This window comes from Clostridium peptidivorans (assembly GCF_900205925.1).
Lineage (GTDB): Bacteria > Bacillota > Clostridia > Clostridiales > Clostridiaceae > Clostridium_AK > Clostridium_AK peptidivorans.
On the sequence record NZ_OAOD01000016.1, the window covers coordinates 1 to 57,671 of the forward strand.

The 57,671-nt window shown below is 31.7% G+C and carries 55 protein-coding genes (1 of these 55 running past the window's edge); 8 read left to right on the forward strand and 47 right to left on the reverse strand.

The window, feature by feature from the left end:
• Nucleotides 1-449 precede the first annotated feature (449 nt).
• The 6 genes from CRN98_RS12635 to CRN98_RS12660 all read right to left on the reverse strand — a co-directional run bounded on the left by CRN98_RS12635 (nucleotide 450) and on the right by CRN98_RS12660 (nucleotide 7,337).
• Entirely contained in the window at nucleotides 450-806 is a 357-nt protein-coding gene (locus CRN98_RS12635; protein ID WP_097027788.1) for a DUF1667 domain-containing protein, read from the reverse strand.
• A gap of 4 nt (nucleotides 807-810) precedes the next feature.
• A complete protein-coding gene (locus CRN98_RS12640) occupies nucleotides 811-2,073 on the reverse strand; it encodes an NAD(P)/FAD-dependent oxidoreductase (RefSeq protein WP_097027789.1) in 1,263 nt (420 codons plus the stop codon).
• A gap of 16 nt (nucleotides 2,074-2,089) precedes the next feature.
• Nucleotides 2,090-3,529: an NAD(P)/FAD-dependent oxidoreductase gene (locus CRN98_RS12645; protein ID WP_097027790.1), complete on the reverse strand. Its 1,440-nt coding sequence runs from the start codon at nucleotides 3,527-3,529 to the stop codon at nucleotides 2,090-2,092.
• 68 nt (nucleotides 3,530-3,597) lie between these two features.
• Nucleotides 3,598-5,094: a glycerol kinase GlpK gene (gene glpK / locus CRN98_RS12650; RefSeq protein WP_097027791.1), complete on the reverse strand. Its 1,497-nt coding sequence runs from the start codon at nucleotides 5,092-5,094 to the stop codon at nucleotides 3,598-3,600.
• Between the two features lie 23 nt (nucleotides 5,095-5,117).
• On the reverse strand, nucleotides 5,118-6,257 hold the full coding sequence (locus CRN98_RS12655) for an ethanolamine utilization protein EutH (RefSeq protein WP_097027792.1): 1,140 nt from the start codon (nucleotides 6,255-6,257) through the stop codon (nucleotides 5,118-5,120).
• 309 nt (nucleotides 6,258-6,566) lie between these two features.
• A complete protein-coding gene (locus CRN98_RS12660; protein WP_097027793.1) occupies nucleotides 6,567-7,337 on the reverse strand; it encodes a DeoR/GlpR family DNA-binding transcription regulator in 771 nt (256 codons plus the stop codon).
• A gap of 249 nt (nucleotides 7,338-7,586) precedes the next feature.
• Between CRN98_RS12660 and CRN98_RS12665 the strand changes: the two genes are divergently transcribed.
• On the forward strand, nucleotides 7,587-8,210 hold the full coding sequence (locus CRN98_RS12665; RefSeq protein WP_423237102.1) for a cupin domain-containing protein: 624 nt from the start codon (nucleotides 7,587-7,589) through the stop codon (nucleotides 8,208-8,210).
• Between the two features lie 141 nt (nucleotides 8,211-8,351).
• On the opposite strand, the gene CRN98_RS12670 is transcribed toward CRN98_RS12665, so the two are convergent.
• Complete coding sequence (locus CRN98_RS12670) at nucleotides 8,352-9,746, reverse strand: L,D-transpeptidase family protein (protein ID WP_097027859.1); 1,395 nt, start codon at nucleotides 9,744-9,746, stop codon at nucleotides 8,352-8,354.
• A 213-nt stretch (nucleotides 9,747-9,959) separates the two neighbouring features.
• Complete coding sequence (locus CRN98_RS12675; RefSeq protein WP_097027794.1) at nucleotides 9,960-10,223, reverse strand: cupin domain-containing protein; 264 nt, start codon at nucleotides 10,221-10,223, stop codon at nucleotides 9,960-9,962.
• A 377-nt stretch (nucleotides 10,224-10,600) separates the two neighbouring features.
• Here CRN98_RS12675 and CRN98_RS12680 point away from each other — a divergent pair, with 377 nt between their 5' ends.
• Nucleotides 10,601-12,004 (forward strand): amino acid permease, encoded by a 1,404-nt coding sequence (locus tag CRN98_RS12680; protein ID WP_097027795.1) that lies wholly within the window; start codon nucleotides 10,601-10,603, stop codon nucleotides 12,002-12,004.
• A gap of 195 nt (nucleotides 12,005-12,199) precedes the next feature.
• Here CRN98_RS12680 and CRN98_RS12685 read toward each other — a convergent pair whose 3' ends face one another.
• The 5 genes from CRN98_RS12685 to CRN98_RS12705 all read right to left on the reverse strand — a co-directional run bounded on the left by CRN98_RS12685 (nucleotide 12,200) and on the right by CRN98_RS12705 (nucleotide 17,501).
• The gene (locus CRN98_RS12685) at nucleotides 12,200-14,068 is read right to left on the reverse strand and encodes an FtsX-like permease family protein (protein WP_097027796.1); all 1,869 of its coding nucleotides are present in this window, start codon (nucleotides 14,066-14,068) and stop codon (nucleotides 12,200-12,202) included.
• On the reverse strand, nucleotides 14,068-14,814 hold the full coding sequence (locus CRN98_RS12690) for an ABC transporter ATP-binding protein (RefSeq protein ID WP_097027797.1): 747 nt from the start codon (nucleotides 14,812-14,814) through the stop codon (nucleotides 14,068-14,070). Before CRN98_RS12690 ends, CRN98_RS12685 begins: the two co-directional genes overlap by 1 nt.
• Nucleotides 14,815-14,828: 14 nt before the next feature.
• Nucleotides 14,829-15,677: an undecaprenyl-diphosphate phosphatase gene (locus CRN98_RS12695; RefSeq protein WP_097027798.1), complete on the reverse strand. Its 849-nt coding sequence runs from the start codon at nucleotides 15,675-15,677 to the stop codon at nucleotides 14,829-14,831.
• Nucleotides 15,678-15,806: 129 nt separating this feature from the next.
• Nucleotides 15,807-16,796, reverse strand: a complete 990-nt coding sequence (locus CRN98_RS12700) for a sensor histidine kinase (protein WP_097027799.1) — start codon at nucleotides 16,794-16,796, stop codon at nucleotides 15,807-15,809.
• A 12-nt stretch (nucleotides 16,797-16,808) separates the two neighbouring features.
• Complete coding sequence (locus CRN98_RS12705) at nucleotides 16,809-17,501, reverse strand: response regulator transcription factor (protein ID WP_097027800.1); 693 nt, start codon at nucleotides 17,499-17,501, stop codon at nucleotides 16,809-16,811.
• Between the two features lie 393 nt (nucleotides 17,502-17,894).
• Here CRN98_RS12705 and CRN98_RS12710 point away from each other — a divergent pair, with 393 nt between their 5' ends.
• Nucleotides 17,895-18,299: a hypothetical protein gene (locus CRN98_RS12710; protein ID WP_097027801.1), complete on the forward strand. Its 405-nt coding sequence runs from the start codon at nucleotides 17,895-17,897 to the stop codon at nucleotides 18,297-18,299.
• An 86-nt stretch (nucleotides 18,300-18,385) separates the two neighbouring features.
• Here the strand turns inward: CRN98_RS12710 and CRN98_RS12715 are convergent, their stop codons facing one another.
• From CRN98_RS12715 to CRN98_RS12755, 9 genes are all read right to left on the reverse strand, one after another.
• Complete coding sequence (locus CRN98_RS12715) at nucleotides 18,386-20,005, reverse strand: vanadium-dependent haloperoxidase (RefSeq protein ID WP_097027802.1); 1,620 nt, start codon at nucleotides 20,003-20,005, stop codon at nucleotides 18,386-18,388.
• Between the two features lie 343 nt (nucleotides 20,006-20,348).
• Complete coding sequence (locus CRN98_RS12720) at nucleotides 20,349-21,404, reverse strand: hypothetical protein (protein ID WP_097027803.1); 1,056 nt, start codon at nucleotides 21,402-21,404, stop codon at nucleotides 20,349-20,351.
• Between the two features lie 87 nt (nucleotides 21,405-21,491).
• On the reverse strand, nucleotides 21,492-22,178 hold the full coding sequence (locus CRN98_RS12725) for an early set domain-containing protein (protein ID WP_097027804.1): 687 nt from the start codon (nucleotides 22,176-22,178) through the stop codon (nucleotides 21,492-21,494).
• Nucleotides 22,179-22,581: 403 nt separating this feature from the next.
• On the reverse strand, nucleotides 22,582-24,720 hold the full coding sequence (locus tag CRN98_RS12730; RefSeq protein WP_242960944.1) for a bifunctional metallophosphatase/5'-nucleotidase: 2,139 nt from the start codon (nucleotides 24,718-24,720) through the stop codon (nucleotides 22,582-22,584).
• 86 nt (nucleotides 24,721-24,806) lie between these two features.
• Nucleotides 24,807-26,279: a methyl-accepting chemotaxis protein gene (locus CRN98_RS12735; protein ID WP_097027805.1), complete on the reverse strand. Its 1,473-nt coding sequence runs from the start codon at nucleotides 26,277-26,279 to the stop codon at nucleotides 24,807-24,809.
• 443 nt (nucleotides 26,280-26,722) lie between these two features.
• Entirely contained in the window at nucleotides 26,723-28,666 is a 1,944-nt protein-coding gene (locus CRN98_RS12740) for an ABC transporter permease (RefSeq protein ID WP_097027806.1), read from the reverse strand.
• On the reverse strand, nucleotides 28,659-29,426 hold the full coding sequence (locus CRN98_RS12745) for an ABC transporter ATP-binding protein (RefSeq protein WP_097027807.1): 768 nt from the start codon (nucleotides 29,424-29,426) through the stop codon (nucleotides 28,659-28,661). Before CRN98_RS12745 ends, CRN98_RS12740 begins: the two co-directional genes overlap by 8 nt.
• Before the next feature lie 110 nt (nucleotides 29,427-29,536).
• Nucleotides 29,537-30,550, reverse strand: a complete 1,014-nt coding sequence (locus tag CRN98_RS12750; protein WP_097027808.1) for a sensor histidine kinase — start codon at nucleotides 30,548-30,550, stop codon at nucleotides 29,537-29,539.
• A gap of 1 nt (nucleotide 30,551) precedes the next feature.
• On the reverse strand, nucleotides 30,552-31,223 hold the full coding sequence (locus CRN98_RS12755) for a response regulator transcription factor (RefSeq protein ID WP_097027809.1): 672 nt from the start codon (nucleotides 31,221-31,223) through the stop codon (nucleotides 30,552-30,554).
• A gap of 210 nt (nucleotides 31,224-31,433) precedes the next feature.
• On the opposite strand from CRN98_RS12755, the gene CRN98_RS12760 reads away from it, so the two are divergent.
• Nucleotides 31,434-31,553, forward strand: a complete 120-nt coding sequence (locus tag CRN98_RS12760) for a hypothetical protein (protein ID WP_242960948.1) — start codon at nucleotides 31,434-31,436, stop codon at nucleotides 31,551-31,553.
• A 198-nt stretch (nucleotides 31,554-31,751) separates the two neighbouring features.
• On the opposite strand, the gene CRN98_RS12765 is transcribed toward CRN98_RS12760, so the two are convergent.
• The 4 genes from CRN98_RS12765 to CRN98_RS12775 form a co-directional block, all read right to left on the reverse strand.
• On the reverse strand, nucleotides 31,752-32,360 hold the full coding sequence (locus tag CRN98_RS12765; protein ID WP_097027810.1) for a DUF5105 domain-containing protein: 609 nt from the start codon (nucleotides 32,358-32,360) through the stop codon (nucleotides 31,752-31,754).
• A 280-nt stretch (nucleotides 32,361-32,640) separates the two neighbouring features.
• A complete protein-coding gene (locus CRN98_RS12770; RefSeq protein WP_097027811.1) occupies nucleotides 32,641-32,970 on the reverse strand; it encodes a hypothetical protein in 330 nt (109 codons plus the stop codon).
• A gap of 49 nt (nucleotides 32,971-33,019) precedes the next feature.
• Nucleotides 33,020-33,181, reverse strand: coding sequence for a hypothetical protein (locus tag CRN98_RS17765; RefSeq protein ID WP_179632134.1), 162 nt, complete (start codon nucleotides 33,179-33,181; stop codon nucleotides 33,020-33,022).
• Nucleotides 33,182-33,258: 77 nt separating this feature from the next.
• Nucleotides 33,259-33,462, reverse strand: a complete 204-nt coding sequence (locus tag CRN98_RS12775) for a heavy-metal-associated domain-containing protein (protein ID WP_097027812.1) — start codon at nucleotides 33,460-33,462, stop codon at nucleotides 33,259-33,261.
• 206 nt (nucleotides 33,463-33,668) lie between these two features.
• Here CRN98_RS12775 and CRN98_RS12780 point away from each other — a divergent pair, with 206 nt between their 5' ends.
• Nucleotides 33,669-34,946, forward strand: a complete 1,278-nt coding sequence (locus CRN98_RS12780) for a 4Fe-4S dicluster domain-containing protein (RefSeq protein ID WP_097027813.1) — start codon at nucleotides 33,669-33,671, stop codon at nucleotides 34,944-34,946.
• A 158-nt stretch (nucleotides 34,947-35,104) separates the two neighbouring features.
• Here the strand turns inward: CRN98_RS12780 and CRN98_RS12785 are convergent, their stop codons facing one another.
• From CRN98_RS12785 to CRN98_RS12795, 3 genes are all read right to left on the reverse strand, one after another.
• Nucleotides 35,105-35,704 carry a lactate utilization protein gene (locus CRN98_RS12785; protein ID WP_097027814.1) on the reverse strand — a complete coding sequence of 200 codons (600 nt, stop codon included), beginning with the start codon at nucleotides 35,702-35,704 and terminating at the stop codon, nucleotides 35,105-35,107.
• 607 nt (nucleotides 35,705-36,311) lie between these two features.
• Nucleotides 36,312-36,989, reverse strand: a complete 678-nt coding sequence (locus tag CRN98_RS12790; RefSeq protein ID WP_097027815.1) for a hypothetical protein — start codon at nucleotides 36,987-36,989, stop codon at nucleotides 36,312-36,314.
• A gap of 491 nt (nucleotides 36,990-37,480) precedes the next feature.
• Nucleotides 37,481-37,768 (reverse strand): hypothetical protein, encoded by a 288-nt coding sequence (locus CRN98_RS12795; protein ID WP_097027816.1) that lies wholly within the window; start codon nucleotides 37,766-37,768, stop codon nucleotides 37,481-37,483.
• Between the two features lie 144 nt (nucleotides 37,769-37,912).
• On the opposite strand from CRN98_RS12795, the gene CRN98_RS12800 reads away from it, so the two are divergent.
• Entirely contained in the window at nucleotides 37,913-38,407 is a 495-nt protein-coding gene (locus CRN98_RS12800; RefSeq protein WP_097027817.1) for a DUF3888 domain-containing protein, read from the forward strand.
• A gap of 121 nt (nucleotides 38,408-38,528) precedes the next feature.
• Here CRN98_RS12800 and CRN98_RS12805 read toward each other — a convergent pair whose 3' ends face one another.
• The 13 genes from CRN98_RS12805 to CRN98_RS12865 all read right to left on the reverse strand — a co-directional run bounded on the left by CRN98_RS12805 (nucleotide 38,529) and on the right by CRN98_RS12865 (nucleotide 51,184).
• Nucleotides 38,529-38,846: an AzlD domain-containing protein gene (locus CRN98_RS12805; protein WP_097027818.1), complete on the reverse strand. Its 318-nt coding sequence runs from the start codon at nucleotides 38,844-38,846 to the stop codon at nucleotides 38,529-38,531.
• Entirely contained in the window at nucleotides 38,833-39,513 is a 681-nt protein-coding gene (locus tag CRN98_RS12810; protein WP_242960950.1) for an AzlC family ABC transporter permease, read from the reverse strand. Before CRN98_RS12810 ends, CRN98_RS12805 begins: the two co-directional genes overlap by 14 nt.
• Nucleotides 39,514-39,767: 254 nt before the next feature.
• Entirely contained in the window at nucleotides 39,768-40,676 is a 909-nt protein-coding gene (locus tag CRN98_RS12815) for an alpha/beta hydrolase (RefSeq protein WP_097027820.1), read from the reverse strand.
• 305 nt (nucleotides 40,677-40,981) lie between these two features.
• The gene (locus CRN98_RS12820) at nucleotides 40,982-41,980 is read right to left on the reverse strand and encodes an inorganic phosphate transporter (RefSeq protein ID WP_097027821.1); all 999 of its coding nucleotides are present in this window, start codon (nucleotides 41,978-41,980) and stop codon (nucleotides 40,982-40,984) included.
• An 11-nt stretch (nucleotides 41,981-41,991) separates the two neighbouring features.
• On the reverse strand, nucleotides 41,992-42,615 hold the full coding sequence (locus CRN98_RS12825; protein WP_097027822.1) for a DUF47 domain-containing protein: 624 nt from the start codon (nucleotides 42,613-42,615) through the stop codon (nucleotides 41,992-41,994).
• A gap of 168 nt (nucleotides 42,616-42,783) precedes the next feature.
• A complete protein-coding gene (locus CRN98_RS12830; RefSeq protein ID WP_097027823.1) occupies nucleotides 42,784-43,134 on the reverse strand; it encodes a GGDEF domain-containing protein in 351 nt (116 codons plus the stop codon).
• A 500-nt stretch (nucleotides 43,135-43,634) separates the two neighbouring features.
• Entirely contained in the window at nucleotides 43,635-44,075 is a 441-nt protein-coding gene (locus CRN98_RS12835; RefSeq protein WP_097027824.1) for a hypothetical protein, read from the reverse strand.
• Between the two features lie 475 nt (nucleotides 44,076-44,550).
• On the reverse strand, nucleotides 44,551-46,113 hold the full coding sequence (locus CRN98_RS12840; protein WP_097027825.1) for an AbgT family transporter: 1,563 nt from the start codon (nucleotides 46,111-46,113) through the stop codon (nucleotides 44,551-44,553).
• Nucleotides 46,114-46,649: 536 nt separating this feature from the next.
• Nucleotides 46,650-47,384, reverse strand: coding sequence for an NAD(+) synthase (nadE, locus tag CRN98_RS12845; RefSeq protein WP_097027826.1), 735 nt, complete (start codon nucleotides 47,382-47,384; stop codon nucleotides 46,650-46,652).
• Nucleotides 47,385-47,443: 59 nt separating this feature from the next.
• Entirely contained in the window at nucleotides 47,444-48,913 is a 1,470-nt protein-coding gene (locus tag CRN98_RS12850) for a nicotinate phosphoribosyltransferase (RefSeq protein ID WP_097027827.1), read from the reverse strand.
• Between the two features lie 2 nt (nucleotides 48,914-48,915).
• The gene (locus tag CRN98_RS12855) at nucleotides 48,916-49,464 is read right to left on the reverse strand and encodes a cysteine hydrolase family protein (RefSeq protein WP_097027828.1); all 549 of its coding nucleotides are present in this window, start codon (nucleotides 49,462-49,464) and stop codon (nucleotides 48,916-48,918) included.
• Nucleotides 49,465-49,477: 13 nt separating this feature from the next.
• Nucleotides 49,478-50,275, reverse strand: coding sequence for a ribose-phosphate diphosphokinase (locus CRN98_RS12860; protein WP_097027829.1), 798 nt, complete (start codon nucleotides 50,273-50,275; stop codon nucleotides 49,478-49,480).
• 18 nt (nucleotides 50,276-50,293) lie between these two features.
• Nucleotides 50,294-51,184, reverse strand: a complete 891-nt coding sequence (locus tag CRN98_RS12865) for an NUDIX hydrolase (protein ID WP_097027830.1) — start codon at nucleotides 51,182-51,184, stop codon at nucleotides 50,294-50,296.
• Nucleotides 51,185-51,662: 478 nt separating this feature from the next.
• Between CRN98_RS12865 and CRN98_RS12870 the strand changes: the two genes are divergently transcribed.
• A complete protein-coding gene (locus CRN98_RS12870) occupies nucleotides 51,663-52,145 on the forward strand; it encodes an RNA polymerase sigma factor (protein ID WP_097027862.1) in 483 nt (160 codons plus the stop codon).
• Complete coding sequence (locus CRN98_RS12875) at nucleotides 52,138-52,908, forward strand: hypothetical protein (RefSeq protein ID WP_097027831.1); 771 nt, start codon at nucleotides 52,138-52,140, stop codon at nucleotides 52,906-52,908. The genes CRN98_RS12870 and CRN98_RS12875 overlap by 8 nt, the downstream gene beginning before the upstream one ends.
• Before the next feature lie 303 nt (nucleotides 52,909-53,211).
• Here CRN98_RS12875 and CRN98_RS12880 read toward each other — a convergent pair whose 3' ends face one another.
• The 5 genes from CRN98_RS12880 to CRN98_RS12900 all read right to left on the reverse strand — a co-directional run.
• Nucleotides 53,212-54,447 carry a S41 family peptidase gene (locus CRN98_RS12880; RefSeq protein ID WP_097027832.1) on the reverse strand — a complete coding sequence of 412 codons (1,236 nt, stop codon included), beginning with the start codon at nucleotides 54,445-54,447 and terminating at the stop codon, nucleotides 53,212-53,214.
• A 37-nt stretch (nucleotides 54,448-54,484) separates the two neighbouring features.
• A complete protein-coding gene (locus CRN98_RS12885) occupies nucleotides 54,485-55,312 on the reverse strand; it encodes a nucleotidyltransferase domain-containing protein (RefSeq protein ID WP_097027833.1) in 828 nt (275 codons plus the stop codon).
• A gap of 78 nt (nucleotides 55,313-55,390) precedes the next feature.
• A complete protein-coding gene (locus CRN98_RS12890; RefSeq protein WP_097027834.1) occupies nucleotides 55,391-56,917 on the reverse strand; it encodes a polyamine aminopropyltransferase in 1,527 nt (508 codons plus the stop codon).
• An 18-nt stretch (nucleotides 56,918-56,935) separates the two neighbouring features.
• Nucleotides 56,936-57,358 carry a DUF350 domain-containing protein gene (locus CRN98_RS12895; RefSeq protein WP_097027835.1) on the reverse strand — a complete coding sequence of 141 codons (423 nt, stop codon included), beginning with the start codon at nucleotides 57,356-57,358 and terminating at the stop codon, nucleotides 56,936-56,938.
• 17 nt (nucleotides 57,359-57,375) lie between these two features.
• Nucleotides 57,376-57,671 carry the 3' portion of a DUF4178 domain-containing protein gene (locus tag CRN98_RS12900; RefSeq protein WP_097027836.1) on the reverse strand. It continues 835 nt past the right edge of the window, so only the last 296 of its 1,131 coding nucleotides appear in the window; its start codon lies beyond the right edge, outside the window — the gene reads right to left on this strand; its stop codon occupies nucleotides 57,376-57,378.

Here is a 57,671-nt window from a genome sequence, read left to right on the forward strand (position 1 = left end):
TTGGATTTTTTGCTTATGATCTTTTTATTTACATTAATAGTAGTATCATCCCATTGATTATTTAAAGCTAATTCTTTTGCAATTTCGTTCAATTCAGAAAGAGTCTTATCTTGAAACATCTTATTCCCTCCTATTTATTAACGCAAAAACAAAAAACTTTTCTTGCATTATCCTTTGAATTATATAGTAGGTATACTTTACAACTAAATTCAAGTTTTTACCTATACATACATTGTAACATATAAAATCTTATAGATGTAATAAATTACTTTATTTAAAAACTTCAAAAAAAGTGTAATAATAAGGCACAGCCTCTCACTATAAAGTCAGAGGAATCTACATAAAAATAAGCATGGCCTCTAAAAGCCATGCTTTATCAACATATCACTTGCCACTTGCCCTGTGGGTGATCCGATTTTCATTCCATTTTTACCCAGGGGTCTGACCCCTCACTCAATGCTGCCTGTGGCAACAATATCAGCGCCGCAGCCGCAGATATTTTTAATGATTACGTCGTATCTCTTTACAGGAGGGGTGACCTTAACCTTTTTGATTTCTTCCATACAATCCATGATTAATTGTTTAGGCACTGGTTTATTAGAACGAACTGCAAGCAATGGGGAAGTTTCACTCTCTAGTTTTACAGTTGTTGTTAAAATACGTACTGGATGACTAAATTCTGCTTTTGCGTGTTCGAGGCCAAGGTTACAGGTATATCCCTCTATGGATTCAATATTATCTCCTTCGCCTTTAACAGTAATATGACAGCCTATAGGGCAAATTGTACAAATAATTTCCTTTACCATGCTGCTATGCCTCCTTTATGATTTCTACAGTAACTTCATCACCGGAAATCTTTGATGTAATAATTTCAATACTTTCCATTTCACCTGGGTTAATGCGTATTGCTTTTTTCTCTGCAATGACCTCTCCATCTGATGTTGCTCTAATTTTTACCTTTGAATCTGGAGCTAGTACGCGGAAATACAGCTTAACCTTTTCATCTTCTTCTGAAATATTAATCCTTTGTGGGCATAAGTAACGAATATTGTTTCCAGTTACTGCTTGAACTACTTTAGTAGTCTTAGGGAATATTCCCATAGCATGCTTTGCTGCATAGGTGCCAGCTTTTATGCTTTCAACACTTACATTGTCCACCAGGTCATTTACATGAACCACATTTCCACAGGCAAATATTGAATCAACTGATGTCTGCATATATTGATTTACAGCTGGTCCATTTGTAATGTGATTCATTTGGATTTCAGCTTTTCTTGTTAATTCATTTTCTGGTATTAAGCCTACAGATAAAAGTAATGTATCACACTGAATAAATTCTTCTGTTTCTTTAATTGGCTTTTTATCCTTATCAACTTCAGCAACATAAACCCCTTCTACACGCTGATTGCCAACAATTCTAGTAATAGTGTGAGATAGCTTAAGTGGAATATTAAAATCATCAAGACACTGAACTTTATTTCTTGTTAAGCCTGCTAAGAAATCCATAATTTCTATAACAGCCTCAACCTTTGCTCCTTCTAAGGTCATACGTCTTGCCATAATCATTCCAATATCTCCAGAACCTAGGATAACAATCTTTCTTCCTACCATTTCATTTTGTCTATTTATAAGCCTTTGTGCAGCTCCTGCGGTATAAATACCTGAGGGCCTTGTACCTGGTATCATTATATTTGCTCTTGTTCTTTCACGGCATCCCATGGATAAAACAATACTTTTTGCATTAACCTTAGTAATTCCATTTTTAGAACTTACACATATTACTGCATTTTCTTCTGGCAATACCTCAAGTACCATTGAATTTAACAAAACTTCTACTCCAAGACTTAAGGCCTCTTCCCCAAATCTTCCTGCATATTCAGGACCTGTCAGTTCTTCTTTAAAATAAGTTAGTCCAAATCCTGGATGAATGCACTGCTGAAGTATACCGCCTATATTAGAATCACGTTCAATAATAACTACCTTTTCTGCCCCTTCTTTTTTCGCAGCAACAGCAGCAGAAAGTCCAGCAGGGCCTCCGCCTATAATTGCAACATCACACTTTATCTCAAACATTTATATCCACCTCTTCCTATCTAGTTTTACCTACAACCATGTATGAACCTTCATTATTTTTATTTACCTCTTCAGGGGTAATTCCAAGTTCACGAGCAATAATTTCTAAAACTTTAGGTCCGCAAAATCCTCCCTGACAGCGTCCCATTCCAGCGCGAACACGGCGTTTTACTGCATCCATACTCTTTGCTCCTAAAGGCCTGTTTATTGCTTCAACAATTTCCCCTTCTGTTATGGTTTCACATCGGCATATTATATTTCCATAAAGAGGATTTTCAGCTATTGCCTTTTCCTGTTCTTCTAGTGAAAGTTCATGGAAGCGCTTAATACCCTTTCTCTTAGATATAAAATCTTTCTTAAACTCTGCATTCATGCCGTGAGAAATCATCATCTGTGCCACATATTTTGCTATGGCAATAGAAAGTGTTAATCCCGTTGAACGTACTCCTGAAAGATTTACATAGCCTTCAAGATCATCATACATATCAACGTGAAGTCCCTCAGGATTTCTATTTGGACGTAATCCACTGTATTGAGTAATGGTATCTTTTATATTTACATTAGGCACAAGCCTCTTTACATCTTCAAAAATGCTGTCAAGTCCCTCTACAGTTACAGACTTATCAACCTTATTATCCAAATCCTCCGCTGTTGGACCTACAAGCATATTTCCATGAATAGTTGGACACATCAATTTACCTTTTGTAATTTTTGTAGGTATAGGAAGTACAATTTTATTCACTTTACAACATGTGTTCTTGTCCAAAATATAAAATTGTCCTCTACGAGCAACTACTTTATAATCATTCTTTCCAACCATAGCTGCAATTTCATCACAATATAAAGCTGCAGCATTGATTACATAAGTAGTTTCAATTGTTTCTCCTGTTGTTTCAACGGATTTAATTTTCCCATTTCCCACATTAATTCCCATAACCTTTGTATTAAAAAGAAAACTTACTCCATTAACACTGGCATTTTCTGCTAAGGCACTTACATATATAAATGGGTCAATGATGCTTTCACGTGGAATGTAAAGTCCTCCCTTAACCTCAGGATTTAAATTTGGCTCCATCTCTAAGATTTGTTCTGCTGTAAGGTATTCAACATCATAAACTCTATTTTTGAAGGCTTTTTCTTTTATAGATGGTAACTTTTCAAGCTGCTCATCGGTAATAGCAGGTAAAATAGCTCCTATACGCTTAAAGGGTACATCTAAATCCCTAGTAATTTCATCATACATTGGGTTAGCTGCAACCACTAGCTCTGACTCAAGTGTTCCTGGAGTCGCATCATAACCTGTATGTATGATAGCACTGTTAGATTTTGAAGCATCCCCTCCAATATCTTCGTTTTTATCAACTACAATAACATCTAGTTTATATTTTGAAAGCTCTCTTGCAGTGGCACATCCAACAGCACCAGCTCCTATAATAACCACATCTGCTTTTAACATAGTCAAATCTCCCTTCTATATTTAAGCATTTGGCCAGGTGATTTACCTGACCAAATGGATATTCTTTTTTAATTTTCTTCCCAATTTTTTGCTCTCTCAACTGCTTTATGCCAATGATGTAATAATTCTTCTCTCTTTTCAGCGCTCATTTTAGGTTCATATCTCTTGTATAGCTTCCAGTTACTAGATAGCTCCTTAAGATCATTGAATCCACCTATTCCATAGGCTGCAAGATATGCTGCTCCAAGGGCTGTGGTTTCAGTAATCACAGGCACATCTACAGGAATACCTAATATATCTGCTTGAAACTGCATTAGAAAATCATTAGCAACTGCACCTCCATCTACTCTCATAACTTCAATAGGAATACCTGAATCCTTTACCATAACATCAAGATTATCCTTTACTTGATAAGCAATGCTTTCAAGAGTTGCTCTTGCAATGTGCTCTCTTGTTGTTCCTCCCGTAATTCCTACAATGGTTCCTCTTGCATATTGATCCCAGTGTGGTGCCGCAAGTCCTGCAAATGCTGGAACAAAATATACCCCGCCAGTATTTTCAACGCTTTTAGCCATTTCTTCAGTTTCGTTAGCCTTTCCAATAATTTTAATTCCGTCCCTTAGCCACTGTACTGCAGCACCAGCAATGTAGATGCCTCCATCAAGTGCAAAGGTAATCTTTTTCCCATTTATGCCCCAGCCAACGGTGGTTAATAGTCCATTTTCAGAGTATACTGGCTTATCCCCTGTATTCATAAGCATAAAACATCCTGTTCCATAAGTTGTCTTTACTGTTCCAGGTTCAAAGCAAGCCTGACCAAATAAAGCTGCCTGCTGATCAACAACAGAACCGGATATAGGAATCTTTGCACCAAAGAAATCTAGTGGATCAGTATAACCATATAATTCTGCACTATCATGAATTTCAGGTAATATGCTCTTTGGAATACCAATTGCCTTTAATATCTCATCATCCCACTGTCCTGTGTGTATATTTAAAAGCATTGTTCTTGAAGCTGTAGAATAATCCGTTACATGAACTTTTCCATGGGTAAGTTTCCAAATCATCCAAGTATCTAGCGTGCCCGCTATAACTCGTCCTTCAGCTATTTTATCTTTTACACCTTCAACATTATCAATTATCCATTTGATTTTTGTTGCACTAAAATAGGCATCTACAACAAGCCCTGTTTTTTCCCTAATCATGTCACCATAATTTTTAGAAAGTTCATCGGCCATGCGAGCCGTTCTTTTATCCTGCCAAACAATTGCATTATACACAGGCTGACCTGAATACTTATCCCAAAGCATCACTGTTTCCCCTTGATTATCAAGCCCCATACATTTAATATCTGAAACAGAGATATTTGCACTATTTGCCGCCATTTCAATGGATTCTAATATCCTATTCCAAATTTCCATAGGATCGTGTTCAACCCAGCCGGGACTCGGATAATATTGTGTATGCTCTTTATATCCCTTTGCCATAACATCCCAATTCTCATCAAACAATAACGCCGTAGTACCAGTTGTTCCTTGATCAAGTCCTAAATAATACTTCCCCATTTTTTATTAACCTCCCCAATAAATTAAGCTTGAACAGTTTTATTTTTTTCAGCATTACGTTTTTTAATTTGTGTACTTTGTTCTATCTCAGATGAAATATTCTTGCTCATTATAATTGCTAGTGCAACAGCTATGACACCTGCAGAAAGTTTTCCAAGAACCATTGGTGTAATCATATCTGGTCTAACTCCTGCAGCAAAACCAAGGTGATCTCCAAGGGCTGCTGTAGCAGGTACTAGCCATGCTGTATTTACTATTTTTCCGCGGTGATTCATGTCCTTCATCATTTTATATACTGGTATTGAATTTGCTAATGTAAAAACAATACCAGCTGCACTTGTTGCATCTAAACCAATTTTTCGTCCTATACTATTAAGTGGCTTATCAAGAACCTTAACCAAAATTGAAAGTATAGGGAATGTACCAAGAAGAACGATACCAATACTTGCTATTATTGACATACCATCCATAATTGGTGCCATACCAGGAATTATTACAACTCCGGTTATAAATTCAAAGGCTGCAGCAGCTAGTCCAATATAAATAACAACTGTAATGAATTGACCAAAAACCATACATCCTTTAATCATCTTACTCGGAATAAACTTTAAGCCTAAAGCTAAGATTGCTGAAAAAATAATGACAGGAATACTGTTTTTTAAGATAAGCATTGTATCAAACTTTGCTATAAGACCGCCTATAATTGTACCAAAGGGAATGGCTATTAAACCTATTAGTAATCCCTTTGCGAAGAATGGTTGATCTTCTTCTTCAATAAGTCCAAGACCAACAGGAATTGAAAAAACTAAAGTACATCCAAGCATTGATGCAACAATAAGTCCTGATAAAAGACCTGCTTGTTCACTTTGTGCAAGCTCCATAGCAAGTGGATATCCCCCCATATCATTTGCTAGTATCGCACCAAACATTGCAGGGTCAGCACCCATTGCCGTAAATATAGGAATAATAACTGGTCCTAAAACCTTAGAAATAACAGGAGTCAGACAAACAATACCAACCATTCCTAAAGCCAAGGGTCCCATAGCACTGAAGCCTTCGTCGAATTTTTCTCCTAAGCCAAATTTGTTACCAATAATTTTGTCTAAAGCCCCTAGAAGAATTCCAATAGCCATGACCCACATGATCATCTTGTCAAAGGTCATAAATATCCCCCCTAAATTAATTTATTACATGGAAATGTGTATTTGTGACTACATATTATGTATTTACATCTATATCTTATTTATTAAAATTTGATAATATTACTATAATTTTAGATCTTTTTTATATTTTTATTTCAAAACATCTATCATTAAGCTATAGAAAACATTTTCATTCAGCTTGATTTTCATATTTTTAACAATGTATATACATACAGATTATTTATAAGTTTGCACTAATTATTTAAATTCCATAAAAGTCCACATTTATCACAAAAGAGCAGATTTCTCTGCTCTAAATTAATTTGCTTATTATTTATTTATATCTGCAATTATAATACTCACACCTTTATTTCTTATATCCGATATTATCTTTTGAGGTGCTTTGTTATCCGTAACTATTGTGGTTATCTCTTCAACATTACATATCCTATTCATTGCAACTACGCCAAACTTACTAAAATCCGCTAAACCTATAACATTTTCTGCCCTATCAATAATGTGCCTGCGCAGATTAGCTTCTTCTATATGATAGTCTGTAACCCCTCCATCTGCTGTAATGCCGCCAATACCAATTATGGCTTTATCAACATTAAACATGTCCATAGACTTTTCCGCTAAGAATCCTGAGGTAGAACATTCCCCTCCTCTAACATCCCCACCAAGCATAATAACTCGTATATCCTTATTATCTGATAAAGCTATAGCAACAGGTATTGCATTGGTCAAAACTGTTATTCCTTTCTTTTCCTTAAGTGCCTTTGCAAATTCCAAGGTGGTTGTCCCTACATCTATGGCAATTGTGTCACCATCTTTAATTAACTGTGCTGCCATCTCTCCTATAGCCGTTTTTTCAGGCAAATGCTTGATTTCTCTAGAGGAATATTCCGGTTCCAGTCCGTATGCAGATTTAATAATTGCGCCTCCGTAAACTCTACTTAAATATCCGTTTTTCTCTAGGTATTCCAAATCACGACGTATTGTCTCTATGGATACATTGAACAATTCACATAGCTCACTGACCTTGACCATTCTATCCGTTGAAATCATTTGTATTATCTTAGATCTTCTTTCATGCAGCATCACATTACCTCCTGTTGTGTACTTACATAAATTCCACAGACTTTCACACAATAAATATCACTACAATAATACATAATATAAAATTAATTTGTTAAATATTAATCACATCACCTGAAAATCTATATTTACTATTTTACCATATTTTTATTCCATTTTTACCCAGGGGTCTGGCCCCATAAATCCAGTCACATTATCTAAACATAAATCATATAATATAAATGTTAAGAGTTTATGAAAGGAATTAGAACTATGTGCGATTTTTGTGAAATGTGTTTATGTCCTTATTACATGAATGCAGTAAGGCATGACCCATACAATATGAGTAATGCTAATAAAATGAAACCATGTCCTTATTGCATTAACCAACCAATTTATAATTCAGACTTTTCGGGACAATTTGACAATCAGTATGTACCTAATGAATCAGAGAATAATAGTTTAATTAAGTTAAAGGATTATGGCCCAAAACCCTTTGTAGTCAATATTGAAGAAGCTACTAAGCAAAACAATACGTTCCGTACCGCTTTATGGACAGGAAATCATTTGCAACTCACATTGATGAGCATCAATGTTGGAGAAGACATAGGTTTAGAGCTTCATCCTGACCTGGATCAATTCATACGTATTGAAGAAGGTGAAGGACTTGTTAAAATGGGTGATAGAAAAGATAAGTTAAATTTTCAAGCAAAAGTATGTGATGATTTTGCGTTCATAATACCTGCTGGTAAATGGCACAATCTAATCAATACAGGAAATAAACCAATTAAATTGTACTCTATTTATGCACCACCTCAGCATCCACATGGTACAGTACATGAAACTAAAGCAGATGCAGAAGCTGCTGAAGAGAACCACCGCTACTTATATAATTAGGTAATTAAGGGAACATTCAGTTCCCTTAATTTATATCCATAAACCACTTGATGAAACTTAAAGTAGCATGCTCTCTCATCAGCTCTGCATCTGCTATTTTCCAGATGCTTTGTGATCTTGCCACTTGCCATGTGGGTGGCACTATTCTTCATAGCAAATAATGGGAGTTCCATCTTCTATATTCTCAAAAATTGTTTTAGCTACATATAATGGGGTATTTACGCATCCATGAGTTCCATTGTTCTTATATATCTGTCCTCCAAAAGAATGTCTCCAGTATGCATCGTGTATTCCTATATTTCCGTTAAAAGGCATCCAATAAGTTACTTCAGTTTCATAATCTGGTCCTCTTAAAACTGCTTTCTTTTGTTTATAATTAAGCATATAGACTCCAAGCTTAGTATGATTACCATTATTTGGATTTCCAGTTATTACAGGACCCTGCGTTATAAGCTTTCCATCTTTATAAAACCATAAATGCTGTCTTGTTATATTAACTTCTACATAACTATTGCCTATGTCATCTTCCTCCCTATACAAAGCCTTTTGAGCATATATAGGTTCTTTTTCAAGTATTTCACCAAGCTTTATATTTTCTAGTAATGCTTTTGTTTCATCAGCTAAGTTAATTTTCCATCCATAAAATCCCCCCGTAACTTCTACTATTTTACCTATAGAGGTTTTAAAATTTCTTGCTGCTCCAGCTGTATCATATTTTTTACTAAGTCCTTGCACATATTCCTTAACTGCCTTCTCATTTATTACTACTTCTAAATTTTCACCAACACCAAGCCATTCATTTATTATATTCCCATCTAATATTTCATTTTTACTTCCAAATATATAAGTGATTTTTGTTGTTACACACTTATCTAGTAAACTTTTAGTTTCAAAAGTTTTGTCAGAGCATAGGGTGTACTTTGGATTTTCATAGCAAAGATTTTCATTTAAATCTAGTTTTACTTCTCCTTTTAATATACTCATTTCTATAGCGGCCTTTAATTTATCTTTATTTATCTTATTTCCATATATTTCTTTAATCACTTTATATGAACCATCTGAATATTTAAAACTTACATTTTGCGGTTCTATAATCTCTTTATTTAAACAATTTAATTTATTTATTTTATCTTCTAAATTATCTTTATTATAAACAATTAAATCATCTACATAATATTTTTGGTCCTTTAATAATGAACTTATCCATTTAAATGAACTTTGCACATGATAAATTTTAGAAATACTATTTTTTTCATTGTACTCTATTTCTATATTCTGCCCTGTTATTTCTTCTTCTTCGTCATTTCTTTCTATTAACTTTAACTTATAATCTTTAATGTAACTTCTAATTGTATTCTCTGCATCATCATGTGATTTTAATGACACATCTACTCCATTTATTACTGTATTAAAAAATAAGTGATTAGTAAAATACAATGAAATAAATAAATATATTAATAAAATCGAAGCTATTAAAATAATAACATTTCCTGTAGCCTTTTTTTCAAAAAGCTTTTTTATATTAATATTTTTCATACCCATTTATACCTTTCATCAAAAATACATTTTATTTAAACATAGCAATTAATTTATAATATGTTTGTATCTTTGATTTTAAAACTAAAAACCGCACCTATTTATGATGCGGTTCACCGTAGTGGGCATAAAGTAGACTTTTTTACTTAGTTTTTTTTAAGATTTCACTTTTTAATAAGTCATAATATATAGTCATTGATAGCATATATAGTTTTACTCTTCAACAACAGGAATCAAAAAAGAACTAACATATAAATTGCTATCTGAGCGTAAAGCATGCATTTCTCCTGCAGGAACAATAAAAGCTTTACCTATTGTCAATTCGACCTCTCTATCCTCCAACACACCAAAACCTTCACCTTTGATGCAGTAGAAAATTTCATCATGCTTTGGATGTTTGTGCAAAGGTACCTTCTTATCAGCGGGAATGTGATATACATTAGTTACAATGGAACTCTTAATGTTTTCTAAATTCATTATTATCTCTCCTTTGATTAAAATTTTAATAATTGTTATTTGAATACATATGAATAAGATTTTTATAAAGCATCCGTAATTATCATCTCTATCAATATATTTATACTCCAAATTATTCTAAACACAAATTTAACTATTATCCATAAAAGTTTATCAACAGCGCTATACCTATGCATTAAAAAAGCTTATTTTTAATTTTACTATTCTGTATTCACCTTTGTCCAGGCTTCCATAATACATTTCTCAAATAATCCACAAGCTTAATACTCGCTGTATTTTGTGTTTCATTATTCCTTATATATCAATAATTAGTATAAATTCTAATTTTTTTGGAAAAATAATTTCTAGATAAAAAGTAAAAAGGTAGGTATAGAAAATTGAAAACAAAACAAGCAATTCCTTCAAAGAAAATAAGTAAAGATGAATTTATGGCACAGGAAGATAGTAAACAGGAGGAGCATAAGCTCTCCGCCAAGAATTTACTGTGGATTGGGCTAGGTGGTATCATTGGATCTGGTTTTTTTCTCGCGTCAGGGCTACCTATAAGCTATGCTGGTCCCGGAGTGATTTTTGCTTATCTGCTGGGTGGTTTATTAATAACCCAGATTGCAGGTGCACTGACCTCCCTGTCTGTCAATTATCCCGTTACTGGTTCCTTTAAGGTCTACGCTGAAAAAATCTTAGGATCTTTTATGGGATTCTATGTAGGTTGGACCTTTTGGATAGCAGCCGTTCTAAGTATAGGGTCTGAGACCATTGCAATGGCTATATTTTCAAAACTGTGGTTTCCAAATGCTCCTGTATGGTTATTGGCAATAGTTTATTCAACAATAGTAATTGCTATAAATGCATTTGGCTTGAAAAGCTTTGGTAAAATTGAAACGGTTATGTCTTTTATTAAGGTATCAGCCTTAGTATTATTCATTATAATCGGTGTCGCAGCAATGTTTGGAGTATTTACTACTACTCATCCAGTTGGAATTAAGACTCTATTAGGTAACGGAGGCCTATTCCCCAAAGGTTTAATGGGATTACTCCAGTCAATGTTAATTGTTATTTTTTCCTATGCTGGCATTGGTGTAGTTGCTATGGCATCATCGGAGGTTAAAGATCCAAGAAATGATATACCAAAGGCCATGCTTATACTTCTCGTAGTATTGGTTTTTTTATATGTAGCCTCAATTTTAACAGTTGTCTCCCTAACCCCCTGGAATACAGTTTCAACCGGGAAATCGCCCTTTATATCAGCCTTAGAGGCAATTAATATCCCCTTTGCGGCTTCAATCATGAATGCAGTGGTCCTGGTGGCATCATTTTCTGTAATGACAGGAACATACTATTCCGCCATAGTGATGCTAGTTGCCTTAGGAAACTCTCATGAAGCTCCAGCCTTTGTGAGTAAAGAAGGTAAGAATGGGGTATATTATGGAAGCTTGATTATTACAGCTATAGGGCTAGTTGCTATCATTATAGCTTCTTACATTTTGCCAAGCAAAATTTACAATTATTTAATTTCGGGATCAGCTTATTTTTCATTCTTTAGTTTAGGTATTATTTTAGTTTGCTTTTTACTATGGCGAAGAACTGTTTCAAATCAGGAAATTTACAAATCCCCTTTAGCATTTGGTGCTCCGTGGTCGACAGTTATCACATTAGTAACAATATTTGTTTTATTTATATTTTCCTTAGGCGTTCCCGACCAACGTATGGGGTTTTATTTTGCTTTAGGTATTTCAGTTATTATCTGTATAGCTTACTTATTTATGAAACGCAAACCATGAGGGCCAGACCCCTGGGATAAATTGTAAGTAGTTTTGTTTCACAAGTATACTAAACTTAAAAAGGCTATAAAGTGAAGTGCACCACAAAACATTAACATTTTGTGCTGCACTTTTTAATTCACTATCTTATAGCTTATAACTTTCCTTTCATTCTTTTTTGATTATAAATCAATAATTCTCTGTATATTTTATTTATTATGTCAAACTTTTTTTCATCTCTAGCAAGTAGTTTTTTCTAATAATGAAGAAATATATAATTTGAGCCATCAGCATAATTCCCATCACCTGCAATGCTGGAATAGTTATTTCAATGCCCAAACTATATCTTAATGCACTTATAGCAAAGGCAAAGTGCACTACAGCAACTATATAAGGAAGCAAAAATAGTATCCCTATTTCAATATTTAGTATACTTTTTATTTCTTTAAAAGTTAGGCCTATTTTATTCAACTGTTTGTATTTGTTTTTATCTTCTATAATATCCATGTAGCACTTGTTATACAAGAAGCTTCCCGTTGTTACAAAAAATATAAGCCCTATAAATATTGCACTGAACAAAAGTACTCCATAAGCTATTTTAGTACCTTCTAGTATATCCGCTTTCAAGAAACTATTATGGAACTTATTATTTTCGTTAACATCGCCAAAGTTATTATAAAAATTTTTACATATATTCAATGTAGTCTTATAATCCTCTACATCAAATGCTCCAAAATAGTACTTAACACCAGCTATCCTTTCATATACCTCATCTTTAACTACATATACATCTCTATAAATTGCTGGAAGTATCCCTTTATCACTATTTTTAGTTACCTCCAGTTCTATATTGTTCAGACTAATATTTTTTCTTTTATCTCCAGAAAAAGATGCAGACTTTATAGTTTCATGATCATTAAAGGAAATAGTATTTAAATCCAGTGTTGATGCTAACTTTTTATAACAAGTTTCGTTAATTATAACTACTTCATCTGTGTCCCCATCGGGAATAACAAATTTTATTTCGTCACTAGCTTTGGTGTAAGATATGCTCTGAGCTTTCATGGAATTTTCAATAAAATCAGCTTTTGAATCAACTTTACCTTTATCCTCATAAGTATTAGAAACGAAGAATGCTTGCGGAAATTCTCTGTCTATTTGGTATTCCTTATCTCTCCAATAAGCATATACTGATCCTATTGCTGAAAGGGCAACCGTTGAAGTTATTGTTATTAGAAAAAACATTCTGGTATTATCTTTTATCCTGTATAGTAAATTTGAAACCCAAAGCATTGTAGTTTTTTTCATATATAAGTTTCTATTTCTCTTTAGTAATTTGATTATAAATACGCTTAATTGAGAAAATAATAAATAGGTGGCTGCAACAACCATTGTAGTTACAGGTATTATTCTATGGGTTATTGTTTTTATAGTGCTTGTAACCGATAGAAAATACCCTACAGCTAAAAGCACTATACATATGATAGAAAGAGTGACAGAGGCTTTTGGTTCAGGTCTTGGTCTTTTAGTTCCCTTTATTAAACTTAAAACTTTATCTTCTTTTATAATAAATGTGCAAAAAGTTGAGATTACTATTCCAATCATTACAAAAGCACTAAAAGTAATAATCATAGCTTTAACAGGAAGATAAAACTTTAGTGCATTATATCCTAAAAGCTTTCCGCTGGCGGCTAAAAGTATCTTAGAGAAAATTAATCCTAGCAATATGCCTGCAACTGCTGCCACTGAACTAATGAGCATATTTTCAATACGTATCATCTTTTGTACTAGCCTTTTTGAAGAACCTATAATGTAAAGTATTCCAAATTCTTTATACCTGCTTTTAAGAAAAACACTTATGGAATAAAATACAAAGAAACATAAAAATAGGTATGCAATTACCGTTGTAACATAAAGTGTATTTCTTATGTGCTGGGGAAAGGAACTTACCTTAAAATCAGGATGAAGTATAAGCATAGTAAAAGAGAATAATAAGGCTGCGGATATGGTGCTGCTTAAAAAGTATGCAAAGTATGCTTTTGCATTTCTCTGCACATTTTTAATTGCAAACTCTCTAAGATTCATTAGTTACTACCTCCAAGCAGTGCAAGCACATCAATAATTTCATGATAAAACTGCTGTCTGCTGTCCCCTCTATAAATCTCATTATATATAACTCCATCTTTTATAAATAAAATTCTGCTGCAATAGCTGGCGGATAGAGGGTCATGAGTTACCATAATTGTAGTTACCCTTTCCTCTTCATTTACTTTTTCAAACAATTCCATTACTGTTTTAGCTGCTTTAGAATCCAGGTTGCCAGTAGGTTCATCTGCCAACACTAAAGTAGGATTATGAATTAACGCTCGCGCAATTGCTGTTCTTTGAGATTCTCCACCTGATATTTCAAAGGTTCTCTTATTTACCAAATGCTCTATTCCAAGTATTCTAGATATTCTATTAAGCTCATAATCCTGTTTTTTAACTGGGATACCATCTAGTGTAAGTGGAAGCACTATATTTTCTCCAACAGTTAAGGTATCAAGCAGATTGAAATCTTGAAATACAAAGCCTAGTTCTCTTCTTCTAAATAAGGCAAGCTCATCCCCATGCAGCTTTAAAGGATTTTTATTTTTTATTACTATTTCTCCTGAGGTTGGTTTATCTACTGTTGAAATCATATTTAACAGAGTTGTCTTACCGCTTCCTGATGGCCCCATAATCCCTACGAATTCACCATCTTCTATAGAGAAGCTTATATTATTTAAGGCGCTGAATACTATCTTACTTCCATATACTTTACTTAAGTTACTTACCTCCAAAATTCTCATTCCATTCACTCCTATTATGTTAAAGTTATAACCTTAGTTAATACTAATATTCCTAGTAAACTCCCTACTGCTATTCTATATATTGCAAATCCCTTTAGTGGTTTCTTTTTCAGAAAGTCTACAAACTTTTTCATAACTATTAAAGCTACTAAAAAAGCTACAATAAATCCGGAAATTAATGCAATCCATAGAGTTGGTGTCATTATGGAGTAGTCAAATTCAAGTAAGTCCTTTCCTGAGGAACCTATCATTGCTGGAATAGCTATGAAAAATGAAAATTCTGCAGCTATGGGTGTTGATAAGCCTGCAATCCATCCACCCATGATTGTAGAAGCACTTCTTGACATCCCTGGCCATACAGCCAAAAGCTGTAATAAGCCTACCTTAAATGATTGTCCAGGTGTCATATTATCTATGTCCTCTACCTTATGAGTCCTATTTCTATATATGTTCTCAAGTATTATTAATAATACTCCTCCAGCTATAAACCCAACTATAACAGCTTCAGGTATAAACTTTGCTTTTATTTTATCGTAGAACAGCACTCCCACAACAGCCATGGGAATAGATGCTGTTATAACATTTATTCCAAATCTAAAGCCTGTTTTTCCTTTTTTCCCCCTGGTAAATATAAAATTAAAGAATTCAACTATACTCTCCTCAATCTTTTTCCAATACAAAACAACTACTGCCATTATGGCTCCAAGCTGAATTACAACTTCAAACATCTTGGCAAATTCTCCATGGAAGCCAATTGCCCATCCTACTAATATCATGTGCCCTGTAGAAGATACTGGTATAAATTCAGTTAGGCCCTCTACTATAGCAATTATAATAGCTTTTAATATAAAAATTACATCCATTACCTATCACTCCTTTAAACTGATAGCAATAGTTTATAATAATAATGCATATACTGCTATCTACGAAGCTTACGGTAATGTGACATGTATGTAAGGTTTTATGCTCAAAAAAAGCAAATAAATAGTTACCTATCCATTTGCCTTTTTAAATTTCATTGTAACCATTGTTCCCTCATTAACAATAGATTGTATCTCTACTTCGTGCCCTAAATTTTTGGATACCTCTTTAGTTATATATAATCCCATACCGGTAGACTCTCCATATTTACGTCCGTTTTCTCCTGTAAAGAAAGGATCAAATACCCTTCTTATATCTTTCACAGGAATTCCTATTCCTTTATCAATGACATTCAATCTAATCTCTTTTTCATTTTCAGATGCATTTATAATTAATTCTTTTCCTTTACCCTTAGAATATTTTACTCCATTAATAATGAGCTGACCTAACATAAACTTTAACCACTTAGCATCACTATAAACTTCAATACTCTCATCTATCTCAACTCTTGGTAGTATTCTATTCCTTATAAAAATCTTTTTTTCTTCATTTACAATATCCCTAGCCAGCTGCTTTAAAGAAATTCTTTCTACTAAAAAATCCTTTTGGAAAGAATCTAGTCTAGCGAAATATAATACCATTCTTAAACCTTCCTTTAGCTTATTGACCTCGTCATGCATGTTGTCATATTTCTCTTCTCCTTCAAATTCTTGAAGCAGCAACTGTATTACTGAAAGAGGAGTTTTCATTTGATGCACCCACTGATTTATAAATCTTAAATGTTCCTTATGAAGTTTATCTGTTTTTTGAATTTGAGCTTCATATAATCCGTGCAGCTTTTTTAATACTTCTGAAATACTCTGACTTAAATCTGAAATGCCAAAATCTAAAAAAACATCATTTAGCTCAGTGATCCCTCCCTCAAGCAACCGATATAATTGTCTATTTTGATAATACCTAAAGGCTAGAAAGCACAGCAGAATGAAGGTATTAAACATAACTATATAAATAATCTCACTAAGTCCTATAAATCCATTAAGATTAGAGTATATTATTGTAAGAACTAAACTTAAAAAATATACAGTTATATACCCTTTGTTATGCTTCAAAAACAATTTCATACTTACTCCTTACTACCAGGTTTTATTTAATCTATAACCTGAGCCTCTTATTGTTTCTATTCCCCTATCTATTCCTAGACTCTGCAGTCTTTTACGTACTCTGCTAATATTAACACTTAAAGTGTTCTCCTCTACGAACTCCAAATCATCCCATATCTTTTCTAGAAGCAAATCTCTTCCCACAACTTTAGGATATTTGTTCATAAGACATTCCAGCAGTATACCTTCTCTTTTAGTTATAATTAATTTCTCATCTTTAAACTCTACTTCTGATCTTTCTGGATAAAACTTAAGGCCGTCAATTTCAACGATTCTTTCCTCTGATCTGGCTGCATAGTCACCAAAGGCTCTTCTTATTTGACTCTTTATCTTAGCAATAGCAACGTCATAATAAAAAGGTTTAGTTATATAATCATCTGCTCCGCTTTCCAAAGCCATCACTTGATCCATTCCGCTGTCCCTTGCTGATATAAATATTATAGGAATTTTTGATTGCTGTCTTATTTTTCTACACCAATAAAACCCATCAAACTTTGGCAAATTAACATCCAGCAATACTAGGTTTGGATTGAACTCATTAAAGCCACTCATTATATCCTCAAAGTTATCTGCTGCTCTAGCCTCAAAACCATACTTATCTATATATTCTTGTAATAAAGTACTTATTAATAAATCATCTTCTACAATATATATTTTGTATTTCATTTTGATATCCTCCTAATTTATATTGTAATCAGGATACATTATTTACTTAATTATACTATTTACCTTTGAATATTTAAACTAGATAAGTTCAATTACCTGAATATCATATTCTTTTCTGAATGCATGCTTTATTGCAAATTTGTCATTTGATAAAAATACGATGTAACCATTGAAAATGGAAATACGAATAATGGTCTTTGAGAATTGAATAATGCGGTGAAAAATCAGAATTATTTCATATTTATTAGAAATGAAGTGGTTTTTACAATGAGAATTGTGATATAATTACTATCAGTAAAACAAAAATAGTAAAATATGGTTCATCAATAATACTTGCATAGAAGGGTATATTAAGAATAGTTATATTATTATAAGATATATGGAGGTTTTAATATGAATATATTAACATTGACTTGCAATATAGTTATTCCTATAATAATGATTTCCATAGGAATTTTATATAAATGTAATTTATATAAAAAGATAGACAAAACATTAGATTTAATTATACCTATAGCAATGGTTTTTACTGGCTTTTCAGATGGTAAGAGAGAGAATTTTTCTAAAGATACAAATACATTTGCTTTGGCTAATAGAAAATGTAGTTTAATATGGAGTATTTCAGGAGTATGTACATTGCTACTTACTATAATATTGTTAATATTATATAAATCTGCTGTTTATAATATAAGCGTTATCTTATTAGAAATTGAATGCTTAATATTAGTTGCGGTATTTATTACTGTAGAATATATTTTAAAAAGAAATTTTTATAAAAAAAATAATCAACAATGTTAATATTTAACGTCACAACTGAAAAATTATAGAGGTCTACTTGAAACTGATTTAAAATTCACTTTCAAGTAGACCTCTTATTATATTTTTTAAATTATTACTCTTGTACCATCAAATTTTGTGAATGAAAACCCATGAAATTCTTCATTGTAGGTGTTTCTATAGTCCTGAAGTAATCCTATTGCCACAGCTTCTCCTAGCTTCATACCCTCTAAACCATCTGAACGCCAGTGGACACCTGCAAAATCTCGTGCAAGGGAGATATTAGCAGCAAGCTTATTTAATTCTTCCCCTACTTTTAGATTACTCTTAAGATATGGCTGTAGCTTAAGCCCATCGGCGCTGGCTACTACTGGATTAGGAATAATATAATCCTCATTGAAAAATGCTTTTAAAATAGTTACCTCTGCTCCAATATGAGCTGCATGGCCTGCAGGGTATGCCGGATGAGTTGGGCATCCTTCAGGATAAGCCATAGGCAGAAGGTAAGTTCCATATTTTTCGAATACTACCTCCAATACCTTCGAATCTAATAATTCTGGATTAATTGAATACCTTGCGTCACGTGGCTTAAGATTTTGTACCCATCCCCCAAACTCTTCGGGTCTTAATCTTCGATGCACCAAAAACTTTTGGAACCAGGCTGCTTCAAGAGCCATCCTGGATGCACGAGTCACAAAATCCAAAACATGTGGAGAACCAAAGGTAGCGAACCCCTCCTGGGTTTTTGAGAACAAATAGGGATTACTTAAAGATAGAGCTCCTTGTCCAAAGCCTAGTAGTATCGAGCAAGCCGCTAGTCCTGCCTGAATGCTGCTGTCTTTATGGACATATTCGCCCAGGTCTCTACCATTACTAATATATCGAGGTACTGGATCAAGTTTTAATGTTGAAGATGGCGCCTGTCCATTCTGTATATTAAGCCATTCATTATATGAAGTCATATAATCGATTTTTCCCACAGGTACAACGTATTTCTGTTCTATAGTTTTTGCCCCAAAGGGAATATCCTTCAATAGGAACTGTGAAACATATGGGCCTTCCAAAGCGCCAGGTACATTACCGCGGAATAGTGTTTCCGTGGTAACTTTACATTTGCACTTAGGACCATCAAAATCTGAAAACTTTGATAAATCCTCAGCTGCAGCCTTAGTTATAAGGTTGGTGTCATAATCTACAAAAGGGACATCACGATTTAAAGCCATCCAATAATCCTCAGCCATTTCGCTCGCTTGTAGGACACTAGAAAAGCTCGGAGCCGGTGCTATAGTAAGATGATTAGAATCAGGTCCAACCATCTCATACGCATACGAGGCCTGAGGGTTAGAGAGTTTTCTAGTTCCACCTAGTGGTATCAACTCAAATTTTTCCGGATTCCCAGTAGTTAATGTCGTTATCCAAATGTTATAGGCCTCTAAATTTACTTCTCCTAACAAATTATGAGGTAAAGCCTTTGTATAATTTCCAGTTTTATTTGCATATATAAATTCATCTTCATTGCATCTTTGACCCTGAAGAATCAAGTTTTTCTGAAATAAAGCGGATTGAACTCGTTTTTCAAAGGCCTCAGCGCGCCTCTGTTCAGGCGTCAAAGGTCCAATCTCGCACTGATCTGTTATTGCATTATATTTAGGACATACGGACTTAGTAATACAAACTTTATCTTCGCCTTCATTGGTTCCTTGCTTCTTATCTTGCTTTTCTTCCACAATAATCACTCCTACTATTTAATTAGAATTTACTGTATTCGAATGATAAATATACTACATGAGTTAATTGTTCTATATATTATATGTATCGAGTGATTAAATTTCCATTCTTAATTTCAAATATTATATAATCCTATAACAAATTCAAAAATCGAGTAGGAGCTGAATAATTATTTTATTCAGCGACCTCTCACACCACTGTACGTACCGTTCGGTACACAGCGAGTAACTTTTCTTTAATTTTTAGCCAGTTGCCAATAATAAACGTTCGAAGTTCATCGACTCCCATACCATCAACACCATGACTTCCTTCAGATTCCACCTCACAGTGGACACCCTTGTCTTAAGCTAATACAGGTGTCATGCCATTGTTATTTTCTAGGCTATTCTTATCTTTTCCATACTCATTACGTGCGTTTTGTATAGTTCCATTAATTTCATCATATCCATCTTTAACTATGTTCTTTATATTAGCTGAAGCATTTTTTATGTTATCAAATACAATTTTGCTTGCATCTTTAACTTCAGTTATAACTGTTTTTGCTGTATCAATTACATTCTTGCTAACTGATACAACTGCCTTTTTAACTTCTTGAATTAAAGATAGTGAAGTTTCAATCTTATTCTTTATGTTATTGAAATTCTTCTTAACTTCATCATATCCTTTTGAAGCTGTATTTCTTATGTCTTTTATTGGTTCTTTTATGGATTCTACTCCATTTTTAGCCATTTGGCCAGTTTGAGTTACTTTATTTATAATGCCTTCATTTGGATTGTTCCACTCAGCCTTAATTTCATTCACTGATGTTCCAATTTTTCCTACTGCTTCTTGAACACCATTCTTTACTGAAATAGCTGTCTTTGCTGTTGTATCTATTAGAGATGTTGCTGAATTTTTAACATCTTCAGCTGCTTTTTTCAAATCGGCGGCAGTAGTTTTTACTTGCTTAAAGGTACTAGCTATTTGTGATGCAGTATCTTTTACTTTTTTAGCTACTGATTCTGATACGTCTTTTATAGTTGTTGCTACGACCTTAGCAGTATCAACAACAACACTTGAAACCGCCTTTACTGTTTTAATAACACTTTCACCTACAGAAACTGCTGTCTTAACAAATCTTGAAGCCTCACTAGCTACAAAAGAAAATTTATCAGCTACTGATTTAAAAAATCCTCCTATGGAACTCTTAGTTGTCTCTCTTTCTTTAGATGCAACCTTTGAAGAGTCTCCCACAGCATTAACAATTGAAGATTCATATTTGTCTTTAGCTTCTTTCATGTTAGCAATTTGTATATTTGAACTTGTATTGGAATTTTCCACCATTTTACCTTTGTTCTTATTATCATTGCTATTGTTGATAAGATTTGAATTTAAGTTTACATTGCTAGTTATTTTCATAACCTTTCACTTCCTTTTCTTTTTTATTTTTGAAATAATATATAATCACTGATAAGTGCTTATATCCTATAAAGCTAGATTAATAAACTAGTATCTTCCTCCTCCTTGCGGCGAATATACTGAGTTTTGGGTTAATTTAAATTCATCTTCTAATATGAATTCACCATCTATAAAAAATTTCATTGTCCAATTTCCAAAAATATATCTACGGGTATTGTCTGTTAAATCCATCCAAAACCATAGCATTATTGGTTCTTCATGATTTGGTGGCGTGAATAAATTATTCTCAGTTACTTGGAACAACTCTCCTACAGGTGTATACCATGCTGTTGTTACAGTGTGTAATCCTGTTACATTGGTAAATTCAAATCTTGTTACTATTTTTTTATCTAAAGTTATATTAAAAACTTTTTTATTTACGATATTTTCTTGCTCACTTACTGCAGAGCCTATATTGTATTTCTCTATATGTGTTGTATACTGGGTATTATTGTACAACCTTTGATTATTTTCATTAATCTTGACTATAGACCAAAGCTCTTCATTATCATCTGGGAAATATATATTTGCAGTCGAATCATTAAGCTTTAATTCTCCATTAATAAGAAATTTATATGGATGCTCACCTGTTTGCAAATCACACTTAAATATCCATTTATTATTCTCTTTAACCATAGCCCCTTTGCTAGGATCATAACCATTAAACTTTCCTATTACAGATATGGTCTTAATTGGCAGGGATTTACTTTCTTCATATTGAAAATTTACTTCCATAATAAAACACCTCCTATATGTTATAACGTGATGCGGATATTTTTAGAATATTCTGTATATTATCTATATCGTTAAAATTATATCAAACTTTAACTTTTTATATATAATTACCATGGATATTTTTGAAAGTTTTAAGTAATGATAGGTTATTAAAGTTATCCTAGCACTTAGCAATTCTAAAACTTCTTTATTTAAGGTTTTCACCTTCGCTTAAACGTGAAATTACTTGACCATCACAGGAAAATTCACAGTCCTGCTTCATCTTATGAAAGCCATACAACAAGATTGGAATTAATATCTTCGGTTTAATAAATGCACATAAAGAGGGAGTGCTTATTTTAGAAGAATATAATATTTCTAACTCAGTTCTTATATTCATAGAATTCATACAATTATATGAGCATCATTTTAACCATTTACAAATACCTCCATTTAATAATCTTGTAATCGCAAAAATAATTAAGCATCCTATAACTGTAACAACAGCATAAACTCCTAAGGCAATATTATTGGGGTGACTAAGTAATGCATAACTACTTTTATTATTATCAACAATCTTTCTGCCTTGAAGATTATTGTAATAATCAGGAATCCTTGAAACACTATCTATCTTATCAAAGGACTTAATATATTCTGCAATTGCTGTCCATTCCTTTACTTCATTATTATGACCACTAACATTATCATTAATAATATGAGCTTCAAAATCAGTGATAGGCTTACCATCTTTAGTTTTAGGAACAATTTTTAATAATCCAAAAGACTTTTGTCCTACAACTGAAAGCATCTGAGCAGAATATAAGCCTGCCACAACACGATATAATTTTTTATCATCTATTTTCTCATATGTACCATCTGATTTTTGTAGTACAGCATTTGTAACTCTATTAAAAATCATTTTATTAGGATTAAATGTATAGCTAATACCTGACATATAGAGTTGTACACCGCTCATTATTGGTGAAATAGATGCATCTACCTCACAGACTGTCTTTAATTCTTTACCGGTTAGATAAGCGGAAGTTAAAGGATACCCTGCAATACCATCCTTACCTATTCCTAAAGAGCTTACTGCAAAAACATCCGCTACAGTAATGTCCCCTTTTACAAATGACTCTCGTATTGTACCTGATGGCACAATAGCAACATCAACAGGATCATAATTTAAACCTTCTGCTTTCCGTACAGCATACCTATAAGCATCACTAATAAGATTTCCCAAAGGCTCTTCTCCATGCTTACTTCCTATTTCTGATGAAGCTGTAAAATTAAAATCCGTTTTTGCTAATACTTCATCAAATTTTAATCCAAAATTATCTAAATATTTTTGCTGTACTAAACTTTTAAAACTTCTTATTTTATTGGAAATATTAGTATCTTCTGCTAGACTTGAATCTATCTGCTTAAGATTATAACTATCAAGTTTCCAGCGTTTTTTTGCATTTTGTGAAATTTTCATAATACCTAAGTTCTCGACGTATTCTCCACATGAAGCAATTATAGTGTTTCCAACCACAATAGGCTCTGTTAATTTTGAATGAGTATGTCCACTTATTATAACATCAATTTCTGGAACCTTTTTTGCTAATATTTCGTCTTCAGATTTTGACTTATCTTTGTCTATACCAGAATGTGATAGACAAATAATAAGATCTGCTTTTTCTTTTTCTTTTAATATATTAACTACTCTTTTGGCATTTTTAGCAGCATCAGTAAACTTAACTTCAGACATAGGTGCATTGGAGGCTGAATCTTTTCCCATCAAACCAAAAACACCAATCTTGATGCCATCACGTTCTATTACAGTATAATCTTTTATACCATACTCCTCAGCAGCTTCTTTCAAATTTGAAAGCGATTCAGTTAAATTTCCATTCTTATCTTTCGGAAATGTCATGTTAGCCTGTACAATTTGTGGTAACTTATCACCACTTTTAACTGCAGCCTTTAAGCTTTTAGTAAGTCCTTCCGCTCTAAAATCGAATTCATGATTTCCAAGAGTTGTAACATCATAGCTCAGCTCCCCTAACATTCTAAGTTGAGGAGCATCACTAGCATATATGGATTGAAAAAGTGTTCCCATAGAAAAATCTCCTGCATCTATTAATATAGAGTTAGGATCTTTTTTTTTTTCTGCATCTATAGCACTTTTCAACTGTGCATATCCACCTAATTGCAAAATTTTATCATTTTGTTTAACCTTAGAAGGAAGAAAGTGATCGTGCATATCATGAGTAAAAAGTATGGTCAAGTTTTTTTCATTTTCTTCTGCAAAAACTTTAATTATATTAGAGGGTTGTATAATTGTAATTACAAGTCCTGCACAAATTATTCTTAAAAATTTCTCTAAATGATTTTTCAAAGTATACCTCCATCGATATTGAATTCTTAATATTTTTTGAATTACTCGTTTTATAGCAATAAGCATATTTTCACGCTCTAATACTCTGTCGAGTAAGTTACTGGTATCATCTAATTCATCGTTTTCTCTTTCTCTCTTTGTAAACGCCAAATTTTCATTAAGCGCCCATGCTGGGGGCACATGAAAAAACCCTCGGCATTTCTGTCGAGGATTTCACTGGTGGAGACGAAGCGTGACCTTTTAAGTCCACCACTTATCCTACAAACCTACATCTTTTCACCATGTTTAGATTGACCTAATTGATTTAAAGTTTCACTCGAGTTCTTAATATGAGTTACTACCATATAAACATCTTCTACACTTGTCGCCTGTTCTTCAGAGGCAGCAAGCATTTCTTGAGATGAGGCTGCTGACTCTTCTAATATACTTGCAATGCTATCTATCTCTTTTCGAATATTAGAAAAAATACTAACTGTATTTTCAATCATATCTAATTCTTTAGCTATGTAGCTATTGATTTGATCAAAAGAACTTTTTGTTTTTTTGAAGCCCTCTCTTACATTTTCTACAATAGCTAAGCCTGTCTTGACTGCTTCATTCTCTTGATTGGACTTTTGCATAATATTATGGGTTTTATTCTTTATTTGATCTATAGATTGATTGATTTGAATCACAGTATTTGCACTTTCTTCAGCAAGTTTTCTGACTTCATCTGCAACAACCGAAAACCCTTTTCCCGAATCTCCTGCACGAGCAGCCTCTATAGCGGCATTTAAAGCTAATAAATTTGTTTGCTTAGCTATCTGGGTAATCCCTTCTAAAGAAGAATTTATTTCATCCATATAATTATTAAGTTCATCGATATTAGAGCGAGATTCATTGACTGAGTTAATAATATTCCCCATTTGCTTGTCCATCAAATGAATACCCTCATTACCCTCTGTTACAACTATAGAAGCTGCTTCAGATATTTGCATAAGTTGCTTAGAGAATTTGTTTATATTAACTACTCTCTCATCTGCCTCCCCCATCATGTCACTAATCTGCATAACACTATTAGATTGCTCTGCAGCTCCATCAGCAACTTCATTTAAAGTCTTCACAAATGCATTACTACTGTCTTTTATCGTTTTTATATTTTCATTACAATCTCCAATCTGTTCATTAAGAGTTGCTGAAGTTTGCTTCATGGTCTCCATTGCTTTTTCTAGGTTTTTTGTGAATTCTCTAACATTATGTTTTTCTTTCTCTGCTAAAGCCATAAAGCTATGACCCCATTTAGTTAAAAAATATAATCCTACACAAGAAAATAGATAACAGGCTAAATTAATTGCAAAGACATCTAATGTAATGGGATGTAAAAACTGCACTACACTGATTTCTATGATACTAACAGCCCCTATTATGATCAAAAACTTACTTTCTAAGTAGATTGAAGCAAGTACAAGCCCAAGTAAAGAAAATACAGCTGCTTGATCAGGTTTATCGAAAGAAAAAGTACCAATTATAATAATAACTGCTAACATGCCTAATAGTGTTACAATCTTTGTATTTACTTTTCTAAATAAGGCTATTCCTACCATAATTAATGCTATAAACTCCATTGCTACCACATGATAGCCAGAAAAAATATGAAATATAGTCATAATTAATATGGTTGGTAATGCTAATATTAATAATATAAATAAAAGCTTATTGATTTTATTCTGATAGTTTAATATTATATTTTCTTCATTCATTTCTTAGTTTCCTCCTTAGTCTTCATAGATTCAATCCACCTTAATTCAATCTTTTTGCTATTCTTAATAGTTATTGATCACTTCCAATAATTATCGTACATTCTAATATTATACATATAAATACAAAATAATCATAGAATTAAATATCTATATTATTATCGTGATACAAAATTTCTTTATGTAATTATACTTATCGATTCTATTTTAAATTTATTTAGAGCCTCTAAGAACTTACCTGCTGGATCTTTCTGAAATTTGATATAGCCGGTGGAGCTACCCTCACAAACAAAAAAATACAATCGCCTGTAGGCAACCCTTTAAGCTACCTAAAGGCGGTTCGTGATTTTTTTGGTGGAGGCAAAGCGTGACCTTTGAAATCCACTACTTTATATTATAAATCAGCTATAAATAACATTTTCTGAAATTGTATTAATCAGTACCACTTATTCAACAATTTTATAATACACTCTCGCAGTTAAAGAGAATACAATTGCATAAATTACTGCAAAAACAAGGATTGTCATTAATGTGGAGAGCATAAATAAAGATACATTTTTCAAATTTAGAACTGCAAGAAGCTTTGTAATCATCGGAAATGCAAAAGCAATATGGATTACTGTAGCAGCAAGAGGCAGGAAAAATACCATTAATACTTGACTTCTAATAGTTTTCTTTATTTCATGTTTACTCATTCCTACTTTTTGCATGATCTCAAAGCGTTCCTTATCATCATATCCTTCAGATATTTGTTTATAATAAATTATGAGCACTGTTGCCATTAAAAATAATGCACCTAAAAAGATACCTAAAAAGAACAAACCACCATATACCATAAAGAAGTCTTCCTTGCTGCCTGCAGAACTATCAATATTGACTTTTATGTTATTTTTCTTAAATTTATCATTCAACTTATTAGATAGGAATAAGATATCCTTATCTGTGCCTTGAACATTAGTCCCAATTGAATACTCTTTATGTCCCTCTTTTCCTAATACATCTATATCATTTACAAACAGTACATAAGTATCTACTATATCTTCCATATCATTTTCTAATGCTGATACAGGTTTATCTAATGCTTGTTTGATCTTAAAGGTTTTGTCTTCAATGGTAATGTTATTCTTATCATAATTCTTTACTTTTGAAAAAATGACTGCTTCATCATCAGCAAGGGTAATATTCTTTCCTTCCAATCTGTTATAATCAGAAATAGGAATAAGCGTAAGTACGGAAACATTTGAGCTATGATCTTTTTCGTTTGATAATTGAAACTTATCATCTTTTTTTATAGCTGCATAGCTATTATCCCAATAGCTAAGTTTATCTTTTATGCCTATATTAGTATTTTTTGCTTCAACCTCTAAGATTTCATCTAGCTTTTGTGCCTGGCTGTTTGTAATCTGTGAAGCACTCATTACTAAATTTCTTGGAAATCTGGTTTTTATAACATCTTCCATTCCTACATATAAAGCAACAGTAGTGGAAAGCATCACAAGCACTGCAGTACTTAAGATACAAATATTCGCAAGTCCCACTGCATTTTGCTTCATTCTGTACATCATTCCAGAAACGGAGATGAAGTTACTTGTCTTATAGTAAAACCTTTTATTTTTTCTAAGAGCCTTTAATACTGCAATACTTCCTGCTGTAAAAAGGGCATAGGTCCCTATCATAACTAAAATAACTGCGAAAAAGAACAAACTTAAAGCCGAGAGTGGTGATTGAACCTTTAGTGCAATTCCATATCCAGTACCAAGAGCTATCACACCTATAATAGTCATAATCCATTTGGTTTTTGGCTCTTTTTCTCCATGCTGTGTACCTTTTAGAAGTTCTATAGGCTTTAACATTCTAATTTGAACTAAATTTGACAACAAGGCTGCAAAAAAAATACCTATAAAAAGGATTAAAGTTTTTATTATAGATGGTAATGAAACATAAAAGCCAAAGGATACTTTAAAATTAAGAATCTTTAAAAGCAGAAGAAACATAAGTTTATTCAGGATGATCCCACAAATAAGTCCAACTGCTAAACTAAAGACTGAAGTAAAAATGAATTCAAAAAACAGCACCTTAGCAATATGCTTTTTCTCAAGACCTAACACATTATACAGTCCGATTTCTTTTTTACGCCTTTTGATCAAAAAACTATTTGTGTAAAAAAGAAATATAGCTGAAAAAACTCCTATTACTATTGTTCCTAAACGTAGTATGGTTTTTAAGCTCTCAGAGCCACCTGTACCCTCCAACCCTTTATTTATTGAAAGAGCATGCATTATATAAAACATTGCTATGGTACATATACAGGTAATGATAAATGGAAAATATGTCTTACTGTTGTTTTTAATATTTATTGCCGCTAACCTGGGATAAAATAGTCTACTCATTTATCCCACCTCCAGTAGTAATGACTGTAAGTGTATTTGAAATTTTTTCGAACATTTCCTCATTAGACATTGAACCTTTATAAAGCTGGTGAAATACTTCTCCATCCTTAATAAAAAGTACTCTTCCTGCATGGCTTGCTGCTTTAGTACTATGGGTAACCATAACGATGGTTTGTCCCTGCCTATTAATTTCGGAGAATAATTTTAATAGCTGGTCTGTAGCTTTCGAATCAAGGGCCCCTGTTGGCTCATCTGCCAAAATGAGCTGTGGTGCTGTAATCAAAGCTCTAGCAACAGCAGCCCTTTGCTTTTGCCCACCAGATACTTCGTATGGGAACTTCTCTAATATATCTTTTATACCTAATTTCTCAGCGATAGGCATTAATCTTCTTTCCATTTCCTCATAGGACTTTCTAGATAAAACAAGCGGTAAAAATATATTATCTTTTAAAGAAAATGTATCAAGTAAGTTAAAATCTTGAAATACAAACCCTAAATTATCTCTACGAAATGCAACTATTTCACTTTCTTTAATTGCTACAATGTTTTTATCCTGCAGTAAAACCTCACCACTAGTAGGCTTATCTAAAGATGCCAGTATATTAAGCAATGTAGTTTTTCCTGAGCCGGACTCTCCCATAATTGCAACATATTCACCATTTTCTACTGAAAATGTTACATTGCTTAGCGCTTGAACTTGATTCCCACCAAATCTTGTAGTATATATTTTTTTTACATTATTTACTTCTAATAACTTCATGCTTTTTCCTCCTCATCAACTTGACTATACTCTAATTATAAGAAAAAGAGAAATGTCCAGCCATAACTTTGCCTTACATTTCTCCTTTTAACCTTACATTAATGTAAGGTTTATTCGATTATAGTTTTTATGGAAGAAAGGTCGATTTTTACTATTGTCCCAACGTTAATCTTAGACTCAATGGTTATTTTATGTGAAAGCTTATCTAATATCTTTTTGCAAAGATAAAGTCCAATTCCAGTTGCCTTTTTATCCATTCGTCCGTTATACCCAGTAAAACCCTTTTCAAATACTCTAGGCAAATCCTCTTCTGCAATACCTATTCCTGTATCCTCAATTACAAGTACCTTTACTTCAGTATCCTCCATATATATTGATATTTTCCCACTGCTTGTATACTTTAGAGCATTAGAAAGTATTTGTTCAATTACAAATACCAGCCACTTTTCATCTGTTAATACAGTACAATCCATTTCTTTTAGCTCAAGTACTATATTCTTTCTAATAAACATGTAAGCATATTTTCTAACACTCTGCCTTACAATATCTAATAAGCTATAATTTTGAAGAAGTAAATCCGATGCTGCACCATCTATTTTTAAATAGCCTAGCACCATTTCAACATATTGCTCAATTCTAAAGGTTTGTGTTAACAACTCCTTATTTTCTTCAGTGTGATTACTTTGCATCAGTAATCTCATTGCAGCAATCGGAGTTTTAATTTGATGTGCCCAAAGTGTATAATAATCTATCATTTCTGCGTGCTTAATATCTATCTTTGACATCAGTTCCCTACTTTGATTATAAAGTGTCCTCAAAATATTTTGGTAATCAGCTTCAATCAAATTGTTAGCTGATGGGATTTTATCTAACCCCGTGCTGATTTGTTTTTCAAGAATGCATAGCTCATTATGTTTTTTATAATATTTAATGAAATCATAAACTATGAAAAAAGTCCCCACACAGGCTGATAAAAAAAGTGCATATACAATTGACTCAAGGGGTAAAGAATATAAAGAAAAAATCATAAAAAATATAGAAAGAAAAACACTGTCCATTACTATTGTTTTCTTGTGATCTATAATATACAATAATACAATCCGTAAAAAAGATTTTTTTTTCATATTATTCCACCATATACCCCATACCCTTTTTTGTTTTAACAAAATCACAAATGCCAGCATCTGCGAGCTTTTTTCTCAGACGAGTAACATTAACAGTTAAAGTATTATCATCTATATAGCTATCACTTTCCCAAAGCCTTGTCATAATATCATCCCGCGAGATGGCTTTACCAATATTTTCAAATAAAATTTGAAGGATCTTAAATTCATTTTTCGTAAGTTCAATTTTATTGTTTTTATATTCGAGGATTGCACTACTAAGATTTAAAACTATACCGTTATGCTCTATTACGTCCATTTTTCCTCCAAAAGAATATGTTCTTCTGAGTAGTGCCTGAACCTTTGCTACAAGAATATTTAAATCGAAAGGCTTGGCAATAAAGTCATCGCCACCCATATTTACGGCCATAATAACATTCATGTTCTCAGACATAGAGGAAATAAAAATTATAGGTACACTTGATATTTTGCGAATTTCGCTGCACCAATGATAACCATTGAAAAACGGTAAAGATATATCCAAAAGCACAAGATGTGGATCAAACTGGACAAATTGTGCAATAACATCTTTGAAATCAACTATAAATTCAGTTTCATAATTCCAATCACATAAAATATTTTTCATTGATTTTGCAATTACCATATCATCTTCAACAATCAAAATTTTATACATATTATATTCCCACACAATTCCTTATTAATATTTAATTTCCTCATTATTATATCATAACTATATATATCCTTACCTTATCTCCTGCTAAAAATAATCTCCAACATAAAATTATACTTAATTATTAAATAATTTCACTAATGATATATAACTAGTCTCTAGCTTTTAGGCTTTCTACCATAAGTTACTTTTACTACTATTGGATATGGCGATATAGTACCAGTAACTACATCAGCTAAAGTAGTAACTGTAGTAATTTCCATAACAAGTGTACTTTGTTTAACTGTATTTTTAAGTAGTATTTTATCATATAAAGAGAAATTTAATTTATAAAATCTATATTAAAGGAAATCGTGTGGATATATGATTAGAGAATGAGAAAGTTATAAATTTAATGGGAACATTAAAATATGAATCAATTATATTAGGAATAACTTATTTGGTAGAACCAATGTTTTCATTAAAATTTACATAAAAAATAAGCATGTGCTATAGAAGCCCATGCTCATCTTTATTTTAATGCCATTTACTTTATTTAGTTTTAGTAGTTTTATCTTCTCCGGATTTTGAATCAAATACTGAAGCATCTATGTTTATAAGCAATTTTGTTAATGAATCGTCACCATTAATTTTCCATTTGCCATCTACTTTAGTTAGAGAAATATCTCCTGTTCTATCTGTAAATTTAACGTTATTGAAACATTCTATAAGTAATTTGTCATATACTTTCTCAGTTTCTTCTTTAGTAGGTTCCTTACCAGAAAATGCTTCGTTAAATGCTGCAGCCAAAGCTTTTTGCATATAATCTGCCATTACACCTGCAACATCTGGACCATTTACCTTTACATTAACAGTAGCCTTGTCCCCTTCTATCTTTTCAGAATTTATAGTATAAGTTAATTTTTTCATTGATTCAGTTAACTTTTTACTAGACTCATCTTTATTTGTTTCTGCTGCTTTACTTTCACCCTTATCAAAGGTTTTATTTAATAAACTTGAAAAGTCACCATTTTCTCCTTTTTTAACTTGTTCTAAATATTCCTTAGTTGTGTCAGATGGTGATTTTGTTCCACACCCATATAATCCAATTAATAGTGTGAAAATCAATAAAAACGGAACTAATTTTCTAAATTTTTTCATTGTTATCCTCCTAATGCTGATTTAATACTTCGTTCATATTTTATACTCGCCATTCTATTTTACCACAAAATTTTTGCTTGTGGATAATATTATGGAATTTATATAGTAATTTTTGTCCTGGGGTCTACCCTTGGGGCCAGGCCCCTGGGATAAATTGTAAACATTTTCAAGAAAAAGAAAAAGAGCCCCTAAATCCTTAAGAAGCTCTTTAAAATATTAAATCTAATCATTAATTATACATTTAGAAAAGAAATCTATCTATGGGCAGATGCCTTTTTTATTATTTTGAACTCTTAAAATCATCAATAACTTTCTTCATTTTACTTGCATCTTCAACATAGCCAGAAGCTTTTGTCCACAATTCTTTTGAAGGAATTACTTTTTCTATTGTACCGTAAGCTTGTTTTACTAAAGGAATATTTATAATATTTGTACTTTGAACTGACATTAATATAAACCAACAAATAGCTATTAAGGCTATTATTTTTATTACACTACTTATTACTTTTATTAAAATATAAAAAGCAATAATAGCCATGATTATTAAAATTAATGTATTGGTTGTTATATGCGGTAATTGTTGTTGAATTAAATTATTTACATTTTCCATTTATATACCTCTTCCGTTTTAACATAGTTAGCAATATTTTTTAACAAAATTATTTCTTCTTTTTCAACTTGTCTTCTGCTTGTTTTATATTCTCATAAGCTCTAAAGTTAAAGAAAATTTTTCTTTCTTCCATGATTTCTCCTTTCATAAGTTCCTTTTGTAGTATTAACCCCATCATATACCATTTTAACAAACCTCTCAATTTAATCAATTGAAATTCTTCTAATAAAAAAGCACCTGCTACTTTGCAGATGCTTTATAAACTTGCCACTTGTCATGTGGGTGGCACTATTGAATTTGGTATCCTGTATGTTCGATACAGTTTTTAATTTGCTGAGGATCTGCTGGTGGATTATATTCTACTTCAACTGTTCCTCTAGCAATATCTATAGCTACCTCCTGCACTCCTTTTATCTCATCCAATGCATTACGCAATTTAGTTTTACTTTCAGAATTTACAAGTCCTGAAACGTTACAATGTACTGTTTGCATTTTATCTCTCCTTTCATAACTATATACTTTTCAATATTAGTATGAAATTAAAAAGAGATTTTTATTCGCTTTACATAATTGCTTAGGGGCCAGGCCCCTGGGATAAAATGTAAAAACTTCCACTATAATTTATTAATGTTACATCTTATTGCATTTATTACCAACATATGCAATTATATAGTTAACTATTAAATGGAGGTAAAAACATGTCACATATAGTTGGAAAAGATGCCTACAAAAGTTTAGAGGAAAGGCTAAATAGGTTTCCACAGGGCGCTCCACCATCTGAAACACTTTATAAAATCTTATCCATGATGTTTACTAAAGAAGAAGCGGCACTGGTTGCAAAATTACCTATAAAATCATTTAATATAAAAACTGCTGGTAAGCTGTGGGGCGTTAGTGAAGCGAAAGCTGCGGGTATCCTTGAATCATTAGCTTCTAAAGCATTAATTTTAGATCTTGAATGTGAAAATGACGGCGAACAAAAATATATGATGGCTCCTCCAATGGCTGGTTTTTTTGAATTTGCATTAATGAGAGTTGGTACCAATCTTGATCAAAAGGTTCTTAGTGAATTATTTCATCAATATCTTAATGTGGAGAATGACTTTTCTAGAGATTTATTTTGGGGTACAGAAACAAAACTCGGCAGGGTCTTTGTTCAAGAGAGGGTTTTTAATGATGAAAATTCTATAGATATATTAGATTATGAAAAAGCAAGTTACATAATAAAAAATGCTAAACATATTGGTGTCAGCACTTGTTACTGCAGGCATAAAGCTCACCATTTAGGAGATGACTGCTATGCTCCTATGGAAAATTGTCTAAGCTTTTCTACTACCGCTTATACCCTTATAAAGCATAATTATGCTAGAAAAATAGATGCTTCTGAAGCTCTAGACATTTTAAATATGTCCTATGACTATAATCTAGTACAATGTGGAGAAAATGTTCAAAAGCAGCCTAACTTCATTTGCAATTGTTGTAAATGCCATTGTGAAGCATTTGTATCTGCAAAGAAGTTTGGATTTTTAGTTCCTGTAAATACTACTAGTTATTTGCCTAGTATAAATATAGATAGCTGTATAGGCTGTGGAAAATGTGCTAAAGTTTGTCCTATGGAAGCAATTAAATTAAAGGAAACTTCCGTAGAAAAACCTAATTTTAAAATAGCTGAGCTTTTCGAAGATTTATGCCTTGGCTGCGGGGTTTGCGTAAGGAATTGCAAAGTTAATGCTATTAAGCTAGTTCGTAGAAAGGAAAGTGTTATTACACCTGTAACAACTGTACATAGAGCAGTATTATCTGCAATAGAAAAGGGCCAGTTACAAAACTTAATTTTTGATAATGAGGCTCATTTGAGTCATAAAGCCATGGCTGCTATACTTGCAAGTATCCTTAAACTTTCCCCTGTTCAAAAGGCAATGGCAAGTAAACAAATGAAATCCGTTTATTTGGCTAAACTCCTTGGAAACATTTAAAAATTGGGGGCATGTTTTAATATAGTGTTGATATTTAAACATTTTTTAAGGGAAGCTTAAACCTTCCCTTAATGAATATTTTAAGAATATTACGAAGTTGTTTTCAGAGGAGATTATTTATAACATTACTACATGGTCTGAATATCTGGATAACTGACTTAGTATCCAAGATTTTCATTAATTAGAATTACTTCCATTTCTGCATTACCATTGAGTTTTTGCATAAGTACAGAAATTCCACGACATATACGTGCTGGACTGTTACAATTAAAGCACTTCATTTCCTCACTTACAGCACAGGGAGTTTTTATTCCAAGTCTTTTTGCATTTAGTGGTGCTGCAATATTTCTTGCACGCCACATTGCACTTTCATAATCATCAGCTATTTTGTTTGTACCTGCAATAATATACACTTTTTCATGTCCACACATCAAAGCAGAGACTCTATTTCCTGTTCCATCAATATTAATAATCTCGCCAGTTTCTGAAATAGCATTAGCGGAAGTAAGATAAACCTGAGCCCTAGCTGATTTCTCCACAGCTTCTTTAGCTGGTTGTTTCCAGTGCCAGTAAACTTCATTATTTTGTGATAGTGTTTCAAATAGATTCAGAGCCTCAACAGTTTTACTACCCCCTATGCCAATACTTTTCCCAACAAGTTGTGTTGTAATATATTTGGCTGCATCAGCTCCTGTTTCAAAATACGAAACTGCGAACCCCTCACTTTTTAATTTTTCAATTGTTTTTTGAATATTCATATAATACTCCTTTCATCATCAATGATTTTTTCTAAGTTTCTTCGGTGAAACTTTGGCAAAACCCTTAATTTTATTCATATTAAACTTGAACCCCAAAATTATTTGGAGTTATATTTAATTTACAACAAAAAAATTACCAATGGAAAGTGAGGTTCAAGCTTAAATCATGATTAATAATTTTTTAATTGATCATATCGTGTATCTCCATTATCTTGTTACAATATTGGATCTATGTCAATATTTTAGACACAAAAAATCGAACTTTTAAGCAACTTTTTTTCTAGCAATCATTTCACATTGATGCGGAGTAATATATCCAATACTCCCATGAATTCTTTGGCGGTTATACCATCCCTCTATATAGTCTTCTTCTTAGCCTTATAGTACGTACTTCTAGGTATACCAATAACAGCACATAGTGTGGTTACATCATGCACATCTTTATTTTGATCAATTATTTCTATAACAGAGTTTACTTCCTTGCAAATATGGCCATAGCCTTTTTTAAGATTTCATTCTCTTTTTTGATCCTTGCCCTTTCTTTCTTTAATTCTTTAAGCTCTTTTAAAGTCATAGTTTATGAAGAATACGTCTTCACTTAATTTTTTTATAATTCTGGCTCTTTTGGTTGATTTAATTCTTCGTTATCAAAAAAATCTACTCCATCCTCAACATTAGTAGTATTTAATCCAAATATAGAAATATATCTTTCTCCATCTAATTCATAACTAATTTTAATAATATTATAATGCATAAAGTATTTTTCATATTGGGTTCTATATCGTTTTAGTTTATAGCTATATTTTCCGTCTTCAATATTTAGTTTATCTTTTATAATTTTATGATATTCTGTACTATAAGGAGCAGTATCAACTTCATCTTTTGGAACTTCTATTTCTATTTCAGGTATATTATCTGGAACTACCTCTTCCTTGTCTTTAATAAAATATATATATATTACATCTTTATCTCCTTTAAGCTCGATGGCTGGAATATCTCCTTCTATATTTCCAGATATCACACTCATTATCTTTTTAATTTTATTTTCATCAAGTTTATTATATTCTTCCTCTTTATAAGTTCTAATAATAGGAGTTCTAGTTTCACTCTTATCATTAATATCTACTATTATTTTGGCATTGGTTTCAGATATATTTCTTTTATATTCTGGCACAGGAGCAATTGATAAATTTGTAAAGAAAATAATCCCTACTGTGATAATAACAAATATTGATATTGCATGAAATATATTCTTAAATACTCTACTTCTCTTATCTTTATCCAATTTCTTATCCTCCTTACTCTGTTATAATTCTGCTGATATACTACTTTTTTCTCTTCTCTTACAACAAATATAGTACAAATACTCCAATCTTTATAATTCAAAGCTTACATACAATTATATTTTTTAAGAATTTGCTAGAAGTGTAATTGAAGAAATAATTAGTAATAAAAAAATCCAGCTTATCCAACTATATTTTTCATTTTTTGAAATATATAAAAATATACAACCTATTATACACAGAGGTATACCTATAAGAATTTTTCTTTACTTTTCATAACTTCCCCCCTTAAAGGTAAGATATCTGTACTTATAATAAGTGTATCATAATATTTCCATAATGTTCCTTAATAAAAACTAAAAGCTCCCTAAACATCTTTAAGGAGCTTCCTTACCTGAGCTATGAACTATTATTTTTAACTTTTTTATAAAACTCCTTCATAATAAATTACTATTGCATGGTAAGATAAGAAATTTGTGTATGACTGTAAGGCTTATTTATTATCATACCTTTCAATAATAATTTCACATGCCCTAACCAATTTATATAATACTTCACATAGTAATTTAAACAAAATTAAACCTATAATAGGTATACTAATAAAACTGATTATCTGTATAAAATCATAGATTTTTACTACTAAAGATTCTCCAGTAGTTCCTGGTAAAAGTAAAAACTCGCTGAGCATATTTAATACAACAATAATAAAACATATTAACCCCAATAATAAAATTTTATTTACTATATCTTTTGATTTCATATTTCCAATTTTAAATTTCATAATAATATCATCCCCTTTTTTAGTTTACTGTGCAATTTTCTACTCTTTCGTAACAAGATAAGAAAGTTGTGATGCTATTAACTTATAAAAAAAACATATTATTATATACTATTAAAGATAACTATTTTAGAGAGGTAATAAAAAATGAAAAAAGCATCTATTATTTTTTGTTTAATAATATATTTAATTTGTTTTTCTACTAATGCTAATGCACTTACTACTGAACCACATAATGATGCTACGCATGGTATTCCTTACAAATATACTCCTACCGAAGGCTCAGTAGAAGAACTATATAAAGATATAATTGTAACACTTCTTGAGCCGTATATTACAGATGAAGTAACTAAACAGTATGGACAATTACTTCAATATGATTTATTTGCAATAGAATTTTTAAAAATAGAGAGACCTGAATATCGCTCTTTTGATTTTTTAGTTAAACTTCAAGTAGAACCATTTGTCGGAGCACATAATACTATTGGAGTTGACGAAATAATTATTGGAATAAGTCCAATTAAAACTGAAGTTAAATCGTTTAAGCATATTAAAAGCTTTCCACTCCCACCATATTTGGAAAAATATTATCAAAATCTAAACTTTGTTTACACATGGAAGTTTGATAACATATTCAGTTGAAGTATGCTATCAAACTTCTATTTTGTTTGTGTCATCTTTTTACAAGTGTGTAATAGAGCATTATATAACTATATTGAAATTATAACATAAACTTTCAATTTATGGAAAACATCACCTCAGATTATAACTTACTAAACACCACTTCACAAAAATATACAGCTAAGACTGCACTCATAGCAACCTTTAATAGCCCTTTTTCATAATATGCTAAAACAAGTGCAACTACAGTACCAATTATTGAAAAATACAAGTTTGAAGTAGAATATACTATACTTGGGAAAGTCATAGCCCCTAGTACAGCAAATGGTACATAATACAAAAAAGATTTAAATACTTTTGACTGTATTTTTTTCTTAAAAATTGCTATAGGAAAAACTCTTATAAGATATGTAACAACTGCCATTAATAGCACTGAAATTAATACTTTATTCAAGTTCATCATCCTCCCTTGGGAAAAGCAGTGCCCCTATAGTTGCTGCTATAATGGTAGCAATAATAATACTCCATCCACCAGATATTTTATTTATGTATGGCACCCATTTGAATAATGAGCTTACAAAAATTGCTATAATTATAACCACTAATGCTTCTTTGGATTTTTTTGCTGCTGGAACGATGAGTGCTAGAAACATTGCATATAACGCTATTCCCAAAGAACTTTGTAGAGATTTAGGCAGCATAGAAGTTGTTACTGCTCCAAGTGCAGTGCCTAATGCCCATCCAAAGTAAGGACATGTAATAAGTCCCATCATATATGGAAAAGTGATTTCTTTTTTCTCTAAAGAAGCCACCGTAAAAGTTTCATCTGTTATCCCAAAAGCCATAATACTTCTTTGAAGTAATGGCATCTCATATGTTATCTTTTGAGAAAGTGATAATGACATTAACATATATCCAATGTTAATTACAAATGTGGTTAATATAATTTCAAAAATTGAGGCATTAGCTATTATCAAAGTCGCTCCTGCAAATTGCCCAGCTGATGTGAGATTTGTTAATGATATTAAAATAGCAATCCAAATAGGCATTCCACCATTAACCGCCATCATTCCAAATGTAAATGAAACAGGAATGTATCCTACTGCAATAGGTATACCTTTACTAATTCCTTTGCGAAATTCATATACACTTTCTTTTTTATCATAAAGAACTTGCTCTTCTGTCTGAGTGTATAAATTATTCAAGATTCCACCTTCTTATTTAAAATTTGTTTATATCCCCTTAAAAGCACCTACAATTTGCAGATGCTTTTACGTTAATAAAGTATTGATTATAAACAGCCTAAACACGTTTTTTTCTACTTTCTTTGTCGTTGCATATTATGCTTACCTTGATATTATGCTTAAGTTATTTTCTCCTGCTATTTCATTTTTTCTGCCAAAAATGCTCCTAATATTTCTATTGCTTCTTTACTTTCAGGAAGATTTGAATCTGCTGCAAAAACATGGTAGAGGTTATCCCATACAATAAGATCCGCAGTAGTTTTGCTAAGTGCTGCTTTTCTTGCTAAATTCATTGAATCGCTTAGTAAAATCTCACGACCTCCAGTTAAAATCATCATAGGCGGAAAATCTTTGTAATCACCAAAAATAGGAGAAATTAAAGGATTATTCATCTCTTCTTTACCAGCATAAATTTTTGCCGATCCCTCCAATTGTTTTTTACTTAATATAGGGTCATATTCTTTTAAAGTTTCTATTGTATCCCCTTTTAACGTTAAATCAACCCAGGGTGAAAATAATCCTAGAGCTGCAGGTAAATCTAATTTAAGATCTTTTAGCTTTAATACAGTGGCTAAAGCAAGGCCTCCACCTGCCGAATCCCCTACAATAGCAATGTTACTTGAACTATATCCTTCTTCCAGTAAGTATTCATATATGCTCAGTACATCCTCTAGAGCCTTTGGAAACGGATTTTCAGGAGCTAGTCCATAATTAACTGATAATACCTTTATTCCTGTAACACTGGAAAGTTGAACAGGAATTGTACAGTAATTTTTCACATTTCCATACATATAACATCCACCATGAAGATATATCATAACTTTTTTATTTTTATTAGAATTTGCAGTGTCTATCCAAGCTGCATGTACACCTTTAATTTCCACTTCTTTTAAACAATACTCCTGATTTAATTCTTTTAATAACCCATTTAAATTTTCATCTAAAAAATTTCTAAAGTATGTTATGAACTCACTATTTGAAAAGTCCATATTATCAAGCATTAAATTTTCTTTGCTGGTATCGTTTTCTTTATTTTTATCTACCATAACTTCAACTCCTTTTAAATATAAATGTTAAATTTATTATATCAGCTTGTCCCACAATATCCTGTGTACAAGTGTTATGTACTACCGCTGGTTTTACTCTGTAACTTCCTCATACATATTCCCCATAATACTACTTTTCCCCCTTAAATTTACCACAATATTACTACAAGTTCAAACTTGTTATTGCCTTCATGCCCTGACTTTCAAAAATTACAATATAATGTCCTCAGTAAAGTTATATATAAAAAAAGCACCTGCAATATTGCAGATGCTTTGTATACTTGCTACTTGCCATGTGGGTGGCACTATAAAAACATACTCATACCCATATATATAACTGCAGCCAATGCTGCTGATATTGGAAGTGTAATAAACCAAGTTATTATCATTCTTTTTCCTGTATCCCACTTTACTGCTCTTACTCTATAGGATGTACCTACACCCATTATAGAAGATGATATAACATGAGTTGTACTAACTGGCAGACCAATTTTAGATGCTCCAAATATTACTAGAGCTGATGATAAATCTGCTGCCACACCGTTAACAGGTTTTATTTTCATAATTTGTGTTCCAACTGTTTTAATTATTCTCCATCCTCCAACGGAAGTACCCAGTGCCATTGCTGTAGCACAGGCTAACTGTACCCAAAGGGGGATATCTCCAGAGCTTATCAAATTGTTGCTTACAAGTGCCATTGTTATTATTCCCATGGATTTTTGCGCATCATTTGTACCATGAGCAAAAGCCTGAATTGCAGCTGTAATAACCTGAACCCTTCTAAATCCTATATTTGTTTTAGAAAGATTTAAGTTTTTAAATACATTCTTAAAAATAGTAAACATAATATATCCTACTACAAAAGCAAGTATTGGTGATAAAATCAGTGCTTTAATTATTGATGTAAATCCATTAAAGTTTATGGAGTATATCCCTGCTGCTGCTATAGCTGCACCTGCAATTGAACCTATAAGTGCATGGGATGAACTGCTTGGTATTCCAAAGTACCATGTAATAAGGTTCCAAGCTATGGCTGAAACAAGTGCTGCAAGTATAACTACTGATCCGTTTGGTATAGAGTCCAAGTTTACTATATCCTTTGCAATGGTTTTTGCAACTCCAGTGAAGGCTATAGCTCCTATAAAATTCATTAATGATGCCATTATAATTGCACGTCTTGGACTTAATGCCTGTGTGGATACAGCTGTTGCAATTGCATTTGCAGTATCATGGAAACCATTAATAAAGTCAAAAGCTAATGCAAGAACAACGGTTAAAGCGATTACAATATATGCTGTATTCATCTCATTTCTCCTTACGCATTCTTCATTACTACTGTTTCAAGGGCTTTACTAACCTTTTTGCATTCGTCCGCAGTATTCTCAAGAAGTTCATATATCTCCTTATATTGAATAAGTTTAATTACATCCTTCTCCTTTTCAAAGAGCTCTTTTATTGCCTTTCTTTCAAGTATATCGCACTTGTGTTCAAATTCTTTTATTTTAACTGAATGCTGTCTAATTTCTGTAAGCTTCTTATGTGAAAGCAATTCTACAGCGTTATGTATTTCAATTATGCATTTATTCAATAACTCACTAAACTCAACCATATAGCTGTGTATTTCATATATGTTAAACATATAGAAACGAGCTGCACAGTGCTCAAGACCATCAAGAACTTTATCCATGTGAACCGCAAGTTCTAAAGCATCTTCACGCTCAATTGGAGTAATAAAGCTATTATTTAATTCCTTTATTATTTCATCAACTATAAAGTCGCCCTTATGCTCATACTCCTTCATTTTTGTCTTGAATTCTTCAAGATGCTTTTCTTCCTTGATCTTAAAATCAACAAAATACTGTCCTCCCTCTTTTAAATTGGCAGAACTGTCTAAAAGCATTAAAAATAATTTATCTTTCTTTCCTTTGTTGAAATTCATGATTGCTTCTCCCCTTTTTGTAATATCTTAAATAATAGGTCATAAATATTTTATCATCTTTTGTCGTATTTTAAAACAAGATATTTATTTCCTGTTCTTCAAATAAAAAAACTTTAGCCTTTTCACTTAAGCTAAAGTTTTCATTTTCTTTATCATTTTTCCAACATATCATTTTTGCCCCACTACATCTACAATAATTTTAGTAGCACTTATAATATACTTATCTCCTTGTAGATGACCATATTTATCGTTAATTTTCTTCATTCCATCAAGGTCACAAATAACAAAATAAAAAGGGTTGTTTGTTTCAGAAATTATTTTATTTACTTTGTCCATTCCTTTTCTGTTAAATATATCTGTCATAGAATCCTTTAAAGCTAGTTCTCCAAACTTTTCAATAACTCTCTTTGTATAGTTACTCCATAGTATTACACCTAATATATAAATAATAGTTCCTAATGTAAAACATATTCTTATAAGTACATATATAAATTGGGTATTAATTATAGGAAAGATCATATCAAGAAATGTAGCAATTGTAAGTAATAACAGTCCTAAAAATAATACTTTAAATGTATGGGTTCTTAGTTCTCATCTTCGCCTTGTAAAAAATTATAATCTTATCATATAAAAAAGAAGGATTATAACAAATGAAAATCGACAGCAGAGGAATTATCGACCTAGCCGATTGGAGCCTTGCTGCTACCATCATTGTTGCAATGATTATATTATCAAGTGATTCTTAGGTTCAGGTGGAGTTTGCTTATAAGTAATACCTTTTCTCCATCTGAACCTTAGAAGAACTTATCCAGGCGCGTATCAGTGCTTATCTCCCGCTTTGAAGAAAAGCAGATATCCCAAATCTATGATTTGGTGATAGTCGCTTTCACAGAGTGCGATGGGGGTGTTAGCAATGGTAGCGATCGGATAAATAGCAGTTAGACTAAGGGGATCTCATAAAAATGAGACCCCCTTTTAATATCTGAGTAACAGCCTCATTATCAGTAAGACTGCTTGTTCTAAAATTCCTTTATTAATTCAGAAAGAGCCTCTGACCTATCCTTAGCTAATCCAAATTTCTTTATTATAGCTTTTATTATTTCATCTTTTTTGGATGGATCGACTAAGTCTTCAGGATTAATATGTAAGCTTTTTAACACTGCTTTCATCAATTCCTTGCCAATTCCAAAAAAAGAGGCTAATCTTTCTACAGCCATATCTGATTTATGTTCTAATTGATCTTCATAATATTGATGTAATCCTTCAGTATCAGAAACATTTGATATATTTGTTCTCTCAGAAGTATCAGAGTTGTTTGTAGATGTTTTTTCCTCATTATCCATCATAACCTTATTAAAAATACTTTGAAAGGATTCTCTATTTGACTTTTTATAATTATTATATGCTTTATTTTTTATAGCTCCACTGTTTAAAGTTAAAGACTCAATATTCTTATTCATATAGAATTACCTCCGCTTTTTACAAGTAATATAAAATCTTTTTATTGTTTATATGTTTTTATATCATCGTTTGTCTTACTTCTTGATAGGCTGCAGCCTACCATTATAGAAATTATAACACATTTCTACAACAATATGGAATATATTATGAAATTTTGTAATTTGTTATTATTACTATACTAGTTTTCAATTTACTATTATTTATATTTTAAAGCACTAATTCCTTAGCATCAACTATATTTAAACTAGTTAATACTAAGGAATCACCTAAAAACTTTATACCCTTTCTATATAAAGGCTTGTGCTACTGTTATACCCCATAGCCAGCAATCTAGATTTTAATTGCACCAAGCTTATTTAACTTCAGGCATTGCATTAAAGAAATGCTTCCATATTGACACTCAATAACTGGCAGTAATTTAATAATTAAAATTCAATTGAACAAATTACTAATATCACAGTAAAAATATCCAAATTAAGGAATTGGTATATGAATTGGAGCATTTGGTCCTAAAGGTATGCCTGCAGAATACCATATTATTAAAAGTATAGACCATCCAAGTAAAAACAACATTGAATAAGGAAGCATCGTAGATATTAAAGTACCTATTCCTGCATCTTCATCATACTTTTCAGCAAAGGTTACTATTAGAGCAAAGTATGCCATTAATGGTGTAATTATGTTTGTACAAGAATCTCCTACTCTAAATGTAGCTTGTGTAAATTCTGGTGAAAATCCTATAGCCATAAACATTGGGACAAATACCGGTGCCATTATAGCCCATTTTGCTGAAGCTGATCCCATAAATAAATTTATAAAAGCTGTTAATATAGTAAATAATAAAACAAGTGGAATTCCTGTTAGCCCTGTAGAATTTAAGAACTTTGCACCTTTAGCTGCTAAAATTGTTCCTAAATTAGTTTTTCCAAAGTAAGCAACAAATTGTGAAGCAACAAATACCAATACAAGGTAACCACCCATTTTGCCCATAGATTTTCCAACAGAGTTAGCAACATCTTTATTATTCTTTATCTTACCTGAAGCAATTCCATAAGCTACACCAGGTATAAAGAAGAATAAAGCTATTATTGGTACTATTCCATCCATAAATGGAGTATGTCCTATAATTTCGTGTGTTTTAGGATCTCTTAGTATACCATTATATGGAACCACTAATGCAAGTAATACTATCATAAATATTGCAAAAGCTATTCCCGCTGACTTTAATCCCTTTTTCTCTTCTGCTGACAATTCAGTAGCATTTTCAGTTGGAGCTTTATCATATTTACCTAATCTAGGTTCCACAATTTTTTCAGTAACAAAAGTACCTATTGCAGTTATCAAAAATGTAGATGCTACCATAAAATAATAATTTGCAGTAGGAGCTACTTTATAACTGGCATCTATAAGTCTTGCGGCTTCTGTAGTTATTCCACCCAAAAGTGGGTCTGTAGTACCTATTAAGAGGTTTGCACTAAATCCACCAGATACCCCTGCAAATGCTGCAGCAAGTCCTGCAATTGGATGCCTTCCAAAACCCAAAAATACTATAGCACCTAATGGAATCAAAACTACATATCCTGCATCTGAGGCTATATTAGACATAACACCAAGTAAAACAACAATAACTGTAACAAGACTTTTAGGAGTACTCAGTACTGCTTTTCTAAGTACTGCTTGAATAAGACCTGTCTCTTCTGCTAAACCAACTCCTAGCATAGCAACTAAAACTGTTCCTAATGGTGCAAAACTTGTAAAATTATTAACTGCACTGGTAAACATATATCTTATACCATCAGCAGTAAGCAAACTAACTGCTTTTATATCCGTAAGTTTAGTTCCCCCATTTGTTTTATCAACCATATTAAATTGTACACTTACACCTGCTCTAGCACATAAATCAGAAATAATAATTATTGCAAAAATTAAAATAACAAATATTGCAGCTGGATGAGGTAGTTTATTCCCTACTCTTTCAACCCAATCTAAAAATCCTCCCTTTCTATCTACTTTTACTTTCTTGCTAGTTTCCCCCATTTTATAACCCCTTTCTTATAATATTGCTTTTGTTTTTAATGAACTACTTTTTGTGAATTTTATAATTCATTCATACATAGTTCACTATTTTTGTAATTCACATACATTTTAATGATATTTTAACATATGAATGAAAGTATTTCAATAATTTTTAGAATTATGAATCTATTCTTGTTTTAATTTATATATAATTATATATATAAATTAATTTATTCATAATATAAGATAAATTTTAAAAATAAAAAAATAGTAGAGTCAATCTTCAGGTATTGCATTAAAGAAATGCTTCCATATTGACACTCAATAATTGGTAATAATTTAATAATGAAAAAAGAAAACCTCCTTGTGATTAAATGGAAGTAATAAGCAACCATTTACAAGGAGGTTTTATAATTCTAATTTAATTCTTCTCATATTACTATTTATGTTTCTGTTTCTCACAATTATTATTCAAATAAACTTTTTAAAAGGAAGCATATTGCAAGTGCTTCCTTAATCTTATCCATCTAGAAAATAACTATTCAGCTTCTGGTTTTTTACACTCCCTCATACTTTGGCGGTAAACTCCTCTTGTGCTCACTATACTCATGCTTCAGCCTAATTTTATCATCTACTTCCTTATCTCCGCAGCTTCCGTTTTCTATATACTCATTAATTTGTTCATAGGAAATACCCATCTTTTCTTCATCAGATTTTCCGCTTAATCCATCACTAGGAGTTTTATACACCAATTCATAAGGTAATCCTAAGAAGTCTCCAATTGCTACAACTTCATCAGTAGTTAAGTTTCCTATAGGATTGAAGTCAAAAGCGCCGTCACCCCATTTTGTTGTATATCCCACAAAGGCTTCTGATTTATTTCCCGTGCCGCATACTCGATAGTTCATGCTGGCTCCAATTGCATACAGGGTAGTCATTCTAAGTCTTGGAGGGATATTTATCTTAGCATCAATAGATAAAGTATTTTCTTCAATACCCTCTATCAATCCATTGTACGCCTTTTCTATATTAACAATTTTATAGTTTATTCCAAGAATATTTACAACCCTTAAGCTGTCCTCTATATCCTTTTGCTCACCATTTGGCATTAGCACTCCAAACACTCTTTCTTTTCCTAAAGCTTCAACTAATAGCTTAGCCGTTACAGTACTATCCTTTCCACCGCTAATTCCAATAACAGCACCCTTAGCTCCAGGCTGGTTTTTAAAGTATTCCCTGATCCAACTTATAATATTTTTACATTCCATATCTCTATTAAAATCTTTTCTCATCTTTTTATGCCTCCCATCAATATAGCAAAAATAATTTTATATCTTATATTAAACCATTACTAAAAGCTTCCGTGAAGTCTGTTTCTTATTTCCGATAACGAATATTCTTTTATTATTTCACCATCCTTAAATACAACTTCTAATAAATTATCCTTATATTCTGCTTGTTCTTTTATAGTTAATTCATCCTTATATAAAATGTCTTCTTCATTTTTATACACATAACACATTCCCTTTTGTGACTTTTTAAAATTATATTTATCTGTCTTAGGAGCTTTGAAGATAAACTTTTCTTCCCCATCTATCACTGCATGAGTAGCCTTTAACGCAAATCCAAAGGTATCTCTAGTATTGTATTGATAGGTGTAGGAACCTATACCAAAGACACAGTTACTTACTGCAAAGCCCTTTTCCTCTAACCCCTTGCAAATTTCTTCGCATCTTTCCACCGTTATGCTGTCTCCATAAATTGTCCCTATCTTACTATTTAGAACCCTATACCCCTTTGAATTGATTTCTCCGCCAAATATATCCCACAGCAGCTCAACAGTTCCCTTATATTCTTCACTACCCTTTGCTGCATTCTTATCTCCGCAAATTATTTTTACTGGATCGCCACTATCCCCTCTAATAACAATTTTACCATCTCTTTTTAATATATCTTCTTTCAATCTTGGAAGTATATTTGTTATGACATTCCAATAATCATAGGTGTCAGATACTATACTCAAAACTCCACTTGGAAATACTTCAGTGATCAATCTCTTGTAAGCTGCAAACTCATCTTCACCGTAGCTGCACATTACACTGTGTTCTGTAGAAGGAGTTCCTAGTCCAACTAATTCCTCTTCTACATTGCAATTATAATATTCTTCTAAATAGCTAATTGCAGGTATTGTTGCCGTTCCCAAAAACGAAAGCAGATGTGCTGCACCACTAAGTTCTGCACTTTCTAAGGAGCTAAAACCTCTCATACTAAAATCTCCACAAGCTTTTCTTACATCGCCCTTTTCTACAGTAAGATTAAAATACTTTTCTATTATTTCTCTGTACCTATAGCCAATAGTGGCACTGGTCATTGGCTGCCATATATTACAGCTCATAAAGGTTTCTAAATAATTTACAAGCCATGCAAAATCTTTATGGGTATTGGTAATTTCAATCATTGGAGTTTTAATATTTACCCTTAAGCCCTCTGCTGCAGCTTTAATTTGTATTGGCAAATATCCTAAATCATGCAAAGCTTCAATGTGATTTGTGTCCGCTGCTTTATCTCCCATGGTTTTAGAAATAATTCTTTTATACTCAGAAACCACAGCTTCCTTATCCCTTTGGAAGAAGTTCTCGTTAAAATACTGAATTAAATACTTCTTTATAAAAGGCTGAAGGCCAAACATAACAACCTTATCCATATTTTCTTTTCGAGACATTCTAGGAGTCCAATAGCTTACTAATTTAGTCATTCCCTTTGCATAACACATGTGATGAATTGTTTTATAAAAATCTGTGAGTAAAAATGGGTTTATCATTATCATTTCCCCCTATTAATTACTTTTACCTGTAAACCTTCCATTACATCTAATGTCTTTTCATGCAGTGCATCATCAAAGCTGGTGCAAAGACTTGCATCCACTATGATATCAGCATTTCTGTATTGAGTTTGAAATAGTACTGCATTGCTAATTACGCATATATTTGTAACAACTCCAACTATCTCAATTTCTTCAATATCCTCTCCTAATTCACTGGCTAATTTAATCATATCCTTTGGAGATATTCCAAAGCCTTCTTTTTCATAATGCAGTGTATTTTCTAAATTTGAAAAATCATTTATTTTTCCATAGAGCTTATGACCATTGGTATCTTTGATGCAGTGTACCACTGGTAAATTTCTACCTTCTCTAGTTTGTAAATATTCTTCACAGTGGGTATCATAGGTGAAGACTACCTTATCCCCATTTTTTAAATACTTATTAACCTTATCATAAATGCCCTGTTCTAATGTTTTTGCTTTCTCAAACCCAAGCGTTCCATCTACAAAGTCCCTTTGATAGTCAATAACTACTAATAGTTTCTTCATAATAAATTCCCCCTTAAATTTTATACACCCTAATTTTTTCATGATCCTTACTTAAAATACTATTGGTTGTATATATGCCTGTTATTAAATCACCCTTTAATAAATCCCCTTCAAAAACTGTATTTTCACAATGAGTAACTACCAGGTATATTTCCCCTGCTCCCATTTCCTTTAGTTTGGAAGCTGTCAGCACAAAAGTACCTCCCTTTGAACATAAATCATCCACAATAATTGCCTTAAAATTTTTACTTTCCACTTCCCCATTAATCTGCAGCTTTTTTATAAATCCTGTTTTAAAGTCCCTCTCTTTATTTGCAGTTAAAATCTTGGCATATTTTATTTCCTTCCCATATCTCTTTGCTGCGCCTGCATCTGGATAAACTAAATATACTGTATCTTTTCCGCTGTTTAATTCCTTTAAGAGCTCTTCAGTTAAAGTTTTGGACATATTTATTACCTTAACTCTATCTAGTAATGCTGTGGATACATCTGAATGGGGCTCATAAATTGTTACACTTTCAAAGTTTAAGCTGTTAATTAGCCTGCATAAATGCTTTAGTGTAAAAATCATTATTCCTTCAGTCCTGTCCATTCTGCTGTAAGGCATATAGGGAAGTACTAAATTACATTTTATTTTTAACTCATCTAAATGACCCTTCAAAAATATTAAATGAGTTATATCCTCATCATTTTCAAAATTAACTTTGATTTCATTATTATCATTTCTTAGCTTTAAATTTTCACTATGAATTAAAGCTTCACCATTTGGGAACTTCTTAACTTCTATCCTCTCACCATTAAAACAGATCATTTTATATCCTCCTCATTTTTAAAAATTATGCTCCCAATTTTCATTAAACTTAAATACCTTAGCTGGTCTAAAGGGTTTACCCTCAATTTTTTCATCTGTCTCTATAATCATTTCTCCCATTTTTCTTCTGAAGTTTAAAATTTCTCTTCCCATTATTGCTTCATAGACATTTTGTAGTTCCTTTACAGTAAACACTCTTGGTAAAAGATTAAAGGCAATTGGCGTATACTCTACTTTATTTCTCAATCTATCTATTCCATAATCTAATATATTGTAGTGATCAAAAGCCAACTCCTCTGTAGAGTTATCCAGTAACTTATATATTGTTTCCTTTCTCCTAAAAATATTTCTTTCGATTTTCTCTGTTACTTCATAATTAATTTCTACTCTTTCATCAACGGATTTAAGAGATAAGAGATGTTTATTTTCTACATATTGTTCATGTTTTTCAGAACTAATAAGAGTTTTATCTATCCAAAACCATTCACTTTTATTTTCTGAATCTGCTTCTTTAAATCTTATAGTGCTCTTTTCTACTAAAGCCATATTTCCTACACTAATAACTCTTGTTCTTTTATCTCTATGAACATCTCCAAAGGTATAGAGCTGCTCAGTATAAACATTATCTATCCCTGTCTTCTCCTTAAGCTTTCTCTTAGAACCATCCTCTAAACTTTCTTTTATATCAACGAAGCCTCCTGGAAGGGCCCACTTATCTATATAAGGATAATCATTTCTTTTAACTAAAAGAACCTGCATTCCTTTTTTAGGCACCTTTCGAAGATTGTCTTCTTCCTTATCATCGGTTGTGAATATTATCATATCATTTGTAACACTTGGTCTCTTATAATCATCCTCATTGTAATTTCTTAAGAATTCCTCTTCTTTATCTATAAAATGTTTATCCAAGATATCCCCTCTTTACTTATTATATTATAGATAATATCAATTTGATACTATGTATTTATAATATAATCTATTCCACTATATGTCAATATACATTTAAAACTTTCTTATAATTTAATTTTTCTATATGACTAATTGTATTATTATGAAACTTTACAAACTTATACAGTATAATAAAATAAATGAACAGATGAATTTAAAAATCAAATCTATGTAAAGTACCTACTATTCAAATAATTTCTTAAGATACCGTATTATTCAGAAATAGATTTTATGGTATCTTTGTTTTGCGATTGATTTACAAGATGCGGCTTACAGCGTTGTATTAAATTATCATGAAAATAAAGTTAGTTTTACATATTATAAAAAATTTAAATTTAAATGAAAATTAAATGAACCATTTGGTAGATTTATGCATCTAATTAGTGTAAGGCAAAAAAGTAGCGCTACAATTTGCAAAGAAAGAAAGGTAGGAAGTCAATTGAATAAAGATGAATTTGTAGATAAAGTTCTCGAGGTTGAATCTACTTTATACCGTGTATCTAAATCAATTTTGATGCATGATGAAGATTGTGAGGATGCAGTTCAGGGGGCAATTTTAAAAGCTTATGATAAATTAGGTACACTAAAGAAAGAACAATATTTTAAAACATGGCTTGTTAGAATCCTTATAAATGAATGTTATAATTTGAAGCGTAAAGATTGCTCAACGGTACCTTATGAAGAATACTTTGAGCTTGTCAAAGCTGATGATAAAGAGGATTATAGAGAATTATATTTAGCTATTCAGAAATTGCCAGAGCGTATTCGTATTACAATTGTTCTTCATTATGTAGAGGGATATTCGGTAGAAGAAATTAAACAGATTTTAAAAATACCTGCAGGAACTGTAAAAAGTAGATTAGCAAAAGGACGAAAACTATTAAAAATGAAGCTAGAGCATATGGAGGCAATGTATGGATAATTATAATTGGAATAATACCTTTCCAGATACCCCAAAAAGTTTTAAAAATAAGGTAAGTGCAACATTAAACAGCTTACCAGATCAAAAGGAGACTGATGAAATGGAAAACATAAAAATAAATAAAAAGGGATCATTTAAGAAAAGAGTTATAATTGCACTAGTAGCCACTATGGCAATAGGAACAACTGTATTTGCTGCAGGAAAAATATTCTCTATAACTTCACACGGAAGTAACATACCAACTTATACTAATATACCTACAGTAGAACAAGTAAAGAAGGATCTTGGATTTAATCCTAAATTAGTTAAGGAATTCAATAACGGATATACCTTTGCAAATGGATATACTACAAATGATGAAGGGTTTGATGTGAAAGGTAATTCTGTAGCAAAAACAAAAACACTTGATTTTACTTATAAAAAAGGGAATTATGAATTAAGCCTTTCTATGGAAAATGGAAGGTTGGGTGAAAACTCAAAAAAAGCGACTGTTGTTAATACTTATAACGGTATAGATTTATATTATCATTCATATGCTAACAAGCTTGTGCCAGGAGATTATAAATTGACAGAACAAGATAAGAAGGATCAATCGTCTGGTAAATATGTATTTAGCTTTGGATCTGACAAGGAAGAAATCTCTAAAGTCCAATATTTAAATTGGATGCAAGATGGAATTAACTATTCTTTCTTAGCAATTGATTGTGACATATCACAAGATGAATTAGTTAAAATGGCAAAGCAGGTTATCGATACTAAATAAAAAAATAAATAATTTACTTAAATACCGTATTATTCAGAAATGAACTGCCCCCTGTTAAGGTAGACAGATTAAAAAATAAAAATTTTTTAATCTGTCTACCTTAAGGGGAGCATATCAAAATGAGTTTTACGGTATTTTTACGTCGCAATACAAAGATTATGTTTAAGCATTGTAAATTTACGATAGATAAACTTTCTTCTTAAAAGACGAACTAAGGGACCTCATTTTAGAGTTCCATTTTAAAAAAAGTCATGGTTATATTTCCTAAGAAATAATCACCATGACTAAATTTCAAAATTATAGTTATTGTTCTTTAATCCATTCTAGCACTGGATCTACACCTTTCTTATAGTCCTCAAAGGTTTCTTCTATAAGCTTATCTGGCTTTATAGTATCTAAATTTTCTTCAGTCCATTTGAAATATTTTGTAGAGTATCGAATTTTTTTCTTACTATTTGGAAGTTCTAATGTCTTCAACTCTCCATAATGATTAGGTTCTCCTCCTGTATTTTCTCCAACAAAATAGGCTTTTGTCTCCTTCTTTAAATCAAGAGCATTTAGTATAGCTGAAGAATATGTGTCTCTTCCGATAATAACATATAATTTATCTTTTTCATTAAAGCTGCTTTTTTTAAGCTCTTTAATAAATGGGTTTAAAATAGTTGATGAACCTCCACTATTATTTCTTATATCTAATACAAGTTTTTTAACTTCATGCTTTCCAGCAAAATCCCACACTTCTTTTGAAAAACTCTCAAAAGGCTTTTCTTTCATTTGTCCGCAGCTGTTGTAGTTAATATACAGTATTTTTTCGTCCTTTAAATATTCATACCAATAATCTTCATTAGCATGGGTCTTATAAAGTGGTTTTGGACTACTGCTTATATCAATTGGTACACAGTCTTCATATTTTATTGATTTCATCTTTATATTCTTTACTTCACCAGTTGCTAGCTGAACGCTTAATTCAATCTCATCTGATTTACTTATTCCAAAGTATTGAAGTACACTTGGTATAGGTATATAATACATAACTTGAGTTTTAAACCAATTCTCATTTGATCCAGCTAAAAGAGGCTTTATTTTATTTGCTGCTTCCTCTATTTTTTTGCCATTTAGTGTTATGATTTTAGCATTTAATAACTCTTTATATTCTTTTATTGTATTCGTAATATAGATGCCATCATTAAACCAATAAAGTCCCATAGGATATGCCTTTTCCATTCCAATACTAGATCCTGTATGACTATCTCCTACACTGGCTATTACTTTGCTCAGCTCTATTTCTATTTGATCATCTGAATAAGCTGGTACCTTTTTCTTTAGCTCTTCCAATTGGCCTATAAACTCTTCCTTTGATATATTAAAATATAAGTTTTTGTGAACTTTAGGCAGTGCTTTTTCTATATATGCAATATCATTTATCCATTTTTCATCTCGATCTTCTGCAATATAAGACTTAGTAGATGGAGTACATCCTACTAATAAAAATAGTAAACTAATTAAAACTGCACAGAGCCTTTTATAATTATTCCTCATAACTCACCTCTACCATTCATAAATCATACTAGCAAACTTAATTCTTTATCCATTCTTGCCACAGCCCTTCTTTCTTTAGCAGCGTATCCAAATTATTGACTAGTGAGTCTATTTCCAACAATATAGATGAATTATTTGAAGATGAAAACTTTAAAATATTATTAATATTCATCTCCATATTGCATGGTACCTTAAGATTTTTGTCTTTTATAATCTTAAGCAGCTTTTTTTCACCAGGATGAGGCATTTCATTTATTGCAAAAATAATATCAAAATAACTTGCAAGTAAAGCTGCTACTCTATGATTTACGCTAATATAATCATCTCTTTTCAGTGCTTTTTCAATTTGATGATAATATGCAGGCATTTGAAGCTTTAATAAAGGATAATTCTTTCTGACTATGTTTTGCTTTAATTCATATGGATAAGCTACTTTGTACTTTTCTTGCAGCTTATTTAACTTACCATTTTTATCATATAATATAATTGAATTTATGAGGTTAGCCCAAAAGCAGGTAGTATATCCTATATCCGCTTCACATTTTATTAAGGTTCTATTTAATACTGCATCAAAAAAGTCTAATTCCCTATATATAATTTCTATAGGGATATTATCTTCTTTTAACATTCCATCATCTTCTGTTTCCCAAAAGGTATTATTTAGTTCCATATAACTACAGAACTTGTCAGTAATTATTTTTCTCTTTTCTATTGGTATTTCCTTAGACACATAAATATAAATATCATAATCTGAATCTTTATCATTAGTTTTTGTAGCATGCGATCCTGCTAGTAAAATACCTTCTACCTCTTCTAACTTTGAAAAATCATTAAGCATGTCTTTGAGTTCTTTATTAACATTCATAAATAAATCCCACCAAACTATAAAATTTTAATTAACTATATAGTTTATGATATAAGTCTAATCAAATATGAGACATTTTTATCTCCATACATTCACAGCCTCTAAATAATACTTTAATAACTGTGGTTTTACTAAGGTATTTGTGTTTATGCTATCCTTATTAACCATTTCATCTTTACTAAACATAAATAATCGATCTACCGTTTCACTGTTCAAAAACTTAGTATTCACATCTACTTTAATATCTTTAATATCTACAGGTGCTTTAGTTACTAACTGAAAGCCCCAGTCACCAAAGGTTGGTACTTCCACATGATATGGAATTACATTAAAGCCTTCTTCTTCTATGGTCTTATTTATACACCAATATGCATTTTTTGCATAATATGGACTTGTTGACTGTACAGCCATAGCTCCTGAAGGTGCTAAGTGACTACCGCATAGCCTATAAAATACATTGGTATATAGCTTGTTTAAACTTTCATCGTTAGGATCAGGTAAATCCACTATTATTACATCATATATTTCTTTAGAATTTTCAATAAATTTAAAGGCATCATTATATACAAGTTCAACCTTACTGTTACTTAAAGAGTTCTCATTTAGCTTTGCTATATGAGGATTTGTCCTGCTGAGATTAACCATTTCTTCATCCAAATCAACTAATGTAATTTTTTTTACCTGTGGATATTTTAGTATCTCTCTAACGGCAAGTCCATCTCCTCCACCTAATATAAGAACTTTTTCTGCCTTCTTAGCTGCATTCATTGGTATATGTACCAAGGTTTCGTGATATCTATATTCATCACTAGCTGAAAACTGTATATTACCATTTATAAATAATCTTAGGTCATCCTTATGTTTTGTAACTACAATGTTTTGATATTTGGTTTGCTTAGATAAAATTACCTTGTCTCTATAAAGTTTTCCTTCTATGGAACTTGCTATATTATCAGAAAAAATTGTTCCACAAATCATTATCATAAGTAATACCATTGATATCACTTTGAAGCTTCTTATATTTTTGATATATTCTTTATACCCATAAATTATAATAGCTGAAACGATTATGTTTAAAGCTCCTACTAAAAAAGCAGTGGTGAAATATCCAAACTTAGGAAGCAGAAGTAATGGAAATGCTATAGATCCTATTAATCCTCCTATATAGTCAAAGCTAAATATAGTGGACAAAGTTACTCTTAAATTTTTTGTATTATCTTCTATAATTCTTGTAAGTAGCGGTATTTCAAGACCTACAAGTGTCCCTATAAATATTATCTCTATGTACATTATAAGCTCATAACTTTCAATATAAATATTTGAGAGAAACAGCACCAATGAACTTATTCCCCCTAGTATTCCTACACCTATTTCTACAGCAACAAACCAATCAAAAAGATTCTTTTTAATATGTTTAGATAAATATGAACCTAGTCCCATGGCACTCATATATAATCCTATTGTTATTGAAAATTGTTTTATGCTATCTCCAACTAAAAAGGAGCTCACTGAACTAATTAATACTTCATAAATAATTGAACATCCTGAAATTATTAAAGTTGTGAGCATTAATAATTTATAATTAAATTTTTTAACTTCATTCATTTATATCACCTGCACAGTTTAATAAATAACTCCACTTATTACTATGGATAATCCTATAAAAAGCCCCATAACCATCAAACCTGCTGCAGGGTTTCCATCGGATATTTCCTTATTTAAATTATATTTTTTATTCATTGCTTGTATAGATAAATATCCTATAATACATACACCAATTCCAACAAAGAAATATATTATTGTCTCAGTTATTCCTTCTAATAATGTAGCAGTTGCCCCTGCTATCTCTGGAGAGATTATTGCACTTTTTAGAATTATCCCTACTCCAATAGATATACCTGCCGTTATATACCCAACTGCAACATTTCTATTTTTTATTTCTGTTGGAAAGTGGCATGGGATAACTACATCAACTAAGATAGTACCTAAACTCATTAAAACTATTCCTATTCCACAATATATTAAAGTACTTATTATGTCCTGCATTTATAAAACCCCTTTCTTTACTTACCTGAACTAATTCCATCTCCCGATGACGATCTAGTATTTACACTACTTTGCCTTATGCTATTAGAATATGTTTTGTATCTATTACTATCATTTGGTGTAAAGCTGCCATCATTATAATCACTATATCCATTTGGTGAGTTACTGTACCTACTTTTGTCTTTGTTATATCCCCTATTATAATAATAGCTTCTATAAAAGCGATTGGTCCTATGGCTTCCCCTGTACACTGTATTTCTGCTGGAATAAACATATTCTCGTAAGCTTACTTGTATCAATGTCCTCGAATTAT

What these genes read in the sequence shown, in the direction of transcription:
- CRN98_RS12635 (WP_097027788.1), bottom strand. Translation starts at nt 806, where the DNA reads ATGGTAAAGGAAATTATTTGTACAATTTGCCCTATAGGCTGTCATATT.
- CRN98_RS12640 (WP_097027789.1), bottom strand. Translation starts at nt 2,073, where the DNA reads ATGTTTGAGATAAAGTGTGATGTTGCAATTATAGGCGGAGGCCCTGCT.
- CRN98_RS12645 (WP_097027790.1), bottom strand. Translation starts at nt 3,529, where the DNA reads ATGTTAAAAGCAGATGTGGTTATTATAGGAGCTGGTGCTGTTGGATGT.
- glpK (WP_097027791.1), bottom strand. Translation starts at nt 5,094, where the DNA reads ATGGGGAAGTATTATTTAGGACTTGATCAAGGAACAACTGGTACTACG.
- CRN98_RS12655 (WP_097027792.1), bottom strand. Translation starts at nt 6,257, where the DNA reads ATGACCTTTGACAAGATGATCATGTGGGTCATGGCTATTGGAATTCTT.
- CRN98_RS12660 (WP_097027793.1), bottom strand. Translation starts at nt 7,337, where the DNA reads ATGCTGCATGAAAGAAGATCTAAGATAATACAAATGATTTCAACGGAT.
- CRN98_RS12665 (WP_423237102.1), top strand. Translation starts at nt 7,587, where the DNA reads ATGTGCGATTTTTGTGAAATGTGTTTATGTCCTTATTACATGAATGCA.
- CRN98_RS12670 (WP_097027859.1), bottom strand. Translation starts at nt 9,746, where the DNA reads ATGAAAAATATTAATATAAAAAAGCTTTTTGAAAAAAAGGCTACAGGA.
- CRN98_RS12675 (WP_097027794.1), bottom strand. Translation starts at nt 10,223, where the DNA reads ATGAATTTAGAAAACATTAAGAGTTCCATTGTAACTAATGTATATCAC.
- CRN98_RS12685 (WP_097027796.1), bottom strand. Translation starts at nt 14,068, where the DNA reads ATGAATCTTAGAGAGTTTGCAATTAAAAATGTGCAGAGAAATGCAAAA.
- CRN98_RS12690 (WP_097027797.1), bottom strand. Translation starts at nt 14,814, where the DNA reads ATGAGAATTTTGGAGGTAAGTAACTTAAGTAAAGTATATGGAAGTAAG.
- CRN98_RS12695 (WP_097027798.1), bottom strand. Translation starts at nt 15,677, where the DNA reads ATGGATGTAATTTTTATATTAAAAGCTATTATAATTGCTATAGTAGAG.
- CRN98_RS12700 (WP_097027799.1), bottom strand. Translation starts at nt 16,796, where the DNA reads ATGAAATTGTTTTTGAAGCATAACAAAGGGTATATAACTGTATATTTT.
- CRN98_RS12705 (WP_097027800.1), bottom strand. Translation starts at nt 17,501, where the DNA reads ATGAAATACAAAATATATATTGTAGAAGATGATTTATTAATAAGTACT.
- CRN98_RS12710 (WP_097027801.1), top strand. Translation starts at nt 17,895, where the DNA reads ATGAATATATTAACATTGACTTGCAATATAGTTATTCCTATAATAATG.
- CRN98_RS12720 (WP_097027803.1), bottom strand. Translation starts at nt 21,404, where the DNA reads ATGAAAATAACTAGCAATGTAAACTTAAATTCAAATCTTATCAACAAT.
- CRN98_RS12725 (WP_097027804.1), bottom strand. Translation starts at nt 22,178, where the DNA reads ATGGAAGTAAATTTTCAATATGAAGAAAGTAAATCCCTGCCAATTAAG.
- CRN98_RS12735 (WP_097027805.1), bottom strand. Translation starts at nt 26,279, where the DNA reads ATGAATGAAGAAAATATAATATTAAACTATCAGAATAAAATCAATAAG.
- CRN98_RS12740 (WP_097027806.1), bottom strand. Translation starts at nt 28,666, where the DNA reads ATGAGTAGACTATTTTATCCCAGGTTAGCGGCAATAAATATTAAAAAC.
- CRN98_RS12745 (WP_097027807.1), bottom strand. Translation starts at nt 29,426, where the DNA reads ATGAAGTTATTAGAAGTAAATAATGTAAAAAAAATATATACTACAAGA.
- CRN98_RS12750 (WP_097027808.1), bottom strand. Translation starts at nt 30,550, where the DNA reads ATGAAAAAAAAATCTTTTTTACGGATTGTATTATTGTATATTATAGAT.
- CRN98_RS12755 (WP_097027809.1), bottom strand. Translation starts at nt 31,223, where the DNA reads ATGTATAAAATTTTGATTGTTGAAGATGATATGGTAATTGCAAAATCA.
- CRN98_RS12765 (WP_097027810.1), bottom strand. Translation starts at nt 32,360, where the DNA reads ATGAAAAAATTTAGAAAATTAGTTCCGTTTTTATTGATTTTCACACTA.
- CRN98_RS12770 (WP_097027811.1), bottom strand. Translation starts at nt 32,970, where the DNA reads ATGGAAAATGTAAATAATTTAATTCAACAACAATTACCGCATATAACA.
- CRN98_RS12775 (WP_097027812.1), bottom strand. Translation starts at nt 33,462, where the DNA reads ATGCAAACAGTACATTGTAACGTTTCAGGACTTGTAAATTCTGAAAGT.
- CRN98_RS12780 (WP_097027813.1), top strand. Translation starts at nt 33,669, where the DNA reads ATGTCACATATAGTTGGAAAAGATGCCTACAAAAGTTTAGAGGAAAGG.
- CRN98_RS12785 (WP_097027814.1), bottom strand. Translation starts at nt 35,704, where the DNA reads ATGAATATTCAAAAAACAATTGAAAAATTAAAAAGTGAGGGGTTCGCA.
- CRN98_RS12795 (WP_097027816.1), bottom strand. Translation starts at nt 37,768, where the DNA reads ATGAAATTTAAAATTGGAAATATGAAATCAAAAGATATAGTAAATAAA.
- CRN98_RS12800 (WP_097027817.1), top strand. Translation starts at nt 37,913, where the DNA reads ATGAAAAAAGCATCTATTATTTTTTGTTTAATAATATATTTAATTTGT.
- CRN98_RS12805 (WP_097027818.1), bottom strand. Translation starts at nt 38,846, where the DNA reads ATGAACTTGAATAAAGTATTAATTTCAGTGCTATTAATGGCAGTTGTT.
- CRN98_RS12815 (WP_097027820.1), bottom strand. Translation starts at nt 40,676, where the DNA reads ATGGTAGATAAAAATAAAGAAAACGATACCAGCAAAGAAAATTTAATG.
- CRN98_RS12820 (WP_097027821.1), bottom strand. Translation starts at nt 41,980, where the DNA reads ATGAATACAGCATATATTGTAATCGCTTTAACCGTTGTTCTTGCATTA.
- CRN98_RS12825 (WP_097027822.1), bottom strand. Translation starts at nt 42,615, where the DNA reads ATGAATTTCAACAAAGGAAAGAAAGATAAATTATTTTTAATGCTTTTA.
- CRN98_RS12830 (WP_097027823.1), bottom strand. Translation starts at nt 43,134, where the DNA reads ATGATCTTTCCTATAATTAATACCCAATTTATATATGTACTTATAAGA.
- CRN98_RS12835 (WP_097027824.1), bottom strand. Translation starts at nt 44,075, where the DNA reads ATGAATAAGAATATTGAGTCTTTAACTTTAAACAGTGGAGCTATAAAA.
- CRN98_RS12840 (WP_097027825.1), bottom strand. Translation starts at nt 46,113, where the DNA reads ATGGGGGAAACTAGCAAGAAAGTAAAAGTAGATAGAAAGGGAGGATTT.
- nadE (WP_097027826.1), bottom strand. Translation starts at nt 47,384, where the DNA reads ATGAGAAAAGATTTTAATAGAGATATGGAATGTAAAAATATTATAAGT.
- CRN98_RS12850 (WP_097027827.1), bottom strand. Translation starts at nt 48,913, where the DNA reads ATGATAAACCCATTTTTACTCACAGATTTTTATAAAACAATTCATCAC.
- CRN98_RS12855 (WP_097027828.1), bottom strand. Translation starts at nt 49,464, where the DNA reads ATGAAGAAACTATTAGTAGTTATTGACTATCAAAGGGACTTTGTAGAT.
- CRN98_RS12860 (WP_097027829.1), bottom strand. Translation starts at nt 50,275, where the DNA reads ATGATCTGTTTTAATGGTGAGAGGATAGAAGTTAAGAAGTTCCCAAAT.
- CRN98_RS12875 (WP_097027831.1), top strand. Translation starts at nt 52,138, where the DNA reads ATGGATAATTATAATTGGAATAATACCTTTCCAGATACCCCAAAAAGT.
- CRN98_RS12880 (WP_097027832.1), bottom strand. Translation starts at nt 54,447, where the DNA reads ATGAGGAATAATTATAAAAGGCTCTGTGCAGTTTTAATTAGTTTACTA.
- CRN98_RS12885 (WP_097027833.1), bottom strand. Translation starts at nt 55,312, where the DNA reads ATGAATGTTAATAAAGAACTCAAAGACATGCTTAATGATTTTTCAAAG.
- CRN98_RS12890 (WP_097027834.1), bottom strand. Translation starts at nt 56,917, where the DNA reads ATGAATGAAGTTAAAAAATTTAATTATAAATTATTAATGCTCACAACT.
- CRN98_RS12895 (WP_097027835.1), bottom strand. Translation starts at nt 57,358, where the DNA reads ATGCAGGACATAATAAGTACTTTAATATATTGTGGAATAGGAATAGTT.